Below are 55,224 nucleotides of genomic sequence, written 5' to 3'. Positions count from 1 at the left end.
AGGACGCGATGGTCAGCAGGCTGACCAGCGCGGTGCGCCAGCTGAACAGGAAGGCGCCGAGCACCAGCAGCAGGAGGATGGCGCCGAGGATCAGCGTGGCGGTGAGGTTGTCCACCATCTTCTCGATGAAGGTGGCCGGCCGGTACACCGTCGTGTCGATCTGGACGTTCGGCATGGCGGGCTGCAACTCGTCGAGTGCGGCCTCCACGTCCCGGGTCACGTCCGCGACCTTGGCGCCCGGGAACCTCTCCACCACGAGCATGAGGCTCGGGGCGTCCTTGACGACCGCGTCGCCGATGAGGAGCTGGTGGTCCTCGACGATCTGGGTGACGTCGCCCAGCAGCACCCCGCGGTCCTCGGCCCCCTGAACGGTGACCTTGCCAAGATCCGCGGCGGTCTTGATCGGCTGGTTGTGCTGGATCTCGATCCGCTGGTTGGCGGTGTCGATGAAACCGCCGAGTCCGGGGGTCGAGGCCTCCACAAAGGTCAGCGGCGAGACCCAAAGTGCATTCGCCGACGTGCGCAGCACCTGGTCCAGCGTGACGCCGTGCTGCATCAGCTTGGCGGGATCGACCTGCACCTGCAGTTGCCGGTCACGGAACCCCCAGATGGAAACGTTGGCCACGCCGGGGACGCTCAGCAGGCGGGGCACGATCGTCCAGCGCGACAGCAGCGACATGTCGATCAGTGAGCGATCCTGGGACGAGAGACCGATCATCATGAGCCGACTGGTCGACGAGAGGGGCTGCACCACCAGCGGCGGCCGCGACGACGCGGCCGGCAGCATGGCGACCATGGTCAGCCGCTCCTGCACCACCTGCCTGGCCCGGATCGGGTCGGTGCCCGGCTCGAACGTCATCTCCATGGACGACAATCCCGGCAGCGTGCGGGACTCGAGCTTGGCCAACCACGGGATCCCGTTGAAGAACTCGTTCTCCATCGGGTTGGTGATCAGATTCTCCACCTCTTCGGCGGAGAGTCCTAGCGCCTCGACCTGCACGTCCACCCGCACCGGCCCGAACTCGGGCAGGGCCTCGACGGACGTGTTGCGAAGCTGTACGAAGCCGACGGCCATCAGCGCGACGGCGATGGCGAGTACCAGTCGTTGATATTTGACACTCGACCCGACGATCCACCGCATCATGGCCCGAGACCTCTCCGTCGGAATTCATCGGCCAGGGCCAAGATTGACGGCACGCGCTCACGATCGGCTCACGCTCCGCTCACACCTGGCTCACACCCGGCGCACACCGGTTGCGGCATGAGTTGCGGCGTGGCACATGGAGCTGCCGTGGCTCCGGCGTCTGTCGACGCCGACCGGCGGATCGCCAAGATCGTCTACGAGTCGACGAACAGCGGACAGATGAAGCCCGGCGTGCAGGATGTTACGGCTAAGAGAGACCAATAGGCGTCATTTGCGGCGTCGGGTGGTCCACTCCAGCACCGGACCCGCGGCGCGGTGCTCAGTACGCGCCGCCTTCCGGGCGCTGCAAGTCAGCCAGAGATTTGGGAACGGTGATGTCGGCCGTGCCGCGGATAGTGATGGCGTCGATCAGGACGGCGGGGCCTCGCCGGGCTGGCGCTCCTGCGCCGCGTCGCCCGGGGTGGCCGTCCGTTCGAAAGCCTTGGCCAGCATGGCGAGGTCGAGGCCTTGCAGATGGTCGAGGAAGTTGCGGCGTATGCTCGCGAGGTTGGTCGGCCAGGCCCGTTCCAGGCGGGCGAAGCCAGCGTCGGTGAGGACGGCGTACGAGACCCTGGCGTCGTTCTCGCTCCTGACGCGCCGGACGAGGCCCTCGCTCTCCAGGTGGGCGGCGAGACGGGACATCCCGCTCAGTGACAGCTCGCAGGCGGTTGCGAGTTCGCTCATGCGCATTCGTCGTTCCGGCGCCTCGGACAGGTGCATGAGCGCGTCGTAGTCAATGAGCGGCAGATGCTGCTCCTGCCGCATGTCCAGGTCGATGGCACGCGGCAGGGCGTGCATGATCCGGCCCAGCGCGCGGACGACGGCTTCTTCGACGGGGGTGAGCGGCTGGAGGCGCTCGTCTGCGGAGTCGTTCACATCACCCATGTTACTTCCTTGACGAAGGAATTAATTCGGGCCATGGTTGCTTGACCTAGCAATCATATCGCTCCGTCGGAGTTCCGCTCATGCAGCAGGCCCGTCGGACCCTCGGGGCGGACAGCCGCCGGATCTCCCAGAGAGTCGAACAACCATGATCGATGCCTTCAGCCCGATCGAGCTGGGAAGCGTGAAGCTCGCCAACCGCTTCGCCGTCGCCCCGATGACCCGCAACCGCGTGGCAGCCGACGGCACCGCGACGCCACAGGTGGCGGAGTACTACCGCCAGCGGGCGTCCGCCGGCCTCATCGTGACCGAGGCCATCTACCCCAGCACGCAGGCACGGTCGTTCCCCGGCACCCCGTTGCTGACCAACGAAGAGCAGGCGGCTTCCTGGCGGCAGGTGACGGACGCGGCGCACGAGGCCGGCGCGGTGATCTACGCCCAGCTGATGCACGGCGGGCGCGTCTTCAGTCCCGACAACGACCTCGTGCCGCTGGCACCCTCCGCGGTGCGTACGCCCGAGCAGATCTACACCCCGAGCGGGATGAGGGACATGCCGGTGCCCCGCGCCATGACCGAGGAGGACATCCAGACCACCATCGACGACTTCGTCCACGCGGCCCGCCTGGCCATCGCCGCCGGCTTCGACGGTGTGGAACTGCACGGCGCCAACGGCTTCCTGATCCAGCAGTTCTTCTGCTCGAAGGCCAATGTCCGCACCGACCGCTGGGGCGGCCCGGCCGAGAACAGGATCCGCTTCGCGGTGGCGGTCGTCGAGGCGGTCGCCAAGGAGATCGGCGCGGAGCGCACGGCGCTGCGGGTCTCGCCGGCCTCGCCGGTGATGGGCATCGAGGAGGCGGACACCGAAGCGCTCTACCGGGCACTCTTCGCGGCTCTGGCGCCGCTCGGCCTGGCCTTCGTCGACATGCGGGAGTGGCCGGGACGGCGACGCCTGACCGAGGAGCTGCGCGCCCTGTGGCCCGGCAAGCTGGTCCTCAATCCGCACGCGGAGGACGCGCCGCGCCCGCCGCACGAGGAGGCCCGCGACGCCCTGGACTCCGGCGTCGCCGATGTCGTCGCCTTCGCCACCGCCTTCCTGGCCAACCCCGACCTGCCGCGGCGCATCGCGCAGGCCGGCCCCTACAACGAGCCGGACCCGGCCACGTTCTACGGCGGCGCCACCGGCTACACGGACTACCCCTTCCTGGAGGGCTGACCTCGCCCCCTGGACGGCGACCGTCCGCTCACCGGCACATCACGCATCTCCGGCCCGCCGGCCCTCCCGGCGCGCCGGGCCGGAAACACCGAAGAAAGGAAGAGAACCATGCGAGGACTGCAGGGCAAGGTGGCCATCATCGCGGGTGCCGCGGCAGGGAACATCGGCGGCGCGACCGCGATCCGTCTGGCGGAGGAAGGCATGAAGGTCGTGGCGGCCGACCTCAACGAGGCCAACGCCACGGCAGTCGCCGACGCGATCACCGCGGCCGGGGGTACGGCGGTGGCCAAGGGCTTCGACATCACGGACGAGCTGTCGTACAAGGAGCTGATCGACTTCACGGTGGAGCGCTTCGGCGGCCTCCACGGCCTGTACAACGTGGCCGCCGACCTCTCCGCGCGCACCCTTGGCAGGGACGGCGACGTCACCTCCGTCCCGCTGGACGTCTGGGACCACACCATCGCCGTCACCCTGACCGGCTACATGTACGGCATCCGCCACGCCCTGCCGATCATGATGGGCCAGGGCACCGGATCGATCGTGAACACCATGTCCAGCGCGGTGTGGATGGGCGAGGACGTACGCGTCGCCTACCAGGCCGCCAAGAGCGGGCTGGTAGGGCTCACCCGACACACCGCGACGGTCGGCGGCAAGCGCGGCGTCCGCGCCAACCTGGTCTCGCCCGGCGTGATCCTCACCGGGGCCGCCCTTGCGTCGACCGACGAGAAGTTCCGCGAGGAGATCCTGGCCACCGTACGGTCGCCGCGCCTGGGCGTACCGGAGGACCTCGCCGGAACCGTGGCGTTCCTCTTCTCCGACGACGGCGCCTATGTCAACGGCCAGTCCTTCCTCGTCGACGGCGGGGCCAACTTCACCTGATCCCGAGGCCGGAACGCCTCACCTCTGGCGGCGTTCCGGCCCGGACCTTCCATGCGCACACGACACAGGAGCCATGCAATGAGTGACGAACACCAGGTGCAACAGGTGCTTGCCCGCTACGCCCGAGCGGTCAACCGCCGGGACGGAGCGGCGCTGGCGATGCTCTTCGACGTTGACGGCAGAGTCGACATCGGCTGGGACAACGCCGGCACGCTGGAGACCCTCATCACGCTGACTGGACATCAGGAAATCGCGGATGCCGTGGCGAACAAGAAGTTCCCGCCCGGGGCCCGGGGCCGCGCGCTGATCCACGGCCACATCATCGAGGTCAATGGTGACCGCGCGAGCCTGGAGGCACTCTTCGAGGAGTTCGTCGTCCGGCCAGGCGACGAATTCAGGCCTGGACGTTCGACGATCGAGGAGAGTGGGGAATACCGCTCGACACTTCGCCGCAACGACGGACAGTGGAAGCTCGTCCACCATCAAGTCGTCCTGGACACCGATCCGCGCCGAGCACGCGGTTAGGCCGCAGAGCAGTGGCTCGCACTAAAGTGATCAGACTGAAGCGGCCGACCAGGGCATCAACCTAGGCTCTCGGAATGCCGGACGTCGTCAGCGCCGGAATTCGTCCCGAGCGGCGGAGGAACCGGCGGGCACCACCCGGCCCGCGGTGGTCGAGACGGCATCGCGGACCTCGTCAGCCAGTCGTGCGGAGCTTCCGCCCGCCGAACGCAGCCGGTCCAGGCCCAGGCCGCCGAGGTACGCGGCAGCGGCCAGGTACCCGGCGGTCAGCCCCGCCGCCGCCAGCCGTCTCGGCAGGAACGCCTCCAGCATGCGCAGCACGGTCGTCGAGGCCGCCCCGACACCCAGAACTGCGCACCCTCCGGCAGCGACCAGGAGCACGAAGCCGAGCCCGGCGGGGCGAGCGGCGTCCGCCAACTGCGTCCGCACCGCCCGTACCTCCTCGCGCACCACCTCGGCCACGTCCTCCGCCAGGCGCTCGGCGGGACTGGTTGTCCGTCCGCGACCTCCCGGCTGATCAGCGGCGGCGTCGCCCATCGGGGCCTCCCTCGGCTCGTTTCGGCCTGCCTGCGTACCCCCGGAACGCCGGGGACATGCGGGGACGTCCACCGGCCCGGCCAGGTTCCACCGGTGCGGTGAGTGCGGTCGTCACCTACCGACGATGCGCACTTACGGCCGAGCTGCCGGATTGGCTAGACCAGGGTGACCGCGTGCCGGAGCGGGTTTCTACGTGCCTGTGGAGGGGGTTGAGCACCGTGCAGACGGACTGCCCCAGCGCCCGCATCGACGGCGCCGAGACGATCGCGGAGGCGATCCTGTACGAGGGTTACCTGCTCTACCCCTACCGGCGGTCTTCCGTGAAAAACCGCGTCCGCTGGCAGTTCGGTGTCCTCGTGCCCCCGGCCTGGGGGGAGGCACACGGCCTGGTCGACAGCGGTCTGGCCGGCTCGGCCGAGTCCCCGTGGCAGCAGACCGAATGCCTGGTGGAAGCGCCGGACACGGCGAGCGTTCGGATCCGGTTGCGGTTCCTGCACCTGCAACGCAAGGTGGCGGAGCTACGTACGGCCGACGCGGTGTACCGGCCGGTCGACCGGGTCGAGGTCGGTGGCCGTACGGAGTTCAGCTTCGACGAGGCGGTGCCGCGGGAGTTCGACATCGAGGCTCCGGTCGCCGACCTGCGGCATGGCCGCCGCCTTGACATCCGGGTGCCCGGCGGGGAGGACGTCGAGCCGTTGGTCGACGACCGCGGCGAGCCGGTCGGGCGGGTGGTGCGCCGGCGATGGCCGTTGCTCGCATCGGTCACCGTCTCCGCCGTCCCGTGCCAGGCGCCCTTCCGGTTGCTGCGGCTCCGAATCCGCGTCGAGAACACGGATCGGACGACTCCGGTGGACAGCCCGCGGGACGAGGCGCTGCGGTGCTGCCTGCTCGCGACGCACACGCTGGCCACCGTCAGCCGGGGGCGCTTCCTGTCCCTGCTCGACCCGCCCGAATGGGCGGCGCACGCGACGCGGGAGTGCCGCAACGTGCACACATTCCCGGTGCTGGCCGGCGACCCGGGCACCGCTGACGTCCTGCTCTCGTCACCCATCATCCTGTACGACCATCCGCGGATCGCGCCGGAGAGCCCGGGCGACCTGCACGACGCGACCGAGATCGACGAGATCCTCTCGCTGCGTACGCTCACGCTCTCCGACGCCGAGAAACGGGAGGCCCGGGCCACCGATCCCCGGGCTGCCGCCATCCTCGATCGGGTCGATGCGATGCCGCCCGAGGTGCTCGAACGGTTGCACGGCGCCATTCGGGCCGTGGAGCCGGTCCAGCGAAAGGGGGAGGCCGCCACCGATCCGGCACGGCCCTGGTGGGGCGCCGATGCGGGGATCGGGCCGGAAATGGAGAGCGTCCTCGTCGCGGGCACCCTGCTGTCGCGGGGTAGCCGGGTCCGGTTACGACCGCGTCGGCGGGGCACCGACGCGCACGACATGTTTCTGGAGGGCCGTACCGGCCGGGTGGAGCAGGTGCTGCTCGACGTCGACGGATCGCGGTTCCTGGCCGTGACGGTGGACGACGACCCGGGCGCGGACCTGCACCAGTGGTACGGACGCCTGCGTCACTTCCGCCCGGAGGAGGTCGAGCCGTTGGCCGAAGAGGTGGAGGCGCCGTGAGGAGCGACGGCAGCGGCCGGATCCTGGTCGCCGGCATCGGCAACATCTTCCTCGGCGACGACGCCTTCGGGGTCGAGGTCGTCCGGCGCCTCCGGGACGCCGTCCTGCCGGCCCGGGTGGATGTGTCCGATTACGGCATCCGGGGGATGCATCTGGCCTACGATCTGCTGGACGGCCGCCACGACGTGCTGGTCATGGTGGACGCGTTGCCGCTGGACGAGCCGCCCGGGACGTTGGCCGTGCTCCAGGTGGACCTCGACGACCCCGGCTGGACGCTGCGGCCGGCTGACGTGCTGGACGCACCGGCCGCCGACGCGCACGGCATGGATCCGGAGTCGGTACTACGCCTGCTGTGCGGCCTCGGCGGCCGGGTCGGGCGCGTCCTCGTGGTGGGCTGCCGTCCCGCCAGCACCGAGGAGCACATGGGGCTGTCGGCTCCCGTCGCCGCCGCGATCGACGAGGCGGTCCGGATGGTGTCCGGGATCGTACGGGAGGAAGCCGCGCGGCTCGACACCGCGGGGGAGCGGCAGGAGACACGCCCGCAGACGGCGGCTGACAGGGAGGTGACCACGCATGCATGAGACAGGTCTGTCCGAGGCGATCGTGGCGGCGGCGGTGCGCAGGGCCGCCGGTCGCCGGGTCACCGGATTACGGGTGCGGATCGGTGGCCACTCGGTCGACTCCACCGTCATCACGCAGGGCATCCAGGTGGCCGCGGCCGGCACGGTCGCCGCGGGCGCCGCCGTCGATCTGGTGCTCGAACCGATGACGGTGGCCTGCCACGACTGCGGCCGCAGCGCGCCCGTCGACGACCACCTCGCGATGGTGGCCTGCCCGCGGTGCGGGAGCGTCGACATCGACGTCACCGGCAGCGAAGACGTCGTCCTGGAGTCGATAACCGTGGACGTCGACGTACGAGAGCCGGCCTGATGGACGCCGTCGAGTTGCTGGAGCATGACCACCGCGTGGTCGAGCAGCTCTTCCGGGACTACCACGCGGCGGCGTCCGACGCCCAGCGACGCGCCGTTGTCGAGATCCTCGTTCGCGAGTTGTCCAAGCACGCCGCGCTCGAGGAGCTGCTCTTCTACCCGTTCGCGGCAAAGGTGTTGGACGACGGACAGGTCGAGGGGCACCTCGCGGGGCATGCGCCCATCAAGGAGCTGCTGCTTGACCTGGACCGGTGCGGAGCCGGCGATCCGGCGCAGAACGACCTGATGGAACGGCTCGCTTCCGCCGTCGCCCGGCACGTGCGGAACGACGAGGACCAGCTCATGCCCTGCCTGCGCCAGCAGGCCGACGAGCAGGCGCTACGCGAACTGGGGCACGAGATCGATCAGGGCAAACAGCGGGCTCCCACGCGCCCGCACCCGCACGCGCCGGACAAGCCTCCGGCGCTGGCCCTCGCGGCGCCGGTGGCCGCCATCTACGACCGGCTCCGGGACCGGATGGAAGGGAGGCCGCGCACATGACGCAGGGCGTTCGTGAGCCGCGCGCGGTGCTGCCGCGGGAGCACGGGTTCGACGAGGTCACCATCCTCTGGATCTCGGAGGGGATGAGCTGCGACGGGGATTCCGTCTCGATGACCGCCTCCGGCCAGCCCGGGATCGAGGACATCGTGCTCGGACTCGTCCCCGGGCTGCCGAAGGTCAACCTGCACAACAAGGTGCTGGCGCCCGCGGCCGGTGGCGAGGAGTTCCTGGCGCCGTACCGCAGGGCGGCCCGTGGCGAGATGACCGAGCCGTTCATCCTCGTCATCGAGGGCTCGATCCCGAACGAGAACATCAACGGCGACGGATACTGGACGTCGTTCGGCAACGACGAGCGCACCGGCGAGCCGCTGACCCTGAACTGGTGGATCGACCGGTTGGCGCCCAAGGCCTGGGCGGTCGTCGCCGCCGGCACCTGCGCGACGTACGGCGGCATCCACGCCATGGCGGGCAACCCGACGGGCTGCATGGGCCTGGCCGACTATCTCGGCTGGGACTTCCGGTCCACGGGCGGACTGCCGATCGTCAACGTCCCCGGCTGCCCGATCCAGCCGGAGAACTTCATGGAGACCCTGACCTGGGTGCTCTACCACGCGGCCGGGTCGGCGCCGCCACCGCCGCTGGACCATCTCCTGCGACCGCAGTGGCTGTTCGGCAAGACCGTGCACGAGGGCTGCGACCGGGCCGCCTACTACGAGCAGGCCGACTTCGCCAAGGACTACAACTCGCCCAAGTGCCAGGTGAAGATCGGCTGCTGGGGACCGGTCATCAACTGCAACGTCCCGAAGCGCGGCTGGATGGGCGGCGTGGGCGGGTGCCCCAACGTCGGCGGCATCTGCATCGGCTGCACCATGCCGGGGTTCCCCGACAAGTTCATGCCGTTCATGGACATGCCGCCCGGCGGCAGCCTGTCCACGTTGCTCATCAAGCCGTACGGCGCGGTCATCCGCCGCCTGCGCGGCCTCACCAACGCCACCGCCAACCGGGAACCGAAGTGGCACCACAACGGCCCGGAGCTCACCAGCGGCTACAACCCCCGCTGGCGCCCGTACGGCCCGGCGGACCCCCGACGACAGGCAGCCCGTGAGAGGAACCGACCGTGACAGCGACAAAAGCGAAGCCGGCCGCCGGCAAGAAGCCCGGCGAGCTGGTGGAGATGGCGTGGGATCCGATCACCCGGATCATCGGCAATCTCGGCGTCTACACGAAGATCGACTTCGCGAACCGGGTGGTCGCCGAGTGCCACACCACGTCGTCGCTGTTCCGCGGCTACTCCGTGTTCATGAAGGGCAAGGATCCGCGCGACGCCGGCTTCATCACCAGCCGGATCTGCGGCATCTGCGGCGACAACCACACCACCTGCTCCGTCTACGCGCAGAACATGGCGTACGGCATCAAGACGCCGCCGCTGGCCGAGTGGATCATCAATCTCGGCGAGGCCGCGGAGTACATGTTCGACCACACGCTCTTCCAGGACAATCTCGTCTTCGTCGACTTCTGTGAGGCGATGGTCAAGCAGACCAACCCGAGCGTCCTCGCCCGGGCCGAGAACACCGAGGCGCCCGGTCGGGACATTCACGGCTACCGGACGATCGCCGACATCATGCGGGCCTACAACCCGTTCGAGGGCGCGGTCTACCGGGAGGCGCTGAAGGTCAGCCGGATCACCCGGGAGATGTTCTGCATGATGGAGGGCCGGCACGTGCACCCGTCGACGGTGTACCCGGGTGGGGTCGGCACCATGCCCGAGCCGACGCTCTTCACCGACTACCTCAGCCGGCTGATCCGCATCCTGGACTTCGTCAAGCAGGCCATCGCGATGAACGACGACGTCTTCAACTTCTGGTACGAGGCCCTGCCCGGCTACGAGGAGGTCGGCCGCCGCCGGGTCCTGCTCGGCTGCTGGGGCGCGTTCCAGAACCCCGATGTGGTGGACTACCGCTACGAGCACATGACCAACTGGGGACGCGCGATGCACGTCAGTCCCGGCATCGTCGTCGACGGCAAGCTGCTCACCACGGACCTCGTCGACATCAACCTCGGCATCCGCATCCTGCTCGGCAGCTCCTACTACAAGGACTGGGTGGGTGAGGAGGAGCCGTTCGTCAACTACGACCCGCTCGGCAACCCGGTCGACATCCGCCACCCCTGGAACCAGACGACGCTGCCGGACCCGCAGAAGCGCGACTTCGGCGACAAGTACAGCTGGGTGATGAGCCCGCGCTGGTTCGACAAGACCAGCGGGGAGCACCTCGCGCTGGACACCGGCGGTGGCCCTTTCGCCCGGCTCTACGTCACCGCCCTGGCCAAGCTGGTGGAGACGCCGTACGTCAAGTCGACCGGGCACAGCGTGCTGATCTCCCTGCCGAAGAGCGATCGGCTGCCGGCGACGACCCTCGAATGGAAGATCCCGCGGTGGTCGAACGCCCTGGAGCGGGACCGCGCCCGGGCCTACTTCATCGCGTACGCGGCGGCGATGTCGCTGTACTTCCTGGAGCGGGCGATGGAGCGGATGCGCGGCGGCGACATGCGGGTCTTCGCCGAGTTCGATGTGCCGGACGAGGCCATCGGCTGCGGCTTCCACGAGGCGGTGCGGGGCACCCTGTCGCACCACATCGTGATCAGGGACAGGAAGATCGCCAACTACCATCCGTACCCGCCGACGCCGTGGAACGCCAGCCCCCGCGACAGCTTCGGCACGCCGGGGCCGTACGAGGACGCGATCCAGAACACCCCCATCTTCGAGGAGAACGGGCCGGACACCTTCAAGGGCGTCGACATCATGCGAGCGGTCCGCAGCTTCGACCCCTGCCTGCCGTGCGGCGTGCACATGTACGTCGGCGGCGGCCGTACCCTCAAAAAGATCCACTCGCCGATGTTCGGCGCCTCCCATGGCTGAGCCGGATGTCCGACGCCTCGACGACGCGGCCGTCGAGCCTCGCCTGGCCCGGCTGGACGACGTGCTCGGCCAGCTGGAGCGGATCCCCGGCCGCACCGCGGAGCTGGCGATGGAGGCCGTCGAGACCCTGACCGAGGTGTACGGGGAGGCGCTGGCCCGCGTCGCCGATCTCGCCGCCGGCAGCCCCCGCCTGCTCGACGGGCTCACCGGGGACGAGTTGCTGCGGCACCTCCTGCTGCTGCATTGCATCCATCCCGATCCGGCCGAGCGGCGGGTCGCCCGGGCGCTCGACGACCTGCGGGCCCAGCTGCGCTCCCAGGGAGCCGAGGCCGAGCTGGTGGAGGTGCGGGACGTGGTGGCGAGGATCAGCGTGTCGTCGCGCTCCTGCGGCGGCTGCGGCACGGCGCTGCACGACCTGATCCGGGAGCAGGTGCTGACGGTTGCACCGGAGCTGTCCGGCGTCCATGTGGTCGCCCCGGAGCCGGCTCCGGCGCTGATCCCGGTCACCGCAGTGCGGCGCCGGCCCGACGCCGACGATGGCGCGATGCGTGCCGCTCAGGGGTCCGCGCAGCCGCTTGCCAGAGGCGGCGCCGGATGACGGCGGGCGCGCTGCGGCGGACGATCCGTCGCGCGGCGGAACGCGCCGCCCGGGTCGAGTGCTGCGGATTGTGCGCCGGCGCGGTCGGTCCGGAGCACCGGCACCTGCTGGACGAGCAGGACGGCACCCTGATGTGCGCCTGCACGCCGTGCTCGCTGCTCTTCGACCGCGACGCGGCGGGTGGCGTCCGGTACCGGCTCGTCCCCACCCACCGGACCCGGCTGGCGGAGGTCCCGGTCGAGCCGCTGAACGTGCCGGTCGGCCTGGCGTTCTTCGTCAAGCAGGGCAACGGCCGAGTGGTGGCACACTATCCCGGCCCGCTCGGGACGACCCAGTCGGAGGTCACCGCTTCCGCCTGGCGCAGCGTCGAGGCGCGCTCGCCGGCGCTGTCCGAGCTGAGACCGCTGGTCGAGGGGTTTCTGATCTGGACCGGCTACCGGTCCGGCCGCGATCAGCACTGGATTGTGCCGGTCGAGGACTGTTACCGGCTCGTGGCGGTGATCCGGCAGAACTGGGGCGGGCTGTCGGGGGGAAGCAACGTGTGGCGGGAGATCGCCCGGTTCTTCGACGACCTCGGCCGGCGAGTGGCCGATCCACGGATGACCTTTGAGGAAGGAGGAGCAGGGATGGGTGAGATCCGGGTGGGCAAACCGGATGTCGAGCTCGACGCCCCGGCCCACACCAAGGGTGTGGAGGAGGGTAACTCGGTGCGGAGGAGGCAGGCGGGCCACCACGCCGACGGGACGGTGGACGCCCGCCGTTCGACGGGCATCCAGCCGAAGAAGCACGACCCGATCCTGCCGATCATGCCGAACCTGCCGCCCGGCTGAGCGTCGGTGGGACCCGAGGAGGTGAGCGATGCGGAGACAGTGGAGGCTGCTGGCCGGGCTGGCCGGGGCGATTGCCGTCTCGGTGTTCTGGAAGGAACTACCCGCGCTGCGGCGCTACATCAAGATCGAAAGAATGTGAGCCTGGAAGGCCGGACGAGCCGATGTGTCTAGGTATCCCGGGCGAGATCGTGGAGATCAAGGCCGGCCACGACGATCTCGCCGTCGTCGCCGTCGTGGGCGTTCGGCGCGCTATCAACATCGGCCTGCTCGGTGCGGACCAGGTGGGCATCGGCGACTGGGTGCTCGTCCACGTCGGGTTCGCCATGTCCAAGATCGATGAAGCCGAGGCGGCCGCCACATTGGCGATGCTGGAAGGCCTCGGACAGGCGTACACCGACGAGTTGCAGGCGCTCGCCGAATCCGACATCAGCTAGGGGGTGACCAGATGCGTTTCGTCGACGAGTACCGCGACGCGGACAAGGCTCAGGCGTTGGCCACCCAGATCGCCGCGTTGTGCGAGCCGGGGCGGCAGTACAAGTTCATGGAGGTCTGCGGCGGGCACACGCACACCATCTACAAGCACGGGCTGGAGGACTACCTGCCGGAGAACGTCTCGCTCGTGCACGGGCCGGGCTGCCCGGTCTGCGTGATCCCGATGGGCCGGGTGGACGACGCCATCGCCATCGCCAACGAGCCGGGCGTCATCATGACGGCGTTCGGCGACATGATGCGGGTCCCGGGCGGGAACGGCTCGTTCCTGGACGCCAAGGCGGCCGGTGCGGACATCCGGATGGTGTACTCCCCGCTGGACGCCCTGAAAATCGCGCGGAGCAACCCGGACCGCAAGGTCGTCTTCATGGCGATCGGGTTCGAGACCACCTCGCCGTCGACCGCGATGACCGTGCTGCGGGCGGCCGCCGAAGGGGTCGACAACTTCTCGGTCTTCTGCAACCACGTCACCATCCTTCCGGCGATCAAGGCGATCCTCGACTCACCGGACCTGCGTCTCGACGGCTTCCTGGGGCCCGGGCACGTCTCCACCGTCATCGGCTGCCGGCCGTACGAGTTCATCGCCCGCGACTACGGCAAGCCGCTGGTGTGTGCCGGGTTCGAGCCGCTGGATCTCCTGCAGTCGGTCTTCATGCTGCTGAAGCAGCTTGCCGACGGCCGCTGCGAGGTGGAGAACCAGTACACCCGGGTGGTGCCCTGGGACGGCAACCTGCGGGCGCTGGAGGCGATCGGCCAGGTCATGCAGCTGCGGCCGTACTTCGAGTGGCGCGGCCTCGGCTTCATCTCGCACTCCGCGCTGCGGATGCGGGACGAGTACGCGGCGTACGACGCCGAGCGGCTCTTCGACGTACCCGGGGTGCGCGTGGCGGACCCGAAGGCCTGCCAGTGTGGCGAGGTGCTCAAGGGTGTGCTCAAGCCCTGGGAGTGCAAGGTGTTCGGCACCGCATGTACGCCGGAGACGCCCATCGGCACGTGCATGGTGTCGTCGGAGGGCGCGTGCGCGGCCTACTACAACTTCGGCCGCTTCAGTCGGCAGCGATTGGTGGAGGCGGCGCGGATATGACGACCGAACGCACCGCCGAATGGGCCGAGCGCGCGGTGGCCGAGGCCGAGGCGACGACAGATCGGGAAACCGGGCGGCTGTCGCCGGAGCAGCAGGTGCTGGAGCGCATCGAACGGGCCCGCCGGCGCGCGCCGAAGATCAGGGAGAGCCGGGTCACGCTCGCCCACGGCGCGGGCGGGAAGGCGACGCACACCCTGGTCGAAGGGCTGTTCGTCGAGGCGTTCCGCAACCCGACACTGGAGGCGCTCGACGACGGCGCGGTGCTCTCGGTGGGAGGCGGCCGGCTGGCCTTCACCACCGACTCGTACGTGGTGTCGCCGCTGTTCTTCCGCGGTGGGGACATCGGCGATCTCGCCGTCAACGGCACGGTCAACGACCTCGCGGTCAGCGGAGCCCGTCCGTTGTACCTGGCGGCCGGGTTCATCCTCGAGGAGGGCTTTCCCGTCGCCGACCTGCAGCGGATCGCCACCTCGATGGCCCGCGCGGCGGAGTGCGCCGGCGTACAGGTGGTCACCGGGGACACGAAGGTGGTGCAGCGGGGCAAGGCCGACGGCTGCTACATCAACACGGCGGGGGTCGGGGTGCTGGAGCGGCCGGTGACGCTGGGCACCTCGCGCATCCGCCCGGGCGACGCGGTCATCGTCTCCGGGCCGATCGGCGATCACGGCGTCACGATCATGCTCGCCCGCGGCGAGCTGGACCTCGAAGCCGACCTCGCCTCGGACACCGCGGCGCTGCACGGTCTGGTGAGCGCCCTGCTGGACGCGGCTCCCGGGGTACGGCTGCTGCGCGACGCCACCCGGGGCGGGGTGGCCACCATCCTCAACGAGGTGGCGCAGGCGGCGCGGGTCGCGGTCGTCGTCGACGAGGCCGCGGTGCCGGTGCGTCCCGCCGTGACCGGCGCCTGCGAACTGCTCGGCATCGACCCGCTCTACGTGGCCTGCGAGGGACGCTTCGTCGCCGTGGTGGACGGCGCGCAGGCGGAGGCCGCCCTGGCGGCGCTGCGCGGTCAACCGCTCGGCGACGGCGCGGCGATCATCGGCCGGGTTACCGCCGACCCGCCCGGGATGGTGCTGCTCCACACGGCGTTCGGCGGCACGCGGGTCGTGGACATGCTGGTCGGGGATCCGCTGCCCCGCATCTGCTGACCGCGGTCCGGCGTCAGGTGGCGGGAACGGCTCGGGCCGCGGCCACCGCGGCCTGGCCGAGAGAGATGCCGCCGTCGTTGGGCGGCACCCGCGAGTGCACGAGCACCCGGAAGCCGTCCTCCTCCAGCCCGCACACCACCTGATGGAGCAGCAGCACGTTCTGGAAGACGCCGCCGGAGAGCGCGACGGTGGCCAGACCCGTGCTGTCCCGCACCGATGCCGCCGCCCGTACCACGGCGTCCGCCAGGCCGTGGTGGAAACGCGCGGCGATCCGGCCGGGGTCCACCTTGGCGAGCAGGTCGTCGACCACGCACCGGACCAGCCCGCGTCCGATGTCCAGGAGCGGGACCGGTCCGGTCACCTCGATCCGGTAGCCGCCGCGCTCGTCGGGATGGGCCCGCTGCTCCAGGGTGATCGCGGCCTGCCCCTCGTACGTGATGCGGTCGCGCAGGCCGAGGATCGCCGAGACGGCGTCGAACAGCCGGCCCGCGCTCGAGGTACGCGGCGAGTTCGTCCCGCTCCGCGCCAGGGCCACCACCGCGGGCCACCGCCGCTCGTGCCGCCGCACCAGCTCCAGGTCGGGCACGGCGTCGCCGTAGATCTCGTCGAGGTAGGCCGCCGCCATCCGCCACGGCTCGCGTACCGCCGCGACCCCGCCCGGCATCGGCACCGCGCCCAGGTGGCCGACCCGCTCGAACCCGGCCAGGTCCGCGACGAGCAGCTCACCTCCCCAGAGGGTGCCGTCCGGGCCGAACCCGAGACCGTCGAAGGCGACGCCGATCACCGGGCCGCGTTCGCCGTTGTCGGCCAGGCAGGACGCGATGTGGGCGTGGTGGTGCTGCACGCCGACCAGTTCGACGTCGTCGCGCTGCAGGGCGTACTTCGTCGACAGGTACTCGGGATGCAGGTCATGGGCGACGACCTCCGGTCGGACGTCGAAGAGCCGGGTGAAGTGCTGGATCCCGTCGGTGAAGGCGCGCAACGTCTCGTAGTTCTCCAGGTCGCCGATGTGGTGCGACACGAACGCCCGCCGGCCCTTCGCCACGCAGAACGTGTTCTTCAACTCCGCGCCGCACGCCAGCACCGGCCGGTCGAACCGCCACGGCACCGTCACCGGCGCGGGCACGTAACCACGGGACCGCCGCACCGGCAGCTCACGATCCCGGAACACGCGCACCACCGAGTCGTCGGTCCGGACGTGGATGCGCCGGTCGTGCATCAGGAAACCGTCGGCGATCCGGGCCAGCCGCTGCCGGGCGTCGTCGTCCCGGTGGGCGATCGGTTCGTCGGAGACATTGCCGCTGGTCAGCACGATCGGCATGCCGAGCCGCGCGAGCAGCAGGTGGTGCAGCGGCGTGTACGGCAACATGACGCCCAGGTCGCGGTTGCCCGGCGCCACCGACGGGGCGACCGGGGCGTCGGCGCGGCGTGGCAGCAGCACGATGGGACGGCGGGCGCCGGTGAGCACCGGCACGGCCGCCGGCAGCACGTCGACCAGGGCGCGTGCCGCCCGGAGGTCGGCGGCCATCACGGCGAACGGTTTCTCCTCGCGGTGCTTGCGGGCGCGCAGCGTCGAAACGGCCCGTTCGTCGTCGGCCCGGGCGGCCAGGTGGTAGCCGCCCAGGCCCTTGACCGCGACGATCCGGCCGTTCCGCAGCCACCGAACGGCGCTGTCCACGGGATCGCCGGAAATCGGGTCGCCGTCGGCGTCGACGAGCCGCAGGGCGGGTCCGCACAGCGGGCAGCACACCGGCTCGGCGTGGAAGCGGCGGTCTCCCGGGTCTGCGTACTCGGCGGCGCAGCCGGCGCAGAGCGGAAACTCGGCCATCGTGGTGGTGCCGCGGTCGTACGGAACGTCCTCGACGATGGTGAACCGCGGGCCGCAGTTGGTGCAGTTCGTGAACGGGTAGCCGTGGCGCCGGTCCGTCGGATCGGAGAGCTCCGCCAGGCAGTCCGGGCAGGTGGCGGTGTCCGGGGAGATCAATGCCTCCCGGCCGGCGCCGGTGACGCTGGTGACGATGGTGAAGCCGGGCTGCCCCGTCGGCGGGAGCGCTTCGGTGGTGATCCGCTCCACCTGGGCGAGCGTCGGTGCCCGGCGGCTGAGGTCCGTCACGAAGGCGGCCAGGTGGTCCCCGTCCCCTTCGACCTCGACGAAGACGCCGGCCGTGTCGTTGCCGACGAACCCGGCCAGGTTGTACTCCGTGGCCAGCGCGTGCACGAACGGCCGGAAGCCGACCCCCTGCACGATGCCCTCGACGCGGACGTGCACCCGCCCCACGCTGGCCAGACCCATGGCAACCGGTCAGAGCTCGTCGGCCAGTGCCTGCTGGGTGAGTTCCCAGAGCACGTGGTAGAGCGTCGTCTGCGCCTCCTGGACCCGGTGCACCGATGCGGACGGCACCACGAACAGGTGGTCGATGACCTCGGATTCCGCCATCCGGCCGCCGTCGTATCCGGCGATGCCGACGGTGAGCATGCCCCGCCGGGCCGCCTCCTCGAAGGCGCGCAGGACGTTGGTCGATCCTCCGCTCGTGGACAGCCCCACCGCGATGTCCCCGGCGCGGCCGAACGCCGCCAGTTGTCGGGCGAAGACCACGTCGAACCCCACGTCGTTGGAGAGTGCCGTGATCAGCGCGACGTCGTGGGTCAACGAGATGGCCGGCAACGGGCTTGCGACCTTCGGTGGGTGCAGGAACAGCTGCGCGACGTCCTGGGCGTCCGTGCTGCTTCCGCCGTTGCCGAACGCGAACAGCGTGCCGCCGGCCCGGAAGGCCGCGGCGAATCGGCGGGCGCAGTCGACCAACCGCTGCCCCTGCTCGGCGACCAGGGACTCGCGGAGGGCGACGATTTCTGCCGCCTTCTCCGCGGTGGACCTCGCCACCGCGGCGAGCACCGTCTCCACGTCGGTCGGTTGGGCGTCGAGGAACGGGTAGAGCGCCCCGATGGCGCCCTCGACGCGGGCGCTCATGAGCTCTTCTCCACGACCGCGATGGCCTCCTTGGCGTGCACCAGCACGATGTCGCCCGGCCCCGCCTCGACCAGCGCCACACTGACCTCCTCCGGCCCGGCATCCGTGTCGACGATGGCCAGGCCGTCGGCCATCAGCTCACGCACCCGGACGGCAACCGCGACGTCGGAACAGGTGATGCACACGCCGTCGTCGTGGCACTCGGGCACGGCCGTCCGCTGGCCGGCACGAACCGGCTGCGGGCTCACCGGATCACCTCCGGCTCCAGCAGGCCGGGCTGCTCGAAGAACACGTGCACCAGCTCCCACAGGATGTGATAGATCGTCACGTGCACCTCCTTGACGATGCACGGGTCGTCGGAGCGGGCCACGACGACATGGTCGACGACTGCGTCACGAGCGATGTCGCCGCCGTCAGCGCCGAGGAGCCCGACGGTGAGCAGACCACGGTCGCGGGCCGCCGCCAGCCCGCGGCGTACGTTGGCGCACCGGCCATCGACGGACAGTCCGAGCGCGATGTCCTCGGGGGAAGCGAGCAGCCGCACCTGGGCGGCGAACACCTCGTCGAAGCCCTCCGCCCGGGCGATCCCGGTGAGGGTTGCGGCATCGTTGGTCAGCGAGATCGCCGGCAGCGCCCGCTTGCCCACGATGACCGGGTGGACGAACTCCACCACGACGTGCTGCGCATCGGTTGCCGGCCCGCCGTTGCCGAAGACGATCAACTTTCCGCCGCGATGGAAGCGTACGGCCATCTCGTAGCAGGCCCGCGCGATCTGCGTTGCGTCGCCGGCGAGCGCCTCCGCGGGTGCCACCCGTCGGGCGAACGCTCGGTGAACTGCCGGCAACACGGGCGGATGCATGGTCATCCGTTCAGCGTCGGGAAGTGGCGTACACATCACGATGTGCGTTCCGCGATCCCTCGAAGGCGTCCGCCGAGCGGCGCAGACAGGCGCCGATGACCTGATCGAGCTGCGCCAGCCGGACCATCCACGACCGAAGATCGTTGCGGCCCTTGGCTGTCACCTCGTAGCACCGGCGCGCCGGCCCCGCCCCGGTGGTCTTCCACCCGGAGATGAGCGATCGGTCGCGTTCCAGACCGCGTAGCACCCGGTAAACGTGACCGGGTTCCACATCGGGCAGTCCCATTGCCTTGAGCCGGTCGATCAGGTCGTACCCGTGACCAGGCCGCTCGAAGACCAGGAGCAGGAGAAAGGGATGCAGCAGACCACGCAGCTCGCGTCCGTGCATGTCAGTCCCTCTCCCGGGCGGAGGCTACCGTTCCTCGTGAAGCTAAACACACCTGGCACCGTAAAGTGGTGAAATGTCGGCTTCTGCCCGCGGTGAGCGCCGTCAGATGTTCGCCGAGTCCGCCGGCACGTCGGCGGGCAGCGACGGCGCGCCCGCCGGTTGGCCCCCGCGTTGGCAGGACAGACCCACCGTGTACGCGGTCATCGACAGCGACCCGTACGCGTACCCGTCCACCAGGACCTCCGGGCGGTCCTCGGCGGTGCCCGCCAGGCCGGCCAGATACAGCAGCGGGATGAAGTGGTCCGGCGTCGGCACGGCCAGGTCGTAGTCGCGGTGGCCGTCCAGCCGGGCCGCCTCGGTCGGCGCGTCCAGCATGATCTCCCGGGCCGCCTCGTCGAAGCGGTGCGCCCAGTCAAAGCCCTCGTCGGCCAGCCGGGGGTCCACCCCGCCCAGGTTGTGCACCACGTTGCCGCTGGCCACGATCAGCACCCCGCGCTCGCGCAGCGGCGCGAGCCGGGCGCCGAGCTCCAGGTGGTAATCCAGGCCCTTGAACGCGTTGATGCTCAGCTGCACCACCGGGATGTCGGCGTCCGGGAAGGCGTGGGTCAGCACGGACCAGGTGCCGTGGTCGATGCCCCAGGAGTCCAGGTCGGCGCCGACCCAGGTGGGGTGCACGACGTCGCTGATCTCCTCGGCCAGCTCCGGCAGCCCCGGCGCCGGGTATTCCACGTCGAACAGTTGCTGCGGGAACCCGTAGAAGTCGTGGATGGTGCGGGGCCGGGGCATGGCCGTGACGGCGGTGGCGCCGATGTACCAGTGCGCGGACACCACCAGGATCGCCCGGGGTCGTGACACCGCCCGTCCGAAGTCGCGCCAGGCGGACGTGTAGCGGTTGACCTCCAGGGCGTTCATCGGGTTGCCGTGGCCGAAGAACGCCGCGGGCATCACCGTTGTCTGGCTGCTCATTCCGCTCTCCTGGGGGCCGGCCGTGACCCGAGGGTAACCCGCTGGCCACCTATGTGTTCCGGCACCGGGAATCGCTCGGTCTTCACGTGCCGCGCACACACTGCCGCTCCGACCGGTACCCCGATGGTTGTGGTCCCCGCGGTTTGCCGGTGGGCGGGCGTAGGGAGCCGTAGCGTGCAGAGGTGAACAGTATGAGTCTGTCTCGCCGGCTGCTGTTGGTGGGAGCCGGCTCGGCCGCCGTGGCGACCCTGACCGCCTGTGAATCGAGCGGCTCCACGGCGCCGAGGTCGACGCCGACGCGACCCGGCCCGGCGACGTCCCCGGCGAGCGACGAGCGCACCCTTCGACGCAAGGTCGCCAGTCTGCTGGTCGTCGGTTTTCGGGGGGAACGGCTCGACGAGAACGAATGGATCATGAAAGCGGTCAGGAGCGGCCTCGGCGGCGTGATTCTGTTCGATCGGGACCTGGAGACGAAGGCGCCTCGTAACATCACCTCACCGGGCCAGGTGAAGGCCCTCGTCAATACTCTGCGAAGGGCCTCGCCGGGTCGGCTGATCGTGTCGATCGACCAGGAGGGTGGTCGCACCTCACGGCTCAACCCGAGCAACGGCTTTCCGGCCACCAGGTCGCAGGCGGAGATCGGCGCGCAGAATTCCCCGACCGCGACGCGCGACTGGGCCCGCGGACTCGTCCAGAGCCTCACGTCGATCGGGGTGAACCTCAATTACGCACCGGTCGTCGACCTGAACGTCAACCCGGAGAGCCGGGCGATCGGCAAACTCGACCGCAGCTTCTCGGCCGACGCCGATGTCGTCGTCAGTAACGCCAGCGAGGAGATCGAGGTCCACCGCGCCGCGGGGGTCAAGACATCGCTCAAGCATTTCCCCGGGTCCGGCAGCGCGACCGGCAACACCGACTTCGAGGCTGTCGACGTCAGCTCCACCTGGCAGCCCAGCGAGCTGGAACCGTTCGAACGGCTGATCAACGCGGGCCTGGCGGACTCGGTGATGGCCGCGCACGTGCTGAACAGACAGCTCGATCCGAGCCGTCCGGCCTCGCTGTCGCCGGCCATCGTGACCGACCTGCTCCGCGGCCGGCTCGGCTTTCAGGGGCCGGTGGTCAGCGACGACATGCAGGCGGTCGCGATCACCCGTCGCTACGGCGCGCCCGAGGCCGTCGCCCTGGCGTTGCAGGCCGGCATCGACCTCCTGGTCTTCGCCAACCAGCAGGTCTACGACCCGATGGTCGTCGACCGGACCCTCGACACCGTCGTCGACCTGGTCCGCTCCGGACGCCTCACCGAGGCACGGATCGACCAGTCGGTCGCCCGCGTGGACACCCTCCGCTCGAAACGGTGACCCGGGGAGGCGAGGCAGGTGCACCACAGTGGAGGGCAGTCGGGTGCCGGTGCACATGGGGCGGGAACCCACCAGCGGCACGACAAGCATGCCGGCCACGATCCGGCGATGTTCCGCCGCCGGTTCTGGGTCTGTCTGGCGCTGACCATCCCCATCGTGCTCACCAGTCACCTGGTGATGGACTGGCTGGGCTACTCGCTGAACTTCCCGGGTGTCTCGTTGGTGGGTCCGGTGCTCGGGTCGGTGGTGTTCTTTTACGGCGGTTGGCCGTTCCTCGTCGGGGCCGTACGGGAGGTGCGCGACCGGGCGCCCGGCATGATGCTGCTGATCGGAATGGCGATCACCGTGGCGTACCTCGCCTCGGTGGCGACGAGCGTGGGCGTCTTCGGCCTCGACTTCTGGTGGGAACTCGCCGCGCTGGTCACGATCATGCTGTTCGGCCACTGGCAGGAGATGACGGCGATCGGCCAGGCGCGCGGGGCACTGGCCGCGCTGGCCGCGCTGCTGCCGGACGAGGCCGAGCGGATCAGGCCGGACGGCTCCATCGAGCGGGTGGCGGTGGCCGACCTGGGTCCCGGCGACATCGTGCTGGTCCGTCCTGGCGGGCGGGTGCCCGCGGACGGGCACGTCGTCGAGGGCAGCGCCGAGCTTGACGAGTCGATGATCACAGGAGAGTCCCGGCCGGTGCCGCGGGGCGTGGGGGACCGGGTGGTCGCTGGCACGGTGGCCACCGACTCGGCCATCCGGATGCAGGTCGACGCGGTGGGCGAGGACACCGCGCTGGCCGGCATCCAGCGGCTGGTCACCCAGGCGCAGCAAGCCGGCGGCCGGGCGCAGGTGCTGGCCGACCGGTTCGCGGCATGGCTGTTCTACATCGCCACCGCCACCGCCGTGGTCAGCCTGGTCGCCTGGTCGGCGCTCGGCAGGGCCGACCAGGGGGTCGTACGCACCATCACCGTGCTGGTGATCTCCTGCCCGCACGCCCTCGGCCTGGCGATCCCCCTGGTCATCGCCCTGTCGACCAGCGTGGCGGCGAGGGCCGGGATCCTGGTCAAGGACCGCTTGGCGCTGGAGCGGATGCGCACGGTGGACGCGGTCCTGATTGACAAGACCGGCACCCTCACCAAGGGGCAACACACCGTCGCCGGGGTCGCCGCTGACGGAATGGCCGAGGACGAGGTGCTGCGGCTGGCCGCCGGGGTCGAGGCCGACAGCGAGCACCCGCTCGCCCGGGCCATCGTGGCGGCCGCCCAGCGGATCGGACCGGCCACCGGCACCGACTTCCGCTCGCTGCCCGGACGCGGCGTGCAGGCCACCGTGGCGGGGAGGGCGTACGCGGTGGGTGGACCGGCCCTGCTGCGCGAGCTGCACGCCGACGTCCCGGACCGGCTGCGCCAGGCCGAGGAGAAGTGGTCGGCGCGGGGGGCCGCCGTGCTCTATCTGGTTCGTCTTGACGGCGCCCCGCGGGTCGTCGGCGCCCTGGCGCTCGAGGACGAGGTACGCCAGGAGGCCCGCCAGGCGATCGTGGAGCTGCGTCAGCTCGGCATCCGGAAGATCGCGATGATCACCGGTGACGCCCGCCCGGTGGCGGACGCCGTCGCGGCCGATCTGGGTTTTCGCCCCGGCGTGGACGAGGTCTTCGCCGAGGTGCTGCCCGCCGACAAGGACGAGATCGTCGCGGGCCTGCAGGAACGCGGCCACCGGGTGGCGATGGTGGGGGACGGCGTCAACGACGCCCCCGCACTCGCCCGCGCCGACGTCGGGCTGGCCATCGGCGCCGGTACCGATGTGGCCATCGAGTCGGCCGGGGTGGTGCTCGCCTCCTCCGACCCGCGCGGCGTCCCCGCCGCCGTTCGGCTGTCCAAGGCGTCGTACCGCAAGATGGTCCAGAACCTGATCTGGGCGGCCGGCTACAACGTGGTCGCCATTCCCGTGGCCGCCGGCGTCTTCGCCTGGGCCGGCGTCTCGCTCAGCCCGGCCGCCGCCGCCGTGCTCATGTCCGCGTCGACGATCGTCGTCGCCCTCAACGCCCAGACGCTGCGTCGGGTGCACCTGACCCCGGGGAACCGATGAGCAGACCACCTTGCCGTCGACAAGATTCCCGACGAGTTACCGGGGAGGAGCGCTCAGTCCGGCCAGGGTGACGGCGACCAGGCGGTGGACGGCGTCTCGGCTGGGGACGGTCCCGGCCGCGGTGAGGGCGTGCAGACAGTAGGTGGCCAACTCGTCGGTGGATACGTCGTCGCGCAGGTCGCCGTCTTGCACGGCCTCGGCGATGAGGTTTTGGACGAAGGCGCGTAGTCGTTGCTGGGCGCGGTCGACGTGTTCGCTGCGGTGCAGCAGCGCGGCGAGTTCGCCGCCATGGTGGCGCGCCGAGTGGTGCTGGATGTGCGCATAGGTCTGCAGCACGGCTTGCAGGCGCACGATGGCCGGCGCGGCGGGGTCGACGGCGGTGGTGAGCTGGTCGAGGTGTGCGGTGATCTGACGCTCGTGCCAGGCGGTGAGAACGGCCTGGGCGTCGGGGAAGTACTTGTACAGGGTCGCGCGCCCGATACCCGCCTGCTCGGCGATCTGGGACATCGTCACCGCGACCAGCCCGTGCTTGGCCACCAGCGCGGCCATGGCGTCCATGGCGGCGTCCCGAACCGCGGCGCGGTGCGCGTCGATCGTCTCGGTCCACAGCTTGGGCACGCCCACGATCGTACACACCGTTCAACGACGAAACAAAGTGCCGTTGACGGAGACAGAATGTCTCGATAATTTGGCCTGGCGGGACATCCCGGTGTTGGCCGGCGTCACTCCGGCGGGAAGAACGGACATTCACATGCAGGACACACCCATTCCCCAGCACCACCACACCGCGCAGGAGCCACCTGATCTCCCCATGGGCCGCGACGGTGGGCGGCCGAACTGGGAGGAGATCTACGCCGGTCGGCCGCGGTGGGACATCGGCCGGCCCCAACCGGCGTTCCTCGCCCTCGCCCAGTCCGGCGCCATCGCTGGTCGCGTGTTGGACGTCGGCTGTGGGACCGGCGAGCACGTGCTCATGTGCGCCGCTGCTGGCCTTGAGGCGACCGGTGTCGACATCGCCGCCGCCGTGATCAGCGCGGCGGAATACAAGGCGCACGAGCGCGGGTTGCCCGCGCGGTTCCTGCGCCACGATGTGCGGCGGCTGGCCGACCTCGGGGAGTCCTTCGACACCGTGCTGGACAGCGGGCTGCTGGTCCATGTCCTCGATGACGAGCAGGACCGCACCGCCTACCTGCAGGGGTTGCAGGCGGTGGTGCCGTCGGGTGGTCGCTACTTCGTCCTGTGCTTCCGCGGCCCACAGGCCAATTCCCGAGCGCGGCATCTGGTGCGGGAGGACATCACCGCCTGCTTCACCGCGGGCTGGCGCATCGACTCGATCGAAGCGACCACCCTCGACAGCCGCACTGATGAGAACGGCGTCCCGGCGTGGCTCATCGCCCTCACCCGGACCTGATCCTCGAGCACCCCAGCGCCTCAGCCGCGATCATCCGAGGCCGGCTCCCTACAGACGACAGACGACCAGGAAGGAATATCGTGCCGATCCTGCAAGCTCAGATCCAGACGGATCGTCCCAGCCGCTACCTCGTCCAGTTCTGCAAGCACGCCGCAGCCATGGCCGGCGGCGGCCACACCCCCCGTATGCATTTGCACGCAACGACGGCCCGCCGCGAGGTGCAGGTAGCCGCCGAGTGGTCGGACATCAGCGGAACCGTCACCTTCACCCCGTGGGGCCAGGCCACGCTCACCGCCGGCGGAAACACGCTGACGGTGCGCATCGACGGCGCCGACGAGGACGGCCTGGCCCGGATCCGCGACGTCATCACCCGCGACTTCGAGCGCTTCAGCCGCCGCAATCCACTGACCGTGACGTGGCAGCGGTCCGAGCCTCGCGACGCCGCCCCGGTTCGACAGGCCGGCGGAGTGCCACCGAAGCCCCGGCGAGGCTTCCCACGGTCCCACCTCCAGGCGATTCTCCTCGCGCTGGCCGTGGTCCTGGTCCTCGGTCTGCACGCCGGGCTGGCGGGCGCGGTAGTGGCGGAATCGCAGTGGACCGGCGTTGCCATCAACGTCGTCGTGGCACTCGTCGTACTCAAGATCGCGCTGGTCGCGCTGGCCCGCGTCGGGATCCGGCGCCGCAGGGCCACCAAGTCCCCCGACCGCATCTGACGGGGAGCGTGGCAATTGCGTTGGCCGCTGGCACAAGCAGAGGTCGACCTGATGACAACCGTGGTTGGATGGTGCGGTGCAGTTCACCGTGACAGACGTGCCCGAGCGGGAGCGATTCGAGGCGCGGGACGAGGCGGGCGTCATAGCCGGTGTGGTCACCTACCAACTGACCGGCAACATCATCGTCTATACGCATACCGAGGTTGATGCGGAGTTCGAGGGTAAAGGCGTCGGATCGGCCCTGGCCCGTGCCGTGATGGACGACGCGCGGGCCAAAGGCCGGACTGTGGTGCCGATTTGCCCGTTCCTCAGCGAGTGGCTGGGCAAGCACCCGGAGTACGAGAAGATCGTGGTCCGATCGACGCGCAAGATCAAATAGCAGCGGCTCCGCCCAGGGTCAGGGTGCGGTAGCGGTGCAGGCGGTTGTGTACGTCAGCTCATGGCGCTCGACCTTGCCGAACACCTGCCGTAGCGCCGCCGTCGTCTCGTCCCACCACGTCTCCGGCTGCGCAAGGGTTCGCTGGATCCGCCGAGGTGAATGGGCGGAGTGCCAGGCGATCAGGACGGTACCGCCGGGGCGCAGGACCCTGCGGGCGTCGGCCAGCGCTGCCTGCAGGTCGGGCCACATCGCGGCCGTGTTGACCGCGACCACATGATCGGCGTGCCGGTCGGGAAACGGCAGTGCTCCCGCGACGCCTAGCCGCAGGTCAGCCCGCTCGGCTGCGCCAAGACGCTGCAACCGGCGGCGGGCCTGTGCCACCATGACCGGGGACGGGTCCACTCCGCACACCTGCGCGTCCGCGTCACGTGCGAGGAGCAACTGGAGCAGCTGCCCCGGGCCGAATCCGATTTCGCAGCTGCGAGCCTCCACCTTCGGCGCCAGCAGATCGAGCACCTCTCGGTGCGGCGAGTCGTCACGGCCCATCACCCAACCGGCCAGCCGGCCAAGCGGCCCGGACGGAATCCTGAACGGGTTGAGCGTCGCGCGTGGAAGGTCGTCGGTCATGAATCCACCTTGCCCGCGCAATCTGGGTTCAGGTCAAGCGGCCCCGTGCTGGCCGGGCGGTGCTGACCGTCAGGTCCGGTAGGCCAGGCTGATCATCATGCCGGTCTCGGCGTGGTAAATGTTGTGGCAGTGGGTCATCCACTGGCCGGGATTGTCGGCGTCGAGGTCGACCGCGACGGTCCGGCGCGGTGTCACGATCACCGTGTCCTTGCGCGCGCCTCCGCCGGCCACCGCGAACGTGTGCCCGTGCACATGCATCGGATGGAACATGGTGCTGGTGTTGACGAACTCCAGCCGTACCCGTTCGCCGCGGCGGACCAGCAGCGGGTCGGTGTGGTCGAAGGTGGTCCCGTTGATGGTCCAGCGGTACGGCATCATTGCGCCGCCCAGGAACAGGCGGTGGACCCGGTCCGGCCGGCGGTCGGTCAGCGCCACCCGCTCGGCCGCTCGCAGCGTGCCGGTGGTCAGCACCTGCCGGTCCAGTTCCACCGGACGGCGTGCCTCGTTGGGCGGCCCGGCAGTGCCGCTGCGGACGACGGCCAGAGCATGCCCGGTCTTGCCCTCGGCGGCGGCGACCAGCGGGAAGGACCCGTCGCCCAGCGTGACCACCACATCGGCGCGCTCGCCCATGCCCAGAAGCAGCGCGTCGGTGGTGACGGGAACGACCGGAAAGCCGTCGGTGTGGGTGACGGTGAGCCGGTGCCCACCCAGGGCCACCCGAAATGCCGTGTCCGAGGCGGCATTCACCAGGCGGATCCGCACCCGCTGGCCGGGACGCGCGGTCAGCGTGACCGGAGCGGCCGGCACCCGGCCGTTGATCAGGTAGTGCGGGTACGCGACGTCGCCGGCGCCGCCCAGCAGCGGCGAGGTCATCATCTCCATGCCGCCCATCGACATGCCGGGCAGGCCGCCGTGATGCATGCCGGCCATGTCCTGGTGCCCACCCATCGACCGCAGGGAGGCGAGCACGTCGTCGGGGGTGCGGCCGGTACCGTCGACCCAGTCGTCGAGCACCACGATCCACTCCTCGTCGTACCTGCCGGTCTCGTGCGGGTCGTCGACGACGAGCACCCCGTACAGGGCCCGGTCGAGTTGGACTCCCGAGTGCGGGTGGTAGAAGTAGGTGCCCGGGTCGGGGACGGTGAACTCGTAGGTGTGCCGCCCGCCGGCGGGGATCGGCCGCTGGGTGAGCCCGGGCACCCCGTCCATGTCGTTGCGCAGGGCGATGCCGTGCCAGTGCACGCTGGTCGGCGCCGGCAGGTCGTTGGTCACCTCGACGCGGAGCAGGTCGCCGGCCCGAGCGCGGATCAGCGGGCCGGGGCCGCTGTCGGCGTATCCCCAGGTGGCGACGGTCGGGCCGCCGAGGTCGTGGGTGACCGGTCGGGGGTTCAGCCGCGCGGTGACGGTCGCCGCGCCCGAACGGCGGCGGGCGGCCTCGGTACGCGCCACCAGGTCGCCGTTCGGCGGGACCAGCCGGGGATCGAACACTCCGCCGGCCCAGGCGGCGGCGCCGGCCAGCCCGACGGTCCCGGCGATGCCGGCGAGCAGCCGACGGCGGCTGATGGTGAGCGACATGACTGCTCCTTGGAAGGGTCTAAGCGTCCGGCCCGGCCCTGGCCCGATGTCCTCGAGTCGCCGGCGTCGTGGTGGTGGTGGTGACCGCCGCTGCCCGTCTCCAGTCCGGGTCTTCGACACCGACGATGCCCCGGTCCGGGCTCGCCGTACACGGAAAGAGGACCCGTCGCCCTGGGGCCTAAAGTCCCTACCCCTCGGGGGTGAGCCGCGGGGTTGGCAGATACCCCTAGGGGGTATATGGTGGGCGCGGAGGTGGATGGCGATGAAACATCAACATCTGACGCACGCGCACGCCGGACGGGACGCGGCGACCGCGACCGCGCCGGCGAACCAGGATCACGGCCAGGTGGCCGCATCGCACGGGCACCCACCGGTGCAGCGCCTAACGGGCGACCGCCCCCGGCACGACGCCGGCGGGCACGGGCACCACGGTCATGGTGGTGGCCACGACAAGCACGCCGGGCACGACCCGGAGCAGTTCCGACGCAAGTTCTGGCTGAGCCTGGCGCTGACCGTGCCGGTGGTGGCGACCAGCCACATGGTGATGGACTGGTTCGGCTACTCGCTCGACTTCCCCGGCATGAGCTGGGTCGGCCCGGTGCTCGGATCGATCGTCTTCCTTTACGGCGGCTGGCCGTTCCTCGTCGGCGGTCTGCGGGAGGTCCGGGACCGCGCGCCCGGCATGATGCTGTTGATCTCGATGGCGATCACCGTCGCCTACCTCGCGTCCCTGGCCACCAGCCTCGGCGCGTTCGACCTGGACTTCTGGTGGGAGCTGGCGGCGCTGGTGACCATCATGCTGCTGGGCCACTGGCAGGAGATGAAGGCGATCGGCCAGGCGCAGGGGGCCCTGGCCGCGCTGGCCGCGCTGCTGCCGGACGACGCCGAACGGGTCGACGACGAGGGCGCGGTCCGGCGGGTGCCGGTCGGCGAACTCCGGGTCGGCGACGTGGTGCTGGTCCGCTCCGGCGGCCGGGTCCCCGCCGACGGCCGGATCGTGGACGGGGCCGCCGAGCTGGACGAGTCGATGATCACGGGGGAGTCGCGCCCGGTGCCGCGCGGCGTCGGGGACCGGGTGGTCGCCGGCACCGTCGCCACCGACTCCGCCCTCCGCGTACGCGTCGACGCCGTCGGCGAGGACACCGCGCTGGCCGGGATCGGTCGGCTCGTCGCGCAGGCGCAGGCCTCCAGCGGACGCGCCCAGGTGCTCGCCGACCGGTTCGCCGCGCTGCTGTTCTACGTGGCCACCGCCGCCGCGCTGGTCACCTTCGTCGCCTGGTGGGCGGTCGGCGACCTCGACCAGGCGGTGGTACGGACGGTGACGGTGCTGGTGATCGCCTGCCCGCACGCCCTCGGGCTGGCCATCCCGCTGGTGATCGCGCTGTCGACGGCGGTGTCGGCCCAGGCCGGCATCCTGGTCAAGGACCGCCTCGCCCTGGAGCGGATGCGGACCGTGGACGCGGTGCTGTTCGACAAGACCGGCACCCTGACCCGAGGCGCGCACACCGTCACCGCCACGGCCGCCGCCGGCGGCTTTGGCGAGGACGAGGTGCTGCGGATCGCGGGAGCGGTCGAGGCCGACAGCGAACACCCCCTCGCCCGGGCGCTGGTGACGGTCGCCCGGGACCGGGGCGTGCGGGCCGTGGCCCGGGACTTCCGGTCGCTGACCGGCCGGGGCGTGCAGGCCGTGGTCGAGGGCGTCGCCTGGGCGGTGGGCGGGCCGGCCCTGCTGCGGGAACTCGGGGCCACGGTCCCCGACGAGCTGACCCGGGTGACGGACGCCTGGTCGGCGCGGGGTGCGGCGGTGCTGCACCTGGTCCGGCTGCCGGAGGCCGGGCAGCCGGTGGCGGTCGGCGCGTTCGCACTGGAGGACGAGGTCCGGCCGGAGGCCCGCGCGGCGATCGCGGAGCTACGCGAGCAGGGGGTGACGAAGCTGGTGATGATCACCGGGGACGTCCGACCGGTCGCCGAGGCGGTCGCCGCCGACCTGGGCTTCCGGGCCGGGGTGGACGAGGTCTTCGCGGAGGTCCTCCCCGCCGACAAGGACCGGGCGGTGGCCGACCTGCAGGCTCGCGGCCTGACCGTGGCCATGGTCGGCGACGGAGTGAACGACGCCCCGGCCCTGGCCCGCGCCGACGTGGGGCTGGCCATCGGCGCCGGCACCGACGTGGCGATCGAGTCGGCCGGGGTCATCCTGGCCTCCTCCGACCCGCGCGGCGTCACCGGCGTCATCCGGCTCTCCCGGGCGTCGTACCGGAAGATGCTCCAGAACCTGGCCTGGGCCGCCGGCTACAACGTGGTGGCGCTCCCGCTGGCCGCCGGCGCGCTGGCCTGGGCCGGGATCGCGCTCAGCCCCGCCGTCGGCGCGGTGCTGATGTCCGCCTCCACCATCGTGGTGGCGCTCAACGCGCAACTGCTGCGCCGGGTACGCCTCACCCCCGGCGCACGCTGACGCGACGAACGGCCCGGCCGAGCAGATCGGCCGGGCCGTTCGGTGCCCTGGGCCGTGCGGTCAGGTGTGGCGTGGTCAGCTGGGCCGGGTCTCCACGGCCTGCGCCGGGGCGTGGGCGGCCAGGTCCCCGCTGGCGTGGTCGGGCAGGTCGCGGTCGGTGTGGTCGGCGTGGAAGAGCGCCTCGGCGAGCAGGGCCCGCACGTGCACGTCGGCCGCCGAGTAGTAGACGAAGGTGCCCTCGCGGCGGCCACGTACCAGGCCGGCCAGGCGGAGCTTCGCCAGGTGCTGGCTGACCGCCGTGGGGGCGGCGCCGACCAGCTCGGCCAGGCAGGCGACCGACGACTCGCCCTGCAGCAGCGCCCAGAGGATCTTGATGCGGGTCGGATCGGCGAGCATCCGGAAACTCTCGGCGGCCAGGTGGACCTGCTCGTCGTCGGGCATCCGGAAGTCCGGCAGCGAGGTGTGCACGGCCCCAGCCTAGCCATGTCCGCTCGGTCGGCTGCTCAGCTGCCTGCATACCTGCGAACTGATGCAGGTAATGTCCATCGTCGTGACCTTGACGACCCACCGGCTGCCTGCCGACCCGCCCACCGCACCCGTCGTAGGCCGTCGAGGTCTGGCCGCCCGAATGTGGGCGCTGACCGAGGTGCGGTGGGCGGCGGCGGCCAGCGTCCTGTTCGCCCTGGGCGGCCTCGCCCAGCTCGCCGGCGCCCCCGCCGCCGTCTGGTGGACGTTCTACCTCGCCTGCTACGCCGCCGGTGGCTGGGAACCGGCGCTGGCCGGCCTGCGGGCGTTGCGCGAGCGGACCCTCGATGTCGACCTGCTGATGATCGTCGCCGCGCTGGGCGCGGCGGGCATCGGCCAGGTCCTCGACGGCGCGCTCCTCATCGTCATCTTCGCCACCTCGGGCGCGCTGGAGGCGTTCGCCACCGCCCGCACCGCCGACTCCGTCCGGGCGCTGCTCGACCTGGCGCCCGAACGCGCCACCCGGATCCGTGACGACGGCACCGAGGAGCTGGTGCACACCGCCGACCTGGACGTCGGGGACGTGATCCGGACACGTCCGGGGGAGCGGATCGGCGCCGACGCGGTGGTCATCGACGGCGCCAGCGATGTCGACCAGGCCGGCATCACCGGCGAGCCGCTGCCGGCGCCGAAACACCCGGGTGACGAGGTGTATGCAGGCACGGTGAACGGCACCGGCACCTTGCTGGCCCGGGTGCATCGTCCGGCGGCCGAGTCGGTGATCGCCCGCATCGTCGCGCTGGTCGAGGAGGCGTCCGCGACCAAGGCGCGCACCCAGCTCTTCATCGAGAAGGTGGAGCAGCGCTACTCGGTCGGCGTGGTGGTGGCCACACTCGCGCTCTTCGCCGTGCCGCTGGCGTTCGGCGCAGCGCTGCAACCGACCCTGTTGCGCGCGATGACCTTCATGATCGTCGCCTCCCCGTGCGCGGTGGTGCTTGCCACCATGCCCCCGCTGCTCTCCGCCATCGCCCTCGCCGGGCGGCACGGCGTCCTGGTGAAGTCCGCGGTCGTCATGGAGCGGCTGACCGACACCGACCTGGTGGTCTTCGACAAGACCGGCACGCTGACCGAAGGCGCGCCCCGGGTCGCCGAGGTCCACCCGGCGCCCGGGCGGCCGGACGAGGCGGAGCTGCTCCGGCTGGCGGCGGCCGCCGAGCACCCGAGCGAGCACCCGCTCGCCGGGGCGCTGCTGGCCGCCGCCCGGGACCGGGGGCTCGCGCTGCCCGCCGCGCACGACTTCACCTCCGCCCCGGGACGCGGCGTCAGCGCCACCGTTGACGGGCGGCGGGTGCTCGTCGGCAGCCCCGCGCTCCTCGACGGGCTCGCGTCGGTGGATCCGTCGGTCCACCGTGTCGTCGACGCGGTGCAGGCCGGTGGTCGTACCGCAGTGGTGGTCGTGGTCGACGACGCGGCGGCCGGCGTCCTGGCCCTCGCCGACCGGGCCCGGCCGCGGGCGGCGGTCACCGTCGCCGCCCTGACGGCCCTGACCGGCGCGCGGCCGGCGCTGCTGACCGGCGACAACGCCGGCGCGGCCGGCCGCCTCGCCACCGAGACCGGCATCGGGGAGGTGCACGCCGGCCTGCTCCCCGCCGAGAAGGTCGACCGGGTACGCGCACACCAGCGCGCCGGTCGCCGGGTGCTGCTGGTCGGCGACGGCGTCAACGACGCGCCGGCCCTGGCCGCCGCGGACGCCGGGGTGGCGATGGGCCGGCACGGCTCCGACCTGGCCCTGCGCACCGCCGACGCGGTGCTGGTCCGCGACGACCTGTCCGCCCTGCCCGCGCTGATCTCGCTGGCCCGCCGGGCGCGCCGGCTGGTGGTGGCGAACCTCGTCATCGCGGGGACCTTCATCGCCGTGCTGGTCACCTGGGATCTGGTCGGCCACCTGCCGCTGCCGCTCGGGGTCGCCGGCCACGAGGGCTCCACCGTCATCGTCGGGCTCAACGGCCTCCGCCTGCTGCACTCGCATGCCTGGCGGCGGGCGGGCGAGGGCCACTGATCGCAGACGCCATGGCCTGCCCGGCTCATTCATTGGAGAATGCCAGGCACTTAGTGGGTTCCTCGTCGCACTTGCGAGGCGCTAGGGTGGCCGGATGACGGTGTTCCGGATCGGTGAGGCCGCCGAACTGCTCGGCGTCAGCGCCGACACGGTCCGCCGCTGGATCGACGCCGGTCGGCTCGCCGCGAGCCGGGACGACCACGGGCACCGGGTGATCGACGGAGTGGACCTCGCCGCCTTCGTCCGCGCCCCGGGGCACCCCGAGCTCTCCTCGGCCCGCAACCGGCTGCGCGGGATCGTCACCGCAGTCGTCAAGGACACGGTGATGGCGCAGGTCGACATCCAGGCCGGGCCGTTCCGGATCGTGTCGCTGATGAGCCGCGAGGCGGTCGACGACCTCGACCTCCAGGTCGGCTCGGTGGCCGTCGCCGTGATCAAATCGACCACGGTCGTGGTGGAACGAGCCGCCGCGCCCCGGGGAAGGACCAGCCCGTGACCGTACGGTGGATCCGCGCCGCGCTGGCCGGGGTGGCCGCGCTGACCCTCGGCCTGACCGGCTGCGGCGGTGGCGACCAGCCGGCCGCCGGCGGCGACCGGGTGACCGGGCCGATCACCGTCTTCGCGGCGGCCTCGCTCACCGAGACCTTCACCCGGCTCGGGAAGGACTTCGAGGCGGCCCATCCCGGCACGACGGTGACCTTCAACTTCGCCGGCAGCTCCGCGCTCGCCACCCAGATCACTCAGGGGGCGCCGGCCGACGCCTTCGCCGCCGCGTCACCCGCGACGATGAAGACCGTGACCGACGCCGGCGACGGCGCGGGCCCGCCCACCGTCTTCGTCCGGAACCAGCTGGTGATCGCGGTGCCGAAGGGCAACCCGGCCCGCCTCACCGGCCTGGCCGACCTGACCCGGCCCGGGGTCAAGGTCGCGCTCTGCGCCGAGCAGGTGCCCTGCGGGGCGGCGGCGCGCAAGGCGCTCGACGCGGCGGGGACCACGCTCACCCCGGCCACCCTGGAGCAGGACGTCAAGGGGGCGCTGGCGAAGGTGCGGCTCGGCGAGGTCGACGCTGCGCTGGTCTACCGCACCGACGCCCGCGCCGCCGCCTCCGACCTGGAGGCCGTCGAGTTCCCCGAGTCCGCCGGCGCGGTCAACGATTATCCGATCGTCGTGCTCAAGCGGGCCGGCAACCCGACCGGCGCCCGGGCCTTCGTCGACTTCGTCCGCTCCGACGCCGGCCGGGCGGTGCTCACCGCCGCCGGGTTCCAGGCCCCGCAGGCGTAGGTGTCCGCCCACGACACCGCCGGCGCGGCGGCCCGCCGCATGCGCTCCAGGATGCCCCTCGCGTTGTTCGTGCCCGCCGGGCTCGGGCTGCTCTTCCTCGTCCTGCCCCTGGTCGGGCTGCTCGCCCGGGCGCCGTGGACGACCCTTCCGCAGCGACTGACCCAGCCGGGCGTGCTCACCGCGCTGCGGCTGTCCCTGCAGACCGCCACCATCGCCACACTGGTCTGCGTCGCGCTCGGCGTACCCCTGGCGTGGCTGCTCGCCCGGGTGGAGTTCCCGGGCCGCCGCCTCGTCCGGGCGCTGGTCACGGTCCCGCTGGTGCTGCCACCGGTGGTCGGCGGGGTGGCGCTGCTGCTCGTCTTCGGCCGCCGCGGGCTGCTCGGCTCCTGGCTGGACGCCACCTTCGGGCTGACCCTGCCGTTCACCACCACCGGGGTGGTGCTCGCCGAGGCGTTCGTCGCCATGCCGTTCCTGGTCATCGCCGTCGAGGGGGCGCTGCGCGGGGCGGACCCCCGCTACGAGGAGGCCGCCGCCACCCTCGGGGCCGGCCGGTGGACCACCTTCACCCACGTCACCCTGCCGCTCGTCGCCCCCGGCATCGCCGCCGGGGCGGTGCTCTGCTGGGCGCGGGCCCTCGGCGAATTCGGCGCCACCATCACGTTCGCCGGCAACTATCCCGGCCGGACGCAGACCATGCCGCTCGCCGTCTACCTGGCGCTGGAGACCGACCTGCAGGCCGCGATCGTGCTCAGCCTCATCCTGCTCACCGCCTCCGTCGCCATCCTCGCCGGGCTGCGCGACCGCTGGGTCAGCGCGCCGTGACCGCGCCGCCCCTGCTCGACGCGCACCTGGTCGTCTGCCAGGGCGCCTTCCACCTCGACGTACGGCTGCGGATCGCCGCCGGCGAGGTCGTCGCGCTGCTCGGGCCGAACGGCGCCGGCAAGACCACCGCGCTGCGGGCCCTGGCCGGCCTCCATCCGCTCAGCGGCGGGCACCTCACCCTCGACGGTGTCGACCTCGACCGCCCCGACCGCCGGGTCTGGACGCCACCGGAGCGGCGGCCGGTGGGCGTGGTGTTCCAGGACTACCTGCTCTTCCCGCACCTCAGCGCGCTGGACAACGTCGCGTTCGGGCCGCGCCGACAGGGGGCCGACCGGCGTACCGCCCGGGCCCGGGCGCAGCGCTGGCTCGACCGGGTTGGCCTGGCCGAGCAGGCCCGCCGCCGGCCACGGCAGCTCTCCGGTGGGCAGGCCCAGCGGGTCGCCCTGGCTCGCGCCCTCGCCGTCGATCCCACCCTGCTGCTGCTCGACGAGCCGCTCGCCGCGCTGGACGCACGTACCCGGTTGGACACCCGGACCGAGCTCCAGCGTCACCTCGGCGCGCACGCCGGAGCGACGCTGCTGGTCACCCACGACCCGCTGGACGCCCTGGTGCTCGCCGACCGCTTGGTCATCGTGGAGCACGGGCGGGTCGTCCAGGAGGGGGACGCGGCCGCCGTCACCGCCCGGCCGCGCACCGACTACGTGGCCCGCCTGGTCGGCCTCAACCTGCACCGGGGCCGCGCCGACGGGCACGCCGTCCGGGTCGGCGAGCTGACCCTAACCGCGGCCGACCGGGTCGACGGCGACGCCTTCGTCGCCTTCCCGCCCGCCGCCGTCGCCCTGCATCCGGCCCGGCCCGACGGCAGCCCCCGCAACGTCTGGCCGGCCACCGTCACCGGGGTGCAGCGGCACGGCGACAACCTGCGGGTCCAGCTCGACGGCCCGATCGCCGTCGCCGCGGACGTCACCCCGGCCGCGGCCGCCCACCTCCACCTCGCCCCCGGCCAGCCGGTCTGGGCGGCGGTCAAGGCGGCGGAGACCCGCGCCTACCCGGCCTGAAAGGGGAAGCCGTACGGCCCACACCGTTTCGCAGGCTGACGCGGCGTCGGTGGGTGCCGGCTTGGGGGAGAGGCGGCTCGGCCAGCTCGACCACGACCTGGCGTGACCGACGCCTCGTGGACGTTCGGCCCTCCGACGACGGAGGTTTGATGTCGGCCAGGTGGGTGAACCACCAGGTGAGCGACGACGAGAGGGGTTCGGCGTGTCCGACCCGACACCAACCCGGGCCAGTCACGAGGCTGTCCTGCCGGACGACGTGACGGACCCGCTGCTGTGGCGCATGGCGTACGACGTCGCCAGGGCGCACCAGCCGGACGAGGAGGGCCGGTGCCCCAGTCCGCTCTGCGCCCAGCAGAGCGCGCCCTGCGACGCGCTGGTCAACGCCCGGCGGGCGATGCGGCTGGCCCGGGGCGACGACCCGGTCTCCCGGCGGTCGGCGGCGGGGGAGCCGCCCGTCCCGACGCAGTGGAACCGGCACGGGGAAGCGGCCTGAGCGACCGCACGCGGCGGGGCCGGGAAGCGGCCTGAGCGACGTCACCCGGCGGCGCCGGGAAGCGGGCGGACGTCACCGAGCGGCCCCGGGCTGCGGGCCGAACGCGGTGAGGAACCGGTCCCGGAAGGTGTCCATCCGCCAGACCGGGGCCCGCGGCCCGGGGCGCAGACCCTCCTGCCAGCCCCAGCCGGCGATCCGGTCCAGCACGGCGGGGTCGTGCGCGACGATGGTGATCGGCACGTCCCGGCCGGCGCCCTCGCCGGTGACCGCCGGCGTGGGCTGGTGGTCGCCCAGGAAGACCAGCACCAGGTCGTCCCCGCCGTAGGTCTGCAGGTAGGAGATCAGGGTGCCCAGCGTGTACTCGATGGAGCGCCGGTAGTCGGCGCGGACCTGGGCGTTGTCCCGCTGCACCACATCCCGTGTGCCGCCCGTGCTGGTGGACGCCTGGTGGAAGATCGAGCCGTCCCCGACGGCGTCCCAGTCCACCGGCTTGGGGATGGGCGACCACGGCGAGTGGCTGGAGACCAGCGGGATCTCGGCCATCAGCGGGGCGTGCGGCCGCGCCCGCTCCAGCCGCTGGAAGGTGGCGAGCGTGTACTGGTCGGGCATCGGGGCGTAGCTGAACTTGGGGCCGCGATAGGCGAGCCTCTCGGCGTCGTAGTAGCGGTCGTAGCCGAAGAACCTCCCCTCCGGCCACGGCTGGGTGGCGGCGGGCATCACGCCCACCGTCTGCCAGCCGGCCCGGTGGAAGGCGCCGTTGAGGGTCAGCCGGTCGCCGGCCAGCAGGTCGTGGTGGCGCTGGTCGTTGTCGATCCAGAGCCCGGAGAGCAGCGTGGCGTGCGCCAGCCAGCTACCACCGCCGGACGTCGGCGAGGTGAGGAAACCGCTGCGGGCGTCGTAGCCGGCGGCCCGCAGCCGGCGGTAGCCGTCGTCGAGCACCGCGCCGACCTGCGGCGCGAACTCGGGGTCCTCGACCGCGTCCCGGCCGTAGCTCTCCACGAAGGTGACCAGCACGTCCTTGCCGCGCAGGCCGGTCAGCAGCCGGTCGCCGGGGACGTCCCGGAAGGCGTCGGTGGCCGCCTCACCGGCGAACGCCTCCCGGTCGGTCAGGCCGGCGTGCACCTGCCGTAGGTGACTCGCGACCAGGGCGGTCGCCTCCCCGTCGGCGACCGGCACGCCGGGGGCGAGGCGTACCCCGAACACGGCGCAGCCGAGCCAGAGCACCGCCAGCGCGGCGACGGCTCGGACGGTGGCGGCGCGGTGCCGCACCGGGAGCCGGGCCAGCCGGAGCACCGAGAGCGTCACCAGGACGAGCAGGGCGGCGGCGAGGAGCAGGACTCCGCCAGTGGCGGCGACCGTGCCGGCCCGGCCGACCGAGTCGGTGAGGAACGCGAAGCCGTCGTCGAGCAGCGCCCAGTCCAGCAGCACGTCGAACGGCCGGTCCCGGGCCACGAAGAAGCCCATGTCGAGGAGCTTGAGGACGGTCAGCAGACCGAGGGCCAGACCGAGCAGCGCGGCCACCGGTCGGCGTACCCGGGCGGGGAGCACGAGCAGGAGCGCGAGAGCGACCAGCCCCTCCACCGGGATCCGCAGGAACGCCCCCGGGGTGAGCCGGCTGAGCTGGTCGGGCACCACGAGGGCGGCCAGCACCAGCAGCCCGGCGAGCACCGTTCCCACGCCCGGCAGGAGCCGGCGGCCCCGGGACGGCCCCTCCTCGGGCCGCGGGTCGTCCCCGGTCACGAGAGCATCTTCGGCATCGGCCGGGCGGCGGCGCGCTCGGCGGCGGCGCGCTCGGCGGCGGCGAGCCGGGCCGGGCGGTGCCGCCACAGCCAGGCGACGTCGTGGCCGAACGACTCGACCAGCATCGCCAGCGCCCCCGCCACCAGTACGGCGTTGACCGTCCGGGGCAGCACGCCGGCCATGGCGACGGCCAGCACGACCCCCTGCGTCGCGGCGGCGACCTTGCGCCAGTACCGCGGCGGCAGCGACCGGCGCAACCAGGGCAGCGGCCAGCTCGCGGCGACGAAGGCGTACCGCATCGCGCCGATGGCCAGCACCCAGCCGCCGACGGACGGGGCGAGGTGGGCGCTGAGCACCAGGAGGAGGAACGCGTCGACCTCCATGTCGAAGCGGGCGCCGAGGGCGCTCTCGGTGCGGGTGCGCCGGGCCGCCCGGCCGTCGACCGCGTCGAGCGCCAGCGCCACGGCGGTCAGCGGGGCCAGCACCGCCACCGGCGCCGGCCGCCCCCACGCGTCCACCGTCAGTGCCAGCACACCGCCGACCAGGATGGCCCGGGTCAGGGTCACCCGGTTGGCCGGGCCCAGCCCGCCCGCGTCCGCCCGCCGTAGACCACGCAGCAGCAGGCCGCACAGGACCCCGCCGTACGCGAGCCCGGCCAGCCAGCCCGCCGGGCCGAGGCCCACCGTGCCGGCGAGCCCGGCCAGCAGGACGACCTGGAGAATCAGCCCGACCACCGGGCCACTTCGAACCCTGGACACCCCGCCTCCGTGTCTATGATCGACAACCCTGCCAGTCAACACGCGAAACACGGCGGTCCGGTTCGGTCCGGATGTGGAAAAGAGGAAAGTTCGTGACCCGCGACGCCCGCGCCTTCTGGCTCCGCGCCCCGGGCGAGGGCGAGATCCGGTCCATGACGCTGCCCACTCCCGGCCGGGGCGAGGTCCTCGTCCGCACCCGCTTCTCCGGCGTCAGCCGGGGCACCGAGACCCTGGTCTTCACCGGCAAGGTCCCCGCCGACCAGTACGCCACCATGCGTGCCCCGTTCCAGGAGGGCGACTTCCCGGCCCCGGTCAAGTACGGCTACCTCTCCGTCGGCGTGGTCGAGCAGGGGCCGGACGGGCTGCGCGGGCGTACCGTCTTCTGCCTGCACCCGCACCAGACCGGGTACGTCGTGCCGGCCGAGGCGGTGGTTCCCGTGCCGGACGGCGTGCCGGCGGCCCGGGCGGTGCTGGCCGGGACGGTGGAGACCGCGGTGAACGCGCTCTGGGACGCCCCGCCGCTGGTCGGCGACCGGGTCACCGTGGTCGGCGCCGGCATGGTCGGCTGCTGTGTCGCCGCCCTCCTCGCCCGCTTCCCCGGCGTACGGGTGCAGCTCGTCGACGCCGACCCCGCCCGCGCCGGGGTGGCCACCGCGCTCGGGGTCGAGTTCGCGCTGCCGGCGGAGGCCGCCGACGGGCGCGACCTCGTGGTGCACGCCAGCGCCACCGCCGAAGGCCTGCAACGCTCGCTGGACCTGCTCGCCCCGGAGGGCACCGTCCTGGAGCTGAGCTGGTACGGCGACCGCCCGGTGACGCTCACCCTGGGCGGGGCGTTCCACTCGGGGCGGCTGAGCATCCGCAGCAGCCAGGTCGGCACGGTGTCGCCGGCCCGTCGGGCCAGCCGGAGCTTCCCGGACCGGCTGGCGCTCGCCCTGGAACTGCTCGCCGACCCGGCGTTCGACGCGCTGATCACCGGCGCCTCCCGCTTCGCGGAGCTGCCCGACGTGCTCGACCGACTCAGCTCGGGCCGGCTGCCCGCGCTCTGCCACCTCATCACCTACGACGGGGAGTGATCCGTGTTCAGCGTGACCGTCCGTGACCACATGATGATCGCCCACAGCTTCCGGGGCGAGGTCTTCGGCCCCGCGCAGCGGCTGCACGGCGCCACCTTCGTCGTCGACGCCAACTTCCGCCGGCCGGACCTCGACGCCGACGGGATCGTGGTCGACATCGGCCTGGCCACCGAGCAGCTCAAGGCCGTCCTCGGCGAGCTCACCTACCGCAACCTCGACGACGAGCCCACCTTCGCCGGGGTGAACACCACCACCGAGGTGCTGGCCCGGACGGTCGCCGACCGCCTCGCCGAGCGGGTGCACGCGGGGCGGCTGGGCGAGGGCGCACGCGACCTGGCCGGGATCACCGTCACGCTGCACGAGTCGCACGTCGCCTGGGCGAGCTACGAGCGGTCGCTGTAGCGGATGAGGGTCGTGCACGTGGTGCTGCCGGGCGACATCGACGACCCGGCCACGCCCAGCGGCGGCAACGGCTACGACCGCAGGATCTGCCGAGGGCTGGGCGGGGCCGGCTGGACCGTACGCGAGCACCCCGTGCCGGGCGGCTGGCCGCGACCGGGCGCGGGGGAGCGGGCCGCGTCGGCCCGGGTGCTCGCGGCGCTGCCCGACCGCGCCGTGGTCCTGCTCGACGGCCTGGTCGCCTCCGCCGTGCCGGAGGTGCTGGCGCCGCAGTCCCGCCGGCTGCGCCTGGTGGTCCTGGTGCACATGCCCCTGGAGACCGACGCCGAGGGGGATGCGCTGGCGGTCGCCGTCGGCGTGGTCGCCACCAGCGAGTGGACCCGGCGCCGGCTGCTCGACCGGTACGCGCTCCCCGCCGAGCGCGTCTGGACCGCCACGCCCGGCGTGGACCCGGCGCCCGTCGGCGCCGGCTCGGCGGCCGGCACGGCGCTGCTCTGCGTCGCGGCCGTCACCCCGCAGAAGGGGCACGACGTGCTGGCCACGGCCCTGGCCCGGGTCGCCGATCTGCCCTGGACGTGTCACTGGGTGGGCACGCTGGCCCGGGACCCCGGGTTCGTCGATCGGCTGCGCCGGCAGCTCGCCGAGTCCGGCCTCGCCGACCGGGTGCGGCTGCTCGGCCCGCGTACCGGCGAGGCGCTGGCCGCCGCGTACGCCGGGGCCGACCTGCTGGTGCTCCCCTCGCGCGGGGAGACGTACGGGATGGTGGTCACCGAGGCGCTGGCCCGGGGCGTACCGGTGCTGGGCACTGACGCGGGCGGGCTGCCCGAGGCGCTCGGCCACGCGCCGGACGGCAGCCGGCCGGGCCTGCTGGTGCCGCCCGCCGATCCGGAGGCGCTGGCCGGCGGACTGCGGCGCTGGCTCACCGACCCCGGGCTGCGGGCCCGGCTGCGCCGGTCGGCCCGCGACCGACGCGGCACCCTCACCGACTGGGCGGTCACCTCGAGCCGCCTGTCGGCGGCGCTGAAGGAGGCGACGGCGGCATGACCACCCCCCTCGACTTCGCGGACTGGCTGCGGCTGCGGGAGCCCGCCGACGCCGCGGCCAGGTCCGTCGAACTGGTCGACGCGGCCCGCCGTCGGCTGACCGGCGACCGGCCGCTGGTCGTCCACGACCTGGGCACCGGCACCGGCTCGATGGTGCGCTGGCTGGCGCCGCGGCTGCCCGGCCCGCAGCACTGGATCCTGTACGACCGGGACCCCTACCTGCTGGAGCGCGCAGCGACCGACCTGGTGGACGGCGCCGCCGACGGCAGCAAGGTTACGGTCGAGGTCCGGCGGTCCGACATCACCCGGCTGACCGACGCCGACCTGGCCGACGCCGACCTGGTCACCGCCTCGGCGCTGCTCGACATGCTGACCGCCGGGGAGGTCGAGCGGGTGGTGGCAGCCTGTGCCGATCGCCCGACGCTCTTCATGATCTCGGTGGTCGGCCGGGTCGCGTTCACCCCGGCCGACCCGCTCGACGCGGAGTTCGCCGCAGCGTTCAACGCGCACCAGCGGCGGACCGTCGACGGGCGCGCCCTGCTCGGGCCGGACGCCGTGGCCGCCACCGTGGCCGCGTTCACCCGGCGGGGGATCGACGTCCAGGTCCGGCCCAGCCCGTGGCGGCTCGGCCCGGACCAGGCGGCGCTGACCGTCGAGTGGTTGACCGGTTGGCTCGACGCGGCCTGCGAGCAGCGGCCGGAGCTGGCCGGCCCGGCCGGGGCGTACCGGCGGCGACGGCTGGCCGAGGCGGCGGACGGTCGGCTGCGGGTCGTGCTGCAGCACGCCGATCTGTTCGCCGGCGGGTGAACCGGCCGGCGCCCCGGCACGTGACACCAGGTGGACGTACGGTCAGGGAGGATGCTTGTCACACGCGACCGTCGCACCACCCGCCGCGCTCCCGGCGGGCCCGGCCGCGCCCTCGGCCCCGGCCCGCTCGCTGTGGGCCTGGGTCCGCACGCTCGGCGGCCTCGGCGTGCTCGCCGCCCTGGTCTGGTGGCTGGGCACCGGGCCGTTCCTCACCGGGCTGCGCCTGATCGACGGCCCGGCGCTCGCCGCGGCGCTCGGCATCGGCCTGGTCACCACCGTCTGCTGCGCCTGGCGGTGGGCGCTGATCGCCGACGGCCTCGGGGTGCGGTTGCCGATGACGACCGCGGTGGCGCACTGCTACCGCGCGGTGTTTCTGAACTCGACGCTTCCCGGCGGGGTGCTCGGCGACGTGCACCGCGCCGTGCGGCACGGCCGGGACGCCGGCGACATCGGCCGGGGCATCCGCGCGGTGGTATGGGAACGCACCGCCGGGCAGGTGGTCCAGCTCGTCATCGCGGTGGTCGTCCTGCTGGCGCTGCCGTCCCCGGTCCGGCCGTACCTGCCGGCGGTCACCGCCGCGCTGCTGGTCGCCGGCCTCGGGCTGGTCCTGCTGGCCCGGGCGGTGCCCCGGTCCGGGCCGTCCCGGTGGGCCCGGGCGGTGCGCACCGCCGTGGCCGACGTCCGCGCCGGGTTGCTCGCCCGGCGTACCTGGCTCGGCGTGGTGGTGGCCTCCGCCGTGGTGGTGGCCGGTCACCTGGCGACCTTCGTGGTCGCGGCGCGCACGGCGGGCGCCGACGCGCCGCTGTCCCGGCTGGTGCCGCTGACGTTGCTGGCGCTGCTGGCCATGGGGCTGCCGGCCAACGTTGCCGGTTTCGGGCCGCGCGAGGGGATGGCGGCCTGGGCGTTCGCCGCCGCCGGCCTGACCGCCGCGCAGGGCGTCGGGGCCGCGATGGTGTACGGGGCGCTGGTGCTCGTCTCGAGCCTGCCCGGTGCCGCCGTGCTGCTGCTGCGGCGGCTCCGCCTTCCTCCGTCCGGTGTCCATCGCTGATCACGCCTACGGTGGAGCGAGGTGTGCGCTGCCGCGGCAGCGCGGGACGAAGGAGACCGATGGACGAAGCCTTGCCGGTCGCGACGGTCCGGACCCAGGTCACGGTCCCGCTGCGGTTCCCCGACGGGTACGCCACCACCGCCCGGGTCTTCTCCTTCCACGGCTTGGTGGACGGCCGGGAGCATCTGGCGTTAGGCCTCGGCGACTGGGCGTCGACGGTGGACGGGCAGGCCGCCGGCGGGCCCCCGCCCCTGGTCCGCCCGCACAGTGAGTGCCTGACCGGGGACGTCTTCGGCAGCCAGCGCTGCGACTGCGGCCCGCAGCTGCGGGAGGCGGTCGAGCGCATCGTTGACACCGGCGGGTTCCTGCTCTACCTGCGGCAGGAGGGCCGCGGCATCGGCCTGTACGCCAAGCTCGACGCGTACGCCCTGCAGGACGCCGGGCTGGACACCTACGAGGCGAACCTGGCGCTGGGCCGCGGCGCCGACGAACGCAACTACACCGCGGCGGTGCAGATGCTGGCCGCCCTGGGGGTGTCCCGGGTCGCCCTGCTCAGCAACAACCCGGACAAGGCCGCCCAGCTTGAGCGGCTCGGCGTGACGGTGACCGACCGGGTGTCCACCGCCGTACACCTCTCCCCGGCCAACGCCGGCTACCTGGCGGCGAAGGCCAGCCGTGGGGACCATGCCCTCGACCTCCCGCTCGTCCATGACTGAGCGGCCGTATGTCCTGCTCAGCTGCGCGATGTCGATCGACGGCTACATCGACGACGCGTCGGCGCAGCGGCTGCTGCTCTCCAATGCCGAGGACCTCGACCGGATCGACGCGGTCCGCGCCGGCTGCGACGCCATCCTGGTCGGCGCCGGGACCGTCCGGCGGGACGACCCGCGGCTGCTGGTGCGCTCCGACTGGCGCCGCGCCGACCGGGTGGCTCGCGGCCTGCCGCCGTCACCGGCGAAGGTCACCCTCACCGGCACCGGTGACCTCGACCCGACGGCCCGCTTCTTCACCATGGGCGACGGAGCGAAGCTGGTCTACTGCCCGACCGCCGTGCTCGAGAAGACCCGGGAACACCTCGCCGAGGTGGCGACCGTGGTCGACGTGGGAGAGCCGGTCACCCCGCGCGCGGTGCTGACCGATCTCGCCACCCGGGGCGTACGGCGGCTGATGGTGGAGGGCGGCGGCAGCGTGCACGCCCAGTTCCTCACCGCCGGCCTCGCCGACGAGCTGCATCTGGTGGTGGCGCCGTTCTTCGTCGGCGACTGCCGGGCCCCGCGCTTCGTGGGGGACGGGCGATTCCCCTGGCACCCTGGTCGGCGGGCGCGGGTGCTGGAGGTCCGCCAGATCGGCGACGTCGTGCTGACCCGGTACGCCCTCTCCGACCGCTGCCCGGAGCCCTGATCCGGACGCCAGGCGCGCTGGTCCGAACGGCGATGCCACCCGTCGCCGCCCGGTGACCGCCCCACCCACCGGGCACCGAACCATCCGACTCAAGCCGGGTCAGAGCACCTGGGAGAGGAAGCGGCGCAGCCGGGGGTGCTCCGGTGACTCGAAGATGGCGGCCGGCTCGCCGGCCTCGAGCACGACGCCGCGGTCCATGAAGGCCACCGTGTCGGCGACCTCGCGGGCGAAGCCCATCTCGTGGGTGACCACCACCATGGTCATGCCCGCGGCGGAGAGGTCGGCCATCACGCCGAGCACGCCCTTGACCAGCTCCGGGTCCAGCGCGGAGGTTGCCTCGTCGAAGAGCATCACCTGCGGTTGCAGGGCCAGGGCGCGGGCGATCGCCACCCGCTGCTGCTGGCCGCCGGAGAGGTGCGCCGGCCGCGCGTCGGTCTTGTCGGCCAGCCCGACCAGCTCCAGTTGGGCACGCGCGACCTGCACCGCCTCGTCCTCGGACAGCTTCTTCAGCCGCCGCAGCGCCAGGGTGATGTTGCGCAGCACGGTCATGTGCGGGAAGAGGTTGAACTGCTGGAAGACCATTCCGACCCGCTGACGCAGGGCGTCCGGGTCGTCGCGCAGCACGCTGCGGCCGTCCAGCAGCACGTCCCCGCGGTCCGGCTCGATGAGCCGGTTGATGGTGCGCAGCAGGGTCGACTTCCCGGAGCCGGACGGGCCGATCACGCAGGCGGTCCCGCCCCGAGCCACGTCCAGGTCGACGCCGCGCAGCACCCGGTTTTCGCCGAACGCGAGGTGGACGTCGCGGACGCCGAGACTGACCGAGGTGGCGGTGTTGGTGCTCATCGCGGGTCCTTTCGTCCGGTCGTGGGCAGCACGGTCTCCCCGGCCAGCGCCAGGCCGGCGTCGTCCTCCTCGTCGCCGGGCGCGGCGGTGGCGCGGCCCTGGCGCAGTCGGCGATCGATCGCGTTGACCGCGTGGGTCAGCGGGATGGTCAACGCGAGGTAGAAGAGGCCGGCCAGCAGCAGCGCCGACTCGTTGCCGGTGGTGGCCGCATGGTCCTGCCCGATCCGGAACAGCTCCCGCTGGCTGGCCACCAGACCGAGGAAGTAGACCAGGCTGGAGTCCTTGATCAGGGCGATCAGCTGGTTGACCCAGGCCGGCAGGATCCGGCGTACGCCCTGCGGGATGATGACCAGCCGCATCGCCTCGCCCCAGGAGAAGCCCAGCGCCCGGGCACCCTCCATCTGGGCCGCCTCGACGCTCTGGATGCCGGAGCGGAAGATCTCGCCGATGTAGGCGGCGGCGATCAGCGACAGCGCCAGGATCCCCAGTGGATAGGGGTTCGGCCCCCACACCTCCATCCCCAGTGGCGCCAGGCCCACGCCGATCAGCAGGATGGTCGCCGCGGCCGGCAGGCCGCGGAAAACGTCGGTGTAGACCCGCGCCGGCCACCGCAACCAGCGGGTACGCGAGATGCCGGCGACAGCCAGCAGCATGCCCAGCACCGAACCGAGCAGGGCGGCGGAGATCGCCAGGATCAGCGTGTTGGGCAACCCGACCGTCAGCATCTCCGGCAGCGCCTGCCGCATGGAGTCCCGGTCGAAGAAGGTCTCCCAGAGGGTGCGCAACGGATCCATCAGTCGCTTCTCCTACCGCCCTGCTCGCTCGTTGTTCCGTACTGTCAGGAGGAGGCCGACGCCGACGGCGCGGCCGACGGCCCCGCCGGGACGGCGACCGTGCCGCTGCCCGGCTTGAAGTCGGCCGGGATCGGGCGGCCCGGGTAGTACTGCGCCTGGAGGCGGCTCCAGGTGCCATCCTTGATCACCTCGTCGAGGCCCTTGTTCAGCGCCTCGCGCAGCGCGTCGTTCCCCTTGGCCACCGCGTACGCCGTCGGGGCCGGGCTGAGCTGCTTGGCGGCCACCCTGACCTTGCCGCCGCTGTCGGCCGCCGACTTGTCGCCGATCTCGGCCGGGGCGATCCAGGCGTCGGCGGTGCCGGCCTTGAGCTGGTTGATCGCGCCGTTGTAGTCGGGCACCCGCACCGGGTTGAGGTTCTCGCGCGTGGCGTAGTCGTCCTGCACGGTGCCCTGCACGACCACCACCCGCTTGCCGGAGAGCTGGTCGAAGCTGGTGATCGAGGAGCCGGCGGGCACGTCGAGGCCGAAGTAGCCGAAGTCGTACCCGTTGCCGAAGTCGACGGTCTTCTTCCGCGCCTCAGTGATGGTGATGGACGAGCTGCCCACGTCGAACTTGTGGTTGTTGACCTGCGACAGCAGCGCGGAGAAGTCGGTGCCGACGAACTCCACCTTCAGGCCGACCTTGGCGGCGACCGCGGTGAGCAGGTCGTTGTCGAAGCCGGTGAACTTGCCGTCCTTCAGGTAGACGTTCGGCGGGGCGTCGGTCAGCGTGCCGGCCCGCAGCACACCGGCCTGGAGCAGGTCGTACGGGTTGTCGGCCTTGCTGGTGGAGGCGTCGTCACCGCAGGCGGTGAGGCCGGTGGCGGCGAGGACGGCGGCGGCGCCGAGCGCCGCGACGCGGGTCAGGGCGGGAAGAAATCGCACAGGTGTCTCCAGGGTCAGATGGCGGCGCGGGCGCACGCCGCCGACGGCGCGCCCAAGGCGGACGAGCCGGGTGGGTGGTTCGAGAAAAAGGGGGTGTGGCGCTCAGCGCGCGTCGGCGCGGCGACAGGCGTCGCTGCACACCCGCATCAGATCGACGTGCCGCCGCTTGACCAGCAGGAAACCGGCCGGGTACGCGACGCGATCGGCGGGCGGGGTGCGGAAGTGAGCAGACATGGTTCCCTCTGGTCGGTGATGACCTGGGTACCAGGCCACGCTTGCACCGGCGTCCTGCCGGTGCCTGGTCCTCACCCGGGGCACCCCACCGCGGAGGAGGGTTGCCGGCCAGCAAGCCGGGGCTTGACGCTGGCGCTCATGACCTGCCGAGAAGGCTAGCAGCAGGGCCGCCCCGGTCGTCCAGCCGTTATGACCACGCTCACGCGGCGTGCCTTACCGCTCGGTGCTGCGGACCCGTCACGGCCGCGGTGCCCCCGCATCCCGGGCCGCCCGGACCGTGCCGATCCCGCGGTACTCGACGTCCTGGCCGACCGGGCGGGCGGGAATGATCGGTGCGTCCCGGCCGGTGCCGTGCCGGCCGTCGCCGGACGACTTCTCCTCGTGGTAGTCCTGCTCCACGTTGACCGTCCAGACGTCGTGGCCGGTGCCGTGGACGATGTTGTCGGCGGTCAGCATCGCGGTCAGCATCGAGTGGTCCTGGTTGTTGTAACGGTGCATGCCGTTGCGCCCCACCGGGTGCACGTTGGGCACCTCGTGGGTCAGCCAGTCCCGGATCACGTCGACGTTGTCCTGGTACCGCTCGTCGTACACCGGGTAGGCCTTCGGCATCCGTACCACGTAGCCGGCCTCCACGCAGCCGGGCCGGACCAGGCCGAGCCGCTGCAGCTCCGCGGTGGCGAGCGCGATCAGGTCGTCGTCCGGGGTACGCCACATCTCGTCGTCCTCGAAGACGAAGTACTCCAGGCCCAGGCAGGTACGGCCGTCCTTGACCAGGTGAGGCGACCAGGAGCCGAAGTTCTGGATCCGCCCCACTCGTGCGGCCGGGTCGTGCACGTAGATCCAGTTGTCCGGAAAGGAGAACTCCTCCGGGACGACCAGCGCGACGGTCAGGAAGTCCCGGTAGCGCAGATCGTCGGCGGCGGCGACCACTTCGGGCGGGGCGGCCGGCCGCAGCGCGCGCACCAGTGTGGAGATCGGCATGGAGGAGATCACGTGGTCGGCCGGCTCGATCCGTTCCCCGCCGGCGTCGGCCACCGTGACGCCGGTGGCCCGCCGGGCCGCCGGGTCCCGGTGCACCGCGGTCACCGGGATGCCGGTGCGCACCGGCCCGCCCAGCTTCTCGACCTGCTCGGCGCACCGTTCCCACATCATCCCGGGACCGAATCTGGGGTACTGGAACTCCTCGATCAGGCTGGTCACGTCCGTGCGGTTGCGCCGGGGCAGCAGCGCGCCCCGCACCGCCTTGGCGAGCGACAGGTTCTTGATCCGCTGTGCGGCCCAGTCGGCCTGCAGCTGGTCGGCCGGCATCCCCCAGACCTTCTCCGTGTACGTCTTGAAGAAAATCGAGTAGAGCCGCCAGCCGAACCGGGCCGACACCCAGCCCTCGAAGTGCGACTGGTCCTTCGGCGGTCGCAGCCGCGCCCGTCCGTACGAGCCGACGCAGCGCACCGCCTCCAGGATGCCCAGGTTGCGCAGCGCGTTCCCGGCGTTGAGCGGGTAGTCGTAGAGCGCGCCCCGGTAGTAGATCCGGCTCATCCGCGGCCGGAGCAGGAAGTCCTCGTCGGCCAGGATCTCGTGCCAGAAGGCCTCGACGCGGGAGACCTTGGTGAAGAACCGGTGCCCGCCGATGTCGAAGCGCCAGCCGTCCCGCTCGACCGTGCGGCTGATCCCGCCCACCACGTCGTCGGCCTCGAACACGCGGACCGGCTCGCCGTGCCGGAGCAGCTCGTGCGCCGCGGTCAGCCCCGCCGGCCCCGCACCGATGATCACGGTGCCGTTCCTGTCGCCCATGCTGCCGAGCCCCCCGCCGCCGGCCTGTCGATGCGGCAGCGCCCTTACCCGGCCTGCGCCCGATCTCACCTTTCCGTGCGGCGATTCTCGCCGCTGCCCCGGCCGAGCGCGGACCCGCCGGGCAGCGTCCGTCATCCTCGCGGACGCCTGGCCCAGGCGGCCGGCCTCGCGCGTCCCGCCGGCGGACACCGTCCTGTCATCGGTACGAAGGTGCCGGTCAGGGTCGTCGGTACCCGAGCAGCCGGTCAGGTGTCAACGGGCACCGGACGGGGATGCCGGGGACGGTTCGCGGTCCGCGGGCGGTCGCGGGCGGGGCGATCGGTGGGGGACGGATGGCGGACGAGCGGCAGGCTGGCGCGGCCGGCGCTCCCGCCACGGGCGCGGAGCGCCCGGGCCGGCGCGGCCGGCTGCGGCCGGTGGCCCGCGCCGCGTCCCGGCTCGCCGACCGGGTGCCCGCCCCGTGGGGCTTCGTGCTCGCGGTCTTCGTCGGGTCGAAGGTCGTGCTCAGCCTGGTCGGCGTGATCGCGCTGAGCGCCTGGGACAACGTGCGAGGCGCGCCGCCCGCGGTCGAGACGACGATGCGCATCCAGCAGCACGAGGTCTCCCCGCACCGGTGGATCTCCCTCTGGTTCGCCTGGGACTCCTTCCTCTACGACCACCTGGCCCGGATGCCGCTGGACGAACCGTGGCGGAACTTCGCCTTCCCGCTGCTCTACCCGCTCCTGGCCCGGCCGTTCGCGCCGCTGCTCGGCGGGCACACCGCGTGGGCGCTGCTGCTGGTCAGCAACGTCGCCCTGGTGCTCCAGCTCTACTACGCCCACCAGCTCGGCGGTCGGCTGCTCGCCACCGGGGACCGCGGTCGGCTGCGCGGCACGGGCGAGCAGGGCGGCGGCGAGGCGCTCGCCCGGGACGACCCGGCGGCGGGCCGCCGGTTCACCCGGTACCTGCTGCTCCTGCCGGCCGCCTTCCTGTTCCAGGCGGCGCTGACCGAGTCGGTCTTCGTCTGCCTCGCCCTGGCCGCCTTCTGGTACGCCGAGCAGCGGCGTTGGCTCCTGGTCGGGATCGTCGGCTATCTCCTGGCGCTGAGCCGCTCGGTCGGCTTCCTGGTGGTGGTCCCGCTCGCCCTGGTCCTGCTGCGCCAGCACGGTTACCGCCTCGGCCCCCGGGCGCTCGGGCGCTACCTGCGGGTCGGCTGGCCATTGGTGCTCGTACCGGCCGGCTGGCTGACCTTCATGGCCTTCTGCAGGTGGCAGAGCGGCGACTGGTACGCGTACAAGCACGCCCAGGAGAGGGGCTGGGGGATCAGCGTGCAGAACCCGCTGACGGTGATCCTCGACGGGCTGACCCGCGGCTCGCCCGGCGACGCCGTACGGGTCTGGTTCGCGGTCGCCGTGCTGGTGATCGTGGTGTGCGGCCTCCGGTGGGCCGAGCTGCCCTATCTGGTCTACACCGTGATCGTGGTGCTGGTCCCGCTGTCGATCGGCCCACCGGTCTACCGGAGCCTGCTGCGATACCTGATCGCCGCGTTCCCGGTCGGCCTGGTGCTGGCGCGTTGGGCCCGCCGGGCGACGGTCGACACCTGGCTGACCGCGGCGCTGGCGCTTCTCCAGGGCGCCCTCTTCGTGGTGTGGCTGACCTACTGGACCCACTTCATCATCTGACCGCCCGTTCGCCCGCCCTACGGGAGCACCGGCGGCGGCGCTGACCGGCGAGGGCGGCGACGAGCTGCGCGCGGAGCTGAACGCCGGGGTGCGCCCACGCTGACCATCCCGCCGAGGTTCTGTCGTACCCGGACGTCAACATCTGTCCATGGCTGCCCCCGCCGTTGCCCACCGCACCGACCGGCCGCGTGCCCTGCCGCTGCGCGAGGTCCGCACCCGGCTCACCCAGATCGTCGCCCTGGCCGAGCTGACCGACACCGTCACCGTGGTCACCCGTGACGGCGACCCGCGGCCGGTCGCCGTGATCGTGCCCGCCTCGGCCGCCCGCTCGGCGGCCCAGGCGCGGGCCGACGCCGATCGGGTCGCCGCGGTCACCGCCGGCTGGGCCCGTCGCCTCGAGGAGTTGCACCGGCAGAGCAGCCGGCGGCACGCGGCCGAGCTGCGAGCGGTCACCGACGCCCTCGCCGAGGTCTGGGCCGAGCTGGACCGGCGCGTGCCCGCCGGCGATCCCGCGCTGGCCCGGCTGCGCGCCGCCCACGCCGACCTGCTCCGGGGCTGACCCCGCGAGCTGTCGGCGCGGCGGTGACCGGATGACCGGAGCAGCGCCGCGCCAATGACGTCAGTCCCGGTCGCGCTGCTTCCGGTAGCGCCCGATCAGCGAGGCGGTGGAGGAGTCCAGCTGGCCGAGGTCCGGGCGGGCGTCGGTGAGCAGCGGTGCGAGCTGGTTGGCCATCACCTTGCCCAGCTCGACGCCCCACTGGTCGAACGGGTTGATGTTCCAGACCGTGCCCTCGGTGAAGACGATGTGCTCGTAGAGGGCGATCAGCTGGCCCAGGGTGGACGGGGTGAGCTTCGGGGCGATGATCGAGGTGGTCGGGTGGTTCCCCGGCATCACCCGGTGCGGCACCACGTCGGGGGCGGTGCCCTCCGCCTCGACCTGCTCTCGGGTACGCCCGAAGGCCAGCGCGGCGGTCTGCGCGAAGAAGTTCGACATGAACAGGTCGTGCATGTCGCCGAGGTCGTGGTTGGGTCGGCTGAAGGCGATGAAGTCGGCCGGGATCAGCAGCGTGCCCTGGTGGATGAGCTGGTAGAAGGCGTGCTGCCCGTTGGTGCCGGGCTCACCCCAGAAGATCTCCCCGGTCCGGTAGCCCACCGGCTTGCCGTCGAGGGCCACCGACTTGCCGTTGCTCTCCATGGTGAGCTGCTGCAGGTACGCCGGGAACCGGTGCAGGTACTGCGAGTACGGCAGCACCGCGTGGGTCTGCGCGTCGAGGAAGTCGGTGTACCAGACGTTGAGCAGGCCCAGCAGCGCCGGAATGTTCCGCTCGACCGGCGTGGTCCGGAAGTGCTCGTCGACGGCGTGGTAGCCGGCCAGCATCTCCCGGAACCGCTCCGGCCCGATCGCCAGCATGACCGACAATCCGACCGCCGACGGCAGTGAGTACCGGCCGCCCACCCAGTCCCAGAAGCCGAACATGTTCTCCGGGTCGATGCCGAAGTCGCGGACCCGCTGCTCGTTGGTGCTGACCGCGACGAAGTGCCGGGCGACCGCCGACTCGTCGGCGTCGAGGGCGGCGAGCAGCCAGCGCCGCGCCTGGTTGGCGTTGGCCAGGGTCTCCTGGGTGGAGAACGTCTTGGAGACCACGATGAACAGTGTGCTGGCCGGGTCCAGGTCGGTCGTCTTGTCGTGGATGTCGGTCGGGTCGATGTTGGACACGAACCGGCAGGTGATCCCGGCGCCCCGGTACGCCTTCAACGCCTCGTACGCCATCATCGGTCCGAGGTCGGACCCGCCGATGCCGATGTTGACCACGGTGGTGATCCGCTCGCCGGTGTGCCCCCGCCAGGTGCCCGACCGGACCCGCTCGGCGAAGGCGGACATCCGGTCCAGCACGCGGTGCACGTCGGCGACCACGTCCTGCCCGTCCACCACCAGTTTCGCGTCGCGGGGCAGGCGCAGGGCGGTGTGCAGGACGGCCCGGTCCTCGGTGGAGTTGATGTGCTGGCCGGAGAACATCGCGGCGATCCGGTCGGTCAGCCGTACCCGGTCGGCGAGGGCGGTGAGCAGGCCCAGCGTCTCGTCCGTGACCAGGTTCTTGCTGTAGTCGACGTACAGGTCGGCGACCTCGCCGGTGAGCCGCTCACCCCGCTGCCCGTCGGCGGCGAACAGGTCCCGCAGGTGGGTGCCGCGTATCTGCTCGGCGTGCTTGCACAGGGCCTGCCATTCGTCCGTGGTGGTGACGTCCACAGATCCTCTCCTTCACGACGGGACTCTCAGCGGGCCCTGGTCGCGCCCGCCGCCGGCGACTCCACCAGCCTGCCACCCGGGGGAGGCCGGCGCGACGCGACCGGACATCGCCCACCCTTTGGACGGTCCCGGGGCGGCGTTCGGCGACACGCGGTTGGGACAGCTGTTCGACACGTCGCTCACGCCGGGACGGCATTCGGTCGCGGACCGTAAGCTTCGAGGTCCGTGGACACCCGCGCCGGTGAGGAGGCTCCATGGCGACGGTGCTCGGTCCCCGCCATCCGTCCGACGAGGACGACCCGGTCGAGGACGCCAGGTCACGACATGATCATCGGCCTGCCGTACGGCTACGACACCCTGCTCGACCGGGAGTTCAAGAACGGCCAGGATCTCTCCGGCGGCCAGTGGCAGCGGCTCGTCGCCGCCCGCGGCCTCTATCGGGAACTGTTCGACCTCCAGGCCGCCGGCTACCTGGCGGAGGCGGCCGACGGGCCGGCCTGATCGACGCTGCCTCCGGTCTCAACTGGACGTCGTGATGGCCGGCAACGACAAGCAGCGCTTCGCCGTGGCGCGCGACGGGCCGCCACATGGTCGGGCGCGACGTCGCTCACCCGTCAGGCCCTCGCCGTCGTGCCGCCGGCAATAGGAGATGTCCGCGAGCCAGGGAGGCGGGCGACCACGGTCCGGTGGCGGGGTCGTTCAGCCCGCCCGCTGGCTGGCGAGGAAGTCGGCCAGCACCCGGGTGTGGGTGGAGAAGGCCAGCTCGATCGGCTCGGTGAGCACCAGCCACTCGGTCGCCTCCTCCGTCGGCGCCGACGGAGGCAGGTCCTCGACCTGCCGCTCGGGCAGCAACCCGAAGACCATCATGGTGCCGCCGGCGGGCGCGCTGTGCACCGCGAAGAGGCGCGCCTCCCCGGCGTCGGCCAACAGGCCGGTCTCCTCGCGCAGCTCCCGGACCAGCGCGTCGGACCACTCCTCGCCGTACTCGATGAAGCCGCCGGGGAGGGCGAGCTGGCCGCGGGCCGGCTCGATGTCCCGGCGGACCACCACCACGCCCAGGCCGGTGGCGCTGCGGACCGGCAGCACCGCCACCGCGACGGGCAGCGGGTTGCGCCAGACCGTCCCGCCGCAGACCGCG

General features: G+C 72.2%; 57 protein-coding genes, 1 pseudogene and 1 riboswitch (2 of these 59 running past the window's edge). Of the genes and pseudogenes, 37 read left to right on the top strand and 21 right to left on the bottom strand.

The window, feature by feature from the left end:
* Together GA0070624_RS24195 and GA0070624_RS24190 are read right to left on the bottom strand one after the other, a co-directional pair.
* On the bottom strand, positions 1-1,144 hold the start of the coding sequence (locus GA0070624_RS24195) for an efflux RND transporter permease subunit (protein WP_091344926.1). Its footprint begins 2,078 nt before the window's first position; only the first 1,144 of its 3,222 coding nucleotides appear in the window; the start codon lies at positions 1,142-1,144; its stop codon lies off the left edge, out of view.
* A gap of 408 nt (positions 1,145-1,552) precedes the next feature.
* A complete protein-coding gene (locus tag GA0070624_RS24190; RefSeq protein WP_245718956.1) occupies positions 1,553-2,059 on the bottom strand; it encodes a MarR family winged helix-turn-helix transcriptional regulator in 507 nt (168 codons plus the stop codon).
* 154 nt (positions 2,060-2,213) lie between these two features.
* Between GA0070624_RS24190 and GA0070624_RS24185 the strand changes: the two genes are divergently transcribed.
* The 3 genes from GA0070624_RS24185 (at position 2,214) to GA0070624_RS24175 (ending at position 4,682) form a co-directional block, all read left to right on the top strand.
* A complete protein-coding gene (locus tag GA0070624_RS24185; RefSeq protein ID WP_091344922.1) occupies positions 2,214-3,278 on the top strand; it encodes an alkene reductase in 1,065 nt (354 codons plus the stop codon).
* Positions 3,279-3,386: 108 nt separating this feature from the next.
* Positions 3,387-4,157 carry an SDR family NAD(P)-dependent oxidoreductase gene (locus GA0070624_RS24180; protein WP_091344920.1) on the top strand — a complete coding sequence of 257 codons (771 nt, stop codon included), beginning with the start codon at positions 3,387-3,389 and terminating at the stop codon, positions 4,155-4,157.
* A 78-nt stretch (positions 4,158-4,235) separates the two neighbouring features.
* Positions 4,236-4,682, top strand: a complete 447-nt coding sequence (locus tag GA0070624_RS24175) for a nuclear transport factor 2 family protein (protein WP_176731847.1) — start codon at positions 4,236-4,238, stop codon at positions 4,680-4,682.
* An 87-nt stretch (positions 4,683-4,769) separates the two neighbouring features.
* Here GA0070624_RS24175 and GA0070624_RS24170 read toward each other — a convergent pair whose 3' ends face one another.
* Complete coding sequence (locus GA0070624_RS24170; protein ID WP_091344915.1) at positions 4,770-5,216, bottom strand: phage holin family protein; 447 nt, start codon at positions 5,214-5,216, stop codon at positions 4,770-4,772.
* 218 nt (positions 5,217-5,434) lie between these two features.
* Between GA0070624_RS24170 and GA0070624_RS24165 the strand changes: the two genes are divergently transcribed.
* The 12 genes from GA0070624_RS24165 to hypE are packed head-to-tail and all read left to right on the top strand — an operon-like array spanning position 5,435 to position 15,376.
* Positions 5,435-6,841 carry a hypothetical protein gene (locus GA0070624_RS24165; RefSeq protein ID WP_091349690.1) on the top strand — a complete coding sequence of 469 codons (1,407 nt, stop codon included), beginning with the start codon at positions 5,435-5,437 and terminating at the stop codon, positions 6,839-6,841.
* Complete coding sequence (locus GA0070624_RS24160; protein ID WP_091344913.1) at positions 6,838-7,422, top strand: hydrogenase maturation protease; 585 nt, start codon at positions 6,838-6,840, stop codon at positions 7,420-7,422. Before GA0070624_RS24165 ends, GA0070624_RS24160 begins: the two co-directional genes overlap by 4 nt.
* Entirely contained in the window at positions 7,415-7,771 is a 357-nt protein-coding gene (locus GA0070624_RS24155; RefSeq protein WP_091344911.1) for a hydrogenase/urease maturation nickel metallochaperone HypA, read from the top strand. Before GA0070624_RS24160 ends, GA0070624_RS24155 begins: the two co-directional genes overlap by 8 nt.
* Positions 7,771-8,310: a hemerythrin domain-containing protein gene (locus tag GA0070624_RS24150; RefSeq protein WP_091344910.1), complete on the top strand. Its 540-nt coding sequence runs from the start codon at positions 7,771-7,773 to the stop codon at positions 8,308-8,310. The genes GA0070624_RS24155 and GA0070624_RS24150 overlap by 1 nt, the downstream gene beginning before the upstream one ends.
* Positions 8,307-9,431, top strand: coding sequence for an NADH-quinone oxidoreductase subunit B family protein (locus GA0070624_RS24145; protein ID WP_091344908.1), 1,125 nt, complete (start codon positions 8,307-8,309; stop codon positions 9,429-9,431). Before GA0070624_RS24150 ends, GA0070624_RS24145 begins: the two co-directional genes overlap by 4 nt.
* A complete protein-coding gene (locus tag GA0070624_RS24140; protein WP_091344906.1) occupies positions 9,428-11,227 on the top strand; it encodes a nickel-dependent hydrogenase large subunit in 1,800 nt (599 codons plus the stop codon). The genes GA0070624_RS24145 and GA0070624_RS24140 overlap by 4 nt, the downstream gene beginning before the upstream one ends.
* Positions 11,220-11,825: a NifU family protein gene (locus tag GA0070624_RS24135; RefSeq protein WP_091344905.1), complete on the top strand. Its 606-nt coding sequence runs from the start codon at positions 11,220-11,222 to the stop codon at positions 11,823-11,825. Before GA0070624_RS24140 ends, GA0070624_RS24135 begins: the two co-directional genes overlap by 8 nt.
* Entirely contained in the window at positions 11,822-12,655 is an 834-nt protein-coding gene (locus GA0070624_RS24130) for a DUF5947 family protein (RefSeq protein ID WP_176731846.1), read from the top strand. The genes GA0070624_RS24135 and GA0070624_RS24130 overlap by 4 nt, the downstream gene beginning before the upstream one ends.
* Before the next feature lie 28 nt (positions 12,656-12,683).
* A complete protein-coding gene (locus GA0070624_RS36940) occupies positions 12,684-12,794 on the top strand; it encodes a DUF6893 family small protein (RefSeq protein WP_425413520.1) in 111 nt (36 codons plus the stop codon).
* A gap of 22 nt (positions 12,795-12,816) precedes the next feature.
* Positions 12,817-13,089: a HypC/HybG/HupF family hydrogenase formation chaperone gene (locus tag GA0070624_RS24125; protein ID WP_091344903.1), complete on the top strand. Its 273-nt coding sequence runs from the start codon at positions 12,817-12,819 to the stop codon at positions 13,087-13,089.
* An 11-nt stretch (positions 13,090-13,100) separates the two neighbouring features.
* A complete protein-coding gene (hypD, locus tag GA0070624_RS24120; RefSeq protein ID WP_091344901.1) occupies positions 13,101-14,228 on the top strand; it encodes a hydrogenase formation protein HypD in 1,128 nt (375 codons plus the stop codon).
* Entirely contained in the window at positions 14,225-15,376 is a 1,152-nt protein-coding gene (gene hypE, locus GA0070624_RS24115) for a hydrogenase expression/formation protein HypE (protein WP_091344900.1), read from the top strand. Before hypD ends, hypE begins: the two co-directional genes overlap by 4 nt.
* Positions 15,377-15,389: 13 nt before the next feature.
* Here hypE and hypF read toward each other — a convergent pair whose 3' ends face one another.
* The 6 genes from hypF to ygiD form a co-directional block, all read right to left on the bottom strand.
* Positions 15,390-17,669, bottom strand: coding sequence for a carbamoyltransferase HypF (gene hypF / locus GA0070624_RS24110; RefSeq protein ID WP_176731845.1), 2,280 nt, complete (start codon positions 17,667-17,669; stop codon positions 15,390-15,392).
* 9 nt (positions 17,670-17,678) lie between these two features.
* Positions 17,679-18,344 (bottom strand): D-sedoheptulose-7-phosphate isomerase, encoded by a 666-nt coding sequence (locus GA0070624_RS24105; RefSeq protein ID WP_091344899.1) that lies wholly within the window; start codon positions 18,342-18,344, stop codon positions 17,679-17,681.
* Positions 18,341-18,592, bottom strand: a complete 252-nt coding sequence (locus tag GA0070624_RS24100; RefSeq protein ID WP_218105276.1) for a HypC/HybG/HupF family hydrogenase formation chaperone — start codon at positions 18,590-18,592, stop codon at positions 18,341-18,343. Before GA0070624_RS24100 ends, GA0070624_RS24105 begins: the two co-directional genes overlap by 4 nt.
* Entirely contained in the window at positions 18,589-19,155 is a 567-nt protein-coding gene (locus GA0070624_RS24095) for a D-sedoheptulose-7-phosphate isomerase (protein WP_218105275.1), read from the bottom strand. Before GA0070624_RS24095 ends, GA0070624_RS24100 begins: the two co-directional genes overlap by 4 nt.
* Positions 19,156-19,213: 58 nt before the next feature.
* Entirely contained in the window at positions 19,214-19,591 is a 378-nt protein-coding gene (locus GA0070624_RS24090; protein WP_091344893.1) for a helix-turn-helix transcriptional regulator, read from the bottom strand.
* Between the two features lie 102 nt (positions 19,592-19,693).
* The gene (ygiD, locus tag GA0070624_RS24085; RefSeq protein ID WP_245718955.1) at positions 19,694-20,557 is read right to left on the bottom strand and encodes a 4,5-DOPA-extradiol-dioxygenase; all 864 of its coding nucleotides are present in this window, start codon (positions 20,555-20,557) and stop codon (positions 19,694-19,696) included.
* A gap of 191 nt (positions 20,558-20,748) precedes the next feature.
* Between ygiD and GA0070624_RS24080 the strand changes: the two genes are divergently transcribed.
* Complete coding sequence (locus GA0070624_RS24080) at positions 20,749-21,915, top strand: glycoside hydrolase family 3 protein (protein WP_245718954.1); 1,167 nt, start codon at positions 20,749-20,751, stop codon at positions 21,913-21,915.
* 18 nt (positions 21,916-21,933) lie between these two features.
* Entirely contained in the window at positions 21,934-23,988 is a 2,055-nt protein-coding gene (locus tag GA0070624_RS24075; RefSeq protein WP_425413519.1) for a heavy metal translocating P-type ATPase, read from the top strand.
* A 36-nt stretch (positions 23,989-24,024) separates the two neighbouring features.
* Here the strand turns inward: GA0070624_RS24075 and GA0070624_RS24070 are convergent, their stop codons facing one another.
* Positions 24,025-24,606 carry a TetR/AcrR family transcriptional regulator gene (locus GA0070624_RS24070; protein WP_091349673.1) on the bottom strand — a complete coding sequence of 194 codons (582 nt, stop codon included), beginning with the start codon at positions 24,604-24,606 and terminating at the stop codon, positions 24,025-24,027.
* A 133-nt stretch (positions 24,607-24,739) separates the two neighbouring features.
* Between GA0070624_RS24070 and GA0070624_RS24065 the strand changes: the two genes are divergently transcribed.
* From GA0070624_RS24065 to GA0070624_RS24055, 3 genes are all read left to right on the top strand, one after another.
* Positions 24,740-25,399, top strand: a complete 660-nt coding sequence (locus GA0070624_RS24065; RefSeq protein ID WP_218105274.1) for a class I SAM-dependent methyltransferase — start codon at positions 24,740-24,742, stop codon at positions 25,397-25,399.
* A gap of 80 nt (positions 25,400-25,479) precedes the next feature.
* The gene (locus tag GA0070624_RS24060; RefSeq protein ID WP_176731844.1) at positions 25,480-26,112 is read left to right on the top strand and encodes a DUF2218 domain-containing protein; all 633 of its coding nucleotides are present in this window, start codon (positions 25,480-25,482) and stop codon (positions 26,110-26,112) included.
* A 76-nt stretch (positions 26,113-26,188) separates the two neighbouring features.
* Positions 26,189-26,491, top strand: a complete 303-nt coding sequence (locus GA0070624_RS24055) for a GNAT family N-acetyltransferase (protein ID WP_091344884.1) — start codon at positions 26,189-26,191, stop codon at positions 26,489-26,491.
* Positions 26,492-26,509: 18 nt separating this feature from the next.
* Here the strand turns inward: GA0070624_RS24055 and GA0070624_RS24050 are convergent, their stop codons facing one another.
* Positions 26,510-27,118, bottom strand: coding sequence for a class I SAM-dependent methyltransferase (locus GA0070624_RS24050; RefSeq protein ID WP_091344882.1), 609 nt, complete (start codon positions 27,116-27,118; stop codon positions 26,510-26,512).
* A 69-nt stretch (positions 27,119-27,187) separates the two neighbouring features.
* The gene (locus GA0070624_RS24045; RefSeq protein ID WP_091344852.1) at positions 27,188-28,693 is read right to left on the bottom strand and encodes a multicopper oxidase family protein; all 1,506 of its coding nucleotides are present in this window, start codon (positions 28,691-28,693) and stop codon (positions 27,188-27,190) included.
* A 262-nt stretch (positions 28,694-28,955) separates the two neighbouring features.
* Here GA0070624_RS24045 and GA0070624_RS24040 point away from each other — a divergent pair, with 262 nt between their 5' ends.
* A complete protein-coding gene (locus GA0070624_RS24040) occupies positions 28,956-31,145 on the top strand; it encodes a heavy metal translocating P-type ATPase (RefSeq protein ID WP_091349669.1) in 2,190 nt (729 codons plus the stop codon).
* A gap of 75 nt (positions 31,146-31,220) precedes the next feature.
* Here the strand turns inward: GA0070624_RS24040 and GA0070624_RS24035 are convergent, their stop codons facing one another.
* Entirely contained in the window at positions 31,221-31,613 is a 393-nt protein-coding gene (locus GA0070624_RS24035) for an ArsR/SmtB family transcription factor (protein WP_091344849.1), read from the bottom strand.
* A gap of 82 nt (positions 31,614-31,695) precedes the next feature.
* Here GA0070624_RS24035 and GA0070624_RS24030 point away from each other — a divergent pair, with 82 nt between their 5' ends.
* The 6 genes from GA0070624_RS24030 (at position 31,696) to GA0070624_RS24005 (ending at position 37,323) form a co-directional block, all read left to right on the top strand.
* Positions 31,696-33,669 carry a heavy metal translocating P-type ATPase gene (locus tag GA0070624_RS24030; protein WP_425413518.1) on the top strand — a complete coding sequence of 658 codons (1,974 nt, stop codon included), beginning with the start codon at positions 31,696-31,698 and terminating at the stop codon, positions 33,667-33,669.
* A gap of 94 nt (positions 33,670-33,763) precedes the next feature.
* Complete coding sequence (locus GA0070624_RS24025) at positions 33,764-34,165, top strand: TOBE domain-containing protein (protein ID WP_091344845.1); 402 nt, start codon at positions 33,764-33,766, stop codon at positions 34,163-34,165.
* Between the two features lie 11 nt (positions 34,166-34,176).
* Positions 34,177-34,950 (top strand): molybdate ABC transporter substrate-binding protein, encoded by a 774-nt coding sequence (gene modA, locus GA0070624_RS24020; protein WP_218105424.1) that lies wholly within the window; start codon positions 34,177-34,179, stop codon positions 34,948-34,950.
* Between the two features lie 51 nt (positions 34,951-35,001).
* Entirely contained in the window at positions 35,002-35,772 is a 771-nt protein-coding gene (locus tag GA0070624_RS24015; RefSeq protein WP_245719185.1) for an ABC transporter permease, read from the top strand.
* The gene (locus GA0070624_RS24010) at positions 35,769-36,830 is read left to right on the top strand and encodes an ABC transporter ATP-binding protein (RefSeq protein ID WP_425413517.1); all 1,062 of its coding nucleotides are present in this window, start codon (positions 35,769-35,771) and stop codon (positions 36,828-36,830) included. Before GA0070624_RS24015 ends, GA0070624_RS24010 begins: the two co-directional genes overlap by 4 nt.
* A 202-nt stretch (positions 36,831-37,032) precedes the next feature.
* Complete coding sequence (locus GA0070624_RS24005; RefSeq protein WP_176731533.1) at positions 37,033-37,323, top strand: hypothetical protein; 291 nt, start codon at positions 37,033-37,035, stop codon at positions 37,321-37,323.
* A gap of 72 nt (positions 37,324-37,395) precedes the next feature.
* Here GA0070624_RS24005 and GA0070624_RS24000 read toward each other — a convergent pair.
* Positions 37,396-39,863 (bottom strand): annotated as a pseudogene (locus tag GA0070624_RS24000) (CDP-alcohol phosphatidyltransferase family protein).
* 50 nt (positions 39,864-39,913) lie between these two features.
* Here GA0070624_RS24000 and GA0070624_RS23990 point away from each other — a divergent pair.
* Genes GA0070624_RS23990 through GA0070624_RS23960 form a run of 7 tightly spaced genes read left to right on the top strand, consistent with a single transcriptional unit; the run spans position 39,914 to position 45,592 of the window.
* Positions 39,914-40,894 carry a zinc-dependent alcohol dehydrogenase gene (locus GA0070624_RS23990; RefSeq protein WP_091344836.1) on the top strand — a complete coding sequence of 327 codons (981 nt, stop codon included), beginning with the start codon at positions 39,914-39,916 and terminating at the stop codon, positions 40,892-40,894.
* Positions 40,895-40,897: 3 nt separating this feature from the next.
* Positions 40,898-41,296: a 6-pyruvoyl trahydropterin synthase family protein gene (locus GA0070624_RS23985; RefSeq protein ID WP_091344834.1), complete on the top strand. Its 399-nt coding sequence runs from the start codon at positions 40,898-40,900 to the stop codon at positions 41,294-41,296.
* A gap of 3 nt (positions 41,297-41,299) precedes the next feature.
* Positions 41,300-42,337, top strand: a complete 1,038-nt coding sequence (locus GA0070624_RS23980; RefSeq protein WP_091344832.1) for a glycosyltransferase family 4 protein — start codon at positions 41,300-41,302, stop codon at positions 42,335-42,337.
* Complete coding sequence (locus tag GA0070624_RS23975) at positions 42,334-43,143, top strand: methyltransferase domain-containing protein (RefSeq protein ID WP_091344830.1); 810 nt, start codon at positions 42,334-42,336, stop codon at positions 43,141-43,143. The genes GA0070624_RS23980 and GA0070624_RS23975 overlap by 4 nt, the downstream gene beginning before the upstream one ends.
* Before the next feature lie 55 nt (positions 43,144-43,198).
* Positions 43,199-44,191 carry a lysylphosphatidylglycerol synthase domain-containing protein gene (locus GA0070624_RS23970; RefSeq protein ID WP_091344828.1) on the top strand — a complete coding sequence of 331 codons (993 nt, stop codon included), beginning with the start codon at positions 43,199-43,201 and terminating at the stop codon, positions 44,189-44,191.
* A gap of 59 nt (positions 44,192-44,250) precedes the next feature.
* Positions 44,251-44,907 (top strand): GTP cyclohydrolase II, encoded by a 657-nt coding sequence (locus GA0070624_RS23965; protein WP_091344825.1) that lies wholly within the window; start codon positions 44,251-44,253, stop codon positions 44,905-44,907.
* Positions 44,900-45,592: a RibD family protein gene (locus GA0070624_RS23960; protein ID WP_091344823.1), complete on the top strand. Its 693-nt coding sequence runs from the start codon at positions 44,900-44,902 to the stop codon at positions 45,590-45,592. The genes GA0070624_RS23965 and GA0070624_RS23960 overlap by 8 nt, the downstream gene beginning before the upstream one ends.
* Before the next feature lie 99 nt (positions 45,593-45,691).
* Here the strand turns inward: GA0070624_RS23960 and GA0070624_RS23955 are convergent, their stop codons facing one another.
* The 5 genes from GA0070624_RS23955 to GA0070624_RS23940 form a co-directional block, all read right to left on the bottom strand.
* Positions 45,692-46,435 carry an amino acid ABC transporter ATP-binding protein gene (locus GA0070624_RS23955; RefSeq protein WP_091344821.1) on the bottom strand — a complete coding sequence of 248 codons (744 nt, stop codon included), beginning with the start codon at positions 46,433-46,435 and terminating at the stop codon, positions 45,692-45,694.
* The gene (locus GA0070624_RS23950; protein WP_091344819.1) at positions 46,432-47,229 is read right to left on the bottom strand and encodes an amino acid ABC transporter permease; all 798 of its coding nucleotides are present in this window, start codon (positions 47,227-47,229) and stop codon (positions 46,432-46,434) included. The genes GA0070624_RS23955 and GA0070624_RS23950 overlap by 4 nt, the downstream gene beginning before the upstream one ends.
* A gap of 44 nt (positions 47,230-47,273) precedes the next feature.
* Positions 47,274-48,152, bottom strand: a complete 879-nt coding sequence (locus GA0070624_RS23945; RefSeq protein WP_091344817.1) for an ABC transporter substrate-binding protein — start codon at positions 48,150-48,152, stop codon at positions 47,274-47,276.
* Between the two features lie 102 nt (positions 48,153-48,254).
* Positions 48,255-48,386: a hypothetical protein gene (locus tag GA0070624_RS36490; RefSeq protein WP_281181003.1), complete on the bottom strand. Its 132-nt coding sequence runs from the start codon at positions 48,384-48,386 to the stop codon at positions 48,255-48,257.
* 32 nt (positions 48,387-48,418) lie between these two features.
* A riboswitch (SAM riboswitch) is annotated at positions 48,419-48,530 on the bottom strand.
* Positions 48,531-48,623: 93 nt separating this feature from the next.
* Positions 48,624-50,177, bottom strand: a complete 1,554-nt coding sequence (locus GA0070624_RS23940) for an NAD(P)/FAD-dependent oxidoreductase (RefSeq protein ID WP_091344815.1) — start codon at positions 50,175-50,177, stop codon at positions 48,624-48,626.
* 332 nt (positions 50,178-50,509) lie between these two features.
* Between GA0070624_RS23940 and GA0070624_RS23935 the strand changes: the two genes are divergently transcribed.
* Both GA0070624_RS23935 and GA0070624_RS23930 read left to right on the top strand, forming a co-directional pair.
* Positions 50,510-51,838 (top strand): hypothetical protein, encoded by a 1,329-nt coding sequence (locus tag GA0070624_RS23935; protein WP_245718953.1) that lies wholly within the window; start codon positions 50,510-50,512, stop codon positions 51,836-51,838.
* Between the two features lie 148 nt (positions 51,839-51,986).
* Complete coding sequence (locus GA0070624_RS23930; protein ID WP_091344813.1) at positions 51,987-52,397, top strand: hypothetical protein; 411 nt, start codon at positions 51,987-51,989, stop codon at positions 52,395-52,397.
* A gap of 60 nt (positions 52,398-52,457) precedes the next feature.
* Here the strand turns inward: GA0070624_RS23930 and pgi are convergent, their stop codons facing one another.
* Complete coding sequence (pgi, locus tag GA0070624_RS23925) at positions 52,458-54,086, bottom strand: glucose-6-phosphate isomerase (RefSeq protein ID WP_091344811.1); 1,629 nt, start codon at positions 54,084-54,086, stop codon at positions 52,458-52,460.
* A gap of 324 nt (positions 54,087-54,410) precedes the next feature.
* Here pgi and GA0070624_RS34960 point away from each other — a divergent pair, with 324 nt between their 5' ends.
* Complete coding sequence (locus GA0070624_RS34960; RefSeq protein ID WP_176731532.1) at positions 54,411-54,587, top strand: hypothetical protein; 177 nt, start codon at positions 54,411-54,413, stop codon at positions 54,585-54,587.
* A gap of 198 nt (positions 54,588-54,785) precedes the next feature.
* On the opposite strand, the gene GA0070624_RS23915 is transcribed toward GA0070624_RS34960, so the two are convergent.
* Positions 54,786-55,224, bottom strand: partial view of an NUDIX domain-containing protein gene (locus GA0070624_RS23915; protein WP_245718952.1) — the 3' portion only. The gene runs 77 nt beyond the window's last position; 439 of the gene's 516 nt are visible here — the last part of the coding sequence; the start codon falls outside the window, past its right edge; the stop codon is at positions 54,786-54,788.

Origin of the sequence: Micromonospora rhizosphaerae (assembly GCF_900091465.1) — a bacterium.
Classification (GTDB): domain Bacteria; phylum Actinomycetota; class Actinomycetes; order Mycobacteriales; family Micromonosporaceae; genus Micromonospora; species Micromonospora rhizosphaerae.
The sequence above is the reverse complement of the archived record's forward strand: the minus strand, read 5'-3'. Positions and strand labels throughout refer to the sequence as shown.

Excerpts from the sequence above, each read along its gene's own strand:
- GA0070624_RS24145 (WP_091344908.1), top strand. The coding sequence starts at position 8,307 with ATGACGCAGGGCGTTCGTGAGCCGCGCGCGGTGCTGCCGCGGGAGCAC.
- GA0070624_RS23965 (WP_091344825.1), top strand. The coding sequence starts at position 44,251 with ATGGACGAAGCCTTGCCGGTCGCGACGGTCCGGACCCAGGTCACGGTC.
- GA0070624_RS23950 (WP_091344819.1), bottom strand. The coding sequence starts at position 47,229 with ATGGATCCGTTGCGCACCCTCTGGGAGACCTTCTTCGACCGGGACTCC.
- GA0070624_RS24185 (WP_091344922.1), top strand. The coding sequence starts at position 2,214 with ATGATCGATGCCTTCAGCCCGATCGAGCTGGGAAGCGTGAAGCTCGCC.
- GA0070624_RS24050 (WP_091344882.1), bottom strand. The coding sequence starts at position 27,118 with ATGACCGACGACCTTCCACGCGCGACGCTCAACCCGTTCAGGATTCCG.
- GA0070624_RS23975 (WP_091344830.1), top strand. The coding sequence starts at position 42,334 with ATGACCACCCCCCTCGACTTCGCGGACTGGCTGCGGCTGCGGGAGCCC.
- GA0070624_RS23935 (WP_245718953.1), top strand. The coding sequence starts at position 50,510 with ATGGCGGACGAGCGGCAGGCTGGCGCGGCCGGCGCTCCCGCCACGGGC.
- GA0070624_RS24045 (WP_091344852.1), bottom strand. The coding sequence starts at position 28,693 with ATGTCGCTCACCATCAGCCGCCGTCGGCTGCTCGCCGGCATCGCCGGG.
- GA0070624_RS36940 (WP_425413520.1), top strand. The coding sequence starts at position 12,684 with ATGCGGAGACAGTGGAGGCTGCTGGCCGGGCTGGCCGGGGCGATTGCC.
- GA0070624_RS23930 (WP_091344813.1), top strand. The coding sequence starts at position 51,987 with ATGGCTGCCCCCGCCGTTGCCCACCGCACCGACCGGCCGCGTGCCCTG.
- GA0070624_RS24135 (WP_091344905.1), top strand. The coding sequence starts at position 11,220 with ATGGCTGAGCCGGATGTCCGACGCCTCGACGACGCGGCCGTCGAGCCT.
- hypD (WP_091344901.1), top strand. The coding sequence starts at position 13,101 with ATGCGTTTCGTCGACGAGTACCGCGACGCGGACAAGGCTCAGGCGTTG.
- GA0070624_RS24040 (WP_091349669.1), top strand. The coding sequence starts at position 28,956 with ATGAAACATCAACATCTGACGCACGCGCACGCCGGACGGGACGCGGCG.
- GA0070624_RS24025 (WP_091344845.1), top strand. The coding sequence starts at position 33,764 with ATGACGGTGTTCCGGATCGGTGAGGCCGCCGAACTGCTCGGCGTCAGC.
- GA0070624_RS23940 (WP_091344815.1), bottom strand. The coding sequence starts at position 50,177 with ATGGGCGACAGGAACGGCACCGTGATCATCGGTGCGGGGCCGGCGGGG.
- GA0070624_RS24180 (WP_091344920.1), top strand. The coding sequence starts at position 3,387 with ATGCGAGGACTGCAGGGCAAGGTGGCCATCATCGCGGGTGCCGCGGCA.
- GA0070624_RS24065 (WP_218105274.1), top strand. The coding sequence starts at position 24,740 with ATGCAGGACACACCCATTCCCCAGCACCACCACACCGCGCAGGAGCCA.
- GA0070624_RS24175 (WP_176731847.1), top strand. The coding sequence starts at position 4,236 with ATGAGTGACGAACACCAGGTGCAACAGGTGCTTGCCCGCTACGCCCGA.
- GA0070624_RS23955 (WP_091344821.1), bottom strand. The coding sequence starts at position 46,435 with ATGAGCACCAACACCGCCACCTCGGTCAGTCTCGGCGTCCGCGACGTC.
- GA0070624_RS24125 (WP_091344903.1), top strand. The coding sequence starts at position 12,817 with ATGTGTCTAGGTATCCCGGGCGAGATCGTGGAGATCAAGGCCGGCCAC.
- GA0070624_RS24170 (WP_091344915.1), bottom strand. The coding sequence starts at position 5,216 with ATGGGCGACGCCGCCGCTGATCAGCCGGGAGGTCGCGGACGGACAACC.
- GA0070624_RS24105 (WP_091344899.1), bottom strand. The coding sequence starts at position 18,344 with ATGAGCGCCCGCGTCGAGGGCGCCATCGGGGCGCTCTACCCGTTCCTC.
- GA0070624_RS36490 (WP_281181003.1), bottom strand. The coding sequence starts at position 48,386 with ATGTCTGCTCACTTCCGCACCCCGCCCGCCGATCGCGTCGCGTACCCG.
- GA0070624_RS24130 (WP_176731846.1), top strand. The coding sequence starts at position 11,822 with ATGACGGCGGGCGCGCTGCGGCGGACGATCCGTCGCGCGGCGGAACGC.
- GA0070624_RS34960 (WP_176731532.1), top strand. The coding sequence starts at position 54,411 with ATGATCATCGGCCTGCCGTACGGCTACGACACCCTGCTCGACCGGGAG.
- GA0070624_RS24080 (WP_245718954.1), top strand. The coding sequence starts at position 20,749 with ATGAGTCTGTCTCGCCGGCTGCTGTTGGTGGGAGCCGGCTCGGCCGCC.
- GA0070624_RS24015 (WP_245719185.1), top strand. The coding sequence starts at position 35,002 with ATGCCCCTCGCGTTGTTCGTGCCCGCCGGGCTCGGGCTGCTCTTCCTC.
- GA0070624_RS23960 (WP_091344823.1), top strand. The coding sequence starts at position 44,900 with ATGACTGAGCGGCCGTATGTCCTGCTCAGCTGCGCGATGTCGATCGAC.
- hypE (WP_091344900.1), top strand. The coding sequence starts at position 14,225 with ATGACGACCGAACGCACCGCCGAATGGGCCGAGCGCGCGGTGGCCGAG.
- ygiD (WP_245718955.1), bottom strand. The coding sequence starts at position 20,557 with ATGAGCAGCCAGACAACGGTGATGCCCGCGGCGTTCTTCGGCCACGGC.
- GA0070624_RS24155 (WP_091344911.1), top strand. The coding sequence starts at position 7,415 with ATGCATGAGACAGGTCTGTCCGAGGCGATCGTGGCGGCGGCGGTGCGC.
- GA0070624_RS24090 (WP_091344893.1), bottom strand. The coding sequence starts at position 19,591 with ATGCACGGACGCGAGCTGCGTGGTCTGCTGCATCCCTTTCTCCTGCTC.
- hypF (WP_176731845.1), bottom strand. The coding sequence starts at position 17,669 with ATGGGTCTGGCCAGCGTGGGGCGGGTGCACGTCCGCGTCGAGGGCATC.
- GA0070624_RS24150 (WP_091344910.1), top strand. The coding sequence starts at position 7,771 with ATGGACGCCGTCGAGTTGCTGGAGCATGACCACCGCGTGGTCGAGCAG.
- GA0070624_RS23980 (WP_091344832.1), top strand. The coding sequence starts at position 41,300 with ATGAGGGTCGTGCACGTGGTGCTGCCGGGCGACATCGACGACCCGGCC.